This window comes from Streptomyces sp. RP5T, from assembly GCF_003933965.1.
GTDB lineage: Bacteria > Actinomycetota > Actinomycetes > Streptomycetales > Streptomycetaceae > Streptomyces.
Genome location: NZ_RSAJ01000011.1, coordinates 1 through 42,951, shown reverse-complemented (window position 1 = coordinate 42,951; position 42,951 = coordinate 1). Strand labels below are relative to the sequence as shown.

39 protein-coding genes and 3 pseudogenes are annotated in these 42,951 nt (G+C 71.9%); 16 read left to right on the top strand and 26 right to left on the bottom strand.

Annotated elements, in window-relative coordinates; all coding sequences use genetic code 11:
* The coding region (locus EHS43_RS02460; RefSeq protein WP_312023403.1) for a polyketide synthase at positions 1–1,286 on the bottom strand (1,286 nt) is incomplete at its 3' end.
* 112 nt (positions 1,287–1,398) lie between these two features.
* Positions 1,399–2,571 carry an SDR family NAD(P)-dependent oxidoreductase gene (locus EHS43_RS02455; protein ID WP_260470353.1) on the bottom strand — a complete coding sequence of 391 codons (1,173 nt, stop codon included), beginning with the start codon at positions 2,569–2,571 and terminating at the stop codon, positions 1,399–1,401.
* Positions 2,572–3,459: 888 nt separating this feature from the next.
* Here EHS43_RS02455 and EHS43_RS02450 point away from each other — a divergent pair.
* The 3 genes from EHS43_RS02450 to EHS43_RS02440 all read left to right on the top strand — a co-directional run bounded on the left by EHS43_RS02450 (position 3,460) and on the right by EHS43_RS02440 (position 6,827).
* Complete coding sequence (locus EHS43_RS02450) at positions 3,460–3,735, top strand: DUF3253 domain-containing protein (protein WP_125188884.1); 276 nt, start codon at positions 3,460–3,462, stop codon at positions 3,733–3,735.
* Between the two features lie 273 nt (positions 3,736–4,008).
* On the top strand, positions 4,009–5,679 hold the full coding sequence (locus tag EHS43_RS02445) for a LuxR family transcriptional regulator (RefSeq protein ID WP_185806087.1): 1,671 nt from the start codon (positions 4,009–4,011) through the stop codon (positions 5,677–5,679).
* 215 nt (positions 5,680–5,894) lie between these two features.
* Positions 5,895–6,827: a dienelactone hydrolase family protein gene (locus tag EHS43_RS02440; RefSeq protein WP_125188882.1), complete on the top strand. Its 933-nt coding sequence runs from the start codon at positions 5,895–5,897 to the stop codon at positions 6,825–6,827.
* Positions 6,828–6,931: 104 nt separating this feature from the next.
* Here the strand turns inward: EHS43_RS02440 and EHS43_RS02435 are convergent, their stop codons facing one another.
* A complete protein-coding gene (locus EHS43_RS02435; RefSeq protein ID WP_260470350.1) occupies positions 6,932–7,555 on the bottom strand; it encodes a hypothetical protein in 624 nt (207 codons plus the stop codon).
* Positions 7,556–7,928: 373 nt separating this feature from the next.
* Between EHS43_RS02435 and EHS43_RS02430 the strand changes: the two are divergent.
* Positions 7,929–8,082, top strand: a pseudogene (locus EHS43_RS02430) (LUD domain-containing protein); the annotation flags it as partial.
* Positions 8,083–8,097: 15 nt separating this feature from the next.
* On the opposite strand, the pseudogene EHS43_RS02425 reads toward EHS43_RS02430, so the two are convergent.
* The 3 genes and pseudogenes from EHS43_RS02425 to EHS43_RS02410 all read right to left on the bottom strand — a co-directional run.
* Positions 8,098–8,511 (bottom strand): annotated as a pseudogene (locus tag EHS43_RS02425) (SDR family NAD(P)-dependent oxidoreductase); the annotation flags it as partial.
* A gap of 844 nt (positions 8,512–9,355) precedes the next feature.
* Positions 9,356–9,781: a DUF4267 domain-containing protein gene (locus EHS43_RS02415; protein ID WP_125188880.1), complete on the bottom strand. Its 426-nt coding sequence runs from the start codon at positions 9,779–9,781 to the stop codon at positions 9,356–9,358.
* A gap of 102 nt (positions 9,782–9,883) precedes the next feature.
* A complete protein-coding gene (locus EHS43_RS02410) occupies positions 9,884–10,330 on the bottom strand; it encodes a DUF1772 domain-containing protein (protein ID WP_125188879.1) in 447 nt (148 codons plus the stop codon).
* Positions 10,331–10,420: 90 nt separating this feature from the next.
* Between EHS43_RS02410 and EHS43_RS02405 the strand changes: the two genes are divergently transcribed.
* Positions 10,421–10,999 carry a TetR/AcrR family transcriptional regulator gene (locus EHS43_RS02405; protein ID WP_125188878.1) on the top strand — a complete coding sequence of 193 codons (579 nt, stop codon included), beginning with the start codon at positions 10,421–10,423 and terminating at the stop codon, positions 10,997–10,999.
* A 219-nt stretch (positions 11,000–11,218) separates the two neighbouring features.
* Positions 11,219–11,554 (top strand): annotated as a pseudogene (locus tag EHS43_RS02400) (transposase family protein); the annotation flags it as partial.
* A 13-nt stretch (positions 11,555–11,567) separates the two neighbouring features.
* Here the strand turns inward: EHS43_RS02400 and EHS43_RS02395 are convergent.
* The 3 genes from EHS43_RS02395 to EHS43_RS02385 form a co-directional block, all read right to left on the bottom strand.
* A complete protein-coding gene (locus EHS43_RS02395) occupies positions 11,568–12,614 on the bottom strand; it encodes an LD-carboxypeptidase (RefSeq protein ID WP_125188877.1) in 1,047 nt (348 codons plus the stop codon).
* A 77-nt stretch (positions 12,615–12,691) separates the two neighbouring features.
* The gene (locus EHS43_RS02390) at positions 12,692–13,597 is read right to left on the bottom strand and encodes an NmrA/HSCARG family protein (protein WP_125188876.1); all 906 of its coding nucleotides are present in this window, start codon (positions 13,595–13,597) and stop codon (positions 12,692–12,694) included.
* 83 nt (positions 13,598–13,680) lie between these two features.
* Positions 13,681–14,121 (bottom strand): MarR family winged helix-turn-helix transcriptional regulator, encoded by a 441-nt coding sequence (locus EHS43_RS02385; protein ID WP_125188875.1) that lies wholly within the window; start codon positions 14,119–14,121, stop codon positions 13,681–13,683.
* Between the two features lie 728 nt (positions 14,122–14,849).
* Here EHS43_RS02385 and EHS43_RS02380 point away from each other — a divergent pair.
* Positions 14,850–16,043, top strand: coding sequence for an MFS transporter (locus EHS43_RS02380; protein ID WP_125188887.1), 1,194 nt, complete (start codon positions 14,850–14,852; stop codon positions 16,041–16,043).
* Between the two features lie 293 nt (positions 16,044–16,336).
* Here EHS43_RS02380 and EHS43_RS46190 read toward each other — a convergent pair whose 3' ends face one another.
* The 7 genes from EHS43_RS46190 to EHS43_RS02345 all read right to left on the bottom strand — a co-directional run bounded on the left by EHS43_RS46190 (position 16,337) and on the right by EHS43_RS02345 (position 23,607).
* The gene (locus tag EHS43_RS46190) at positions 16,337–16,480 is read right to left on the bottom strand and encodes a hypothetical protein (protein WP_185806086.1); all 144 of its coding nucleotides are present in this window, start codon (positions 16,478–16,480) and stop codon (positions 16,337–16,339) included.
* A gap of 492 nt (positions 16,481–16,972) precedes the next feature.
* Entirely contained in the window at positions 16,973–17,326 is a 354-nt protein-coding gene (locus EHS43_RS02375) for a type II toxin-antitoxin system PemK/MazF family toxin (protein WP_125188874.1), read from the bottom strand.
* Positions 17,327–17,774: 448 nt separating this feature from the next.
* On the bottom strand, positions 17,775–19,403 hold the full coding sequence (locus EHS43_RS02365) for a serine hydrolase (RefSeq protein ID WP_221740709.1): 1,629 nt from the start codon (positions 19,401–19,403) through the stop codon (positions 17,775–17,777).
* Positions 19,400–21,259, bottom strand: a complete 1,860-nt coding sequence (locus EHS43_RS02360; protein ID WP_125188873.1) for an alpha/beta fold hydrolase — start codon at positions 21,257–21,259, stop codon at positions 19,400–19,402. The genes EHS43_RS02365 and EHS43_RS02360 overlap by 4 nt, the downstream gene beginning before the upstream one ends.
* Before the next feature lie 341 nt (positions 21,260–21,600).
* Complete coding sequence (locus EHS43_RS02355) at positions 21,601–22,338, bottom strand: DUF4386 domain-containing protein (protein WP_125188872.1); 738 nt, start codon at positions 22,336–22,338, stop codon at positions 21,601–21,603.
* Positions 22,335–22,583 (bottom strand): hypothetical protein, encoded by a 249-nt coding sequence (locus tag EHS43_RS02350; protein ID WP_125188871.1) that lies wholly within the window; start codon positions 22,581–22,583, stop codon positions 22,335–22,337. Before EHS43_RS02350 ends, EHS43_RS02355 begins: the two co-directional genes overlap by 4 nt.
* 88 nt (positions 22,584–22,671) lie before the next feature.
* Positions 22,672–23,607, bottom strand: a complete 936-nt coding sequence (locus tag EHS43_RS02345) for an NAD(P)/FAD-dependent oxidoreductase (protein ID WP_125188870.1) — start codon at positions 23,605–23,607, stop codon at positions 22,672–22,674.
* 80 nt (positions 23,608–23,687) lie between these two features.
* On the opposite strand from EHS43_RS02345, the gene EHS43_RS02340 reads away from it, so the two are divergent.
* Positions 23,688–24,290, top strand: a complete 603-nt coding sequence (locus tag EHS43_RS02340; protein WP_125188869.1) for a helix-turn-helix domain-containing protein — start codon at positions 23,688–23,690, stop codon at positions 24,288–24,290.
* A 64-nt stretch (positions 24,291–24,354) separates the two neighbouring features.
* Here EHS43_RS02340 and EHS43_RS02335 read toward each other — a convergent pair whose 3' ends face one another.
* The gene (locus EHS43_RS02335) at positions 24,355–24,996 is read right to left on the bottom strand and encodes a DJ-1/PfpI family protein (protein WP_125188868.1); all 642 of its coding nucleotides are present in this window, start codon (positions 24,994–24,996) and stop codon (positions 24,355–24,357) included.
* Positions 24,997–25,097: 101 nt separating this feature from the next.
* On the opposite strand from EHS43_RS02335, the gene EHS43_RS02330 reads away from it, so the two are divergent.
* Both EHS43_RS02330 and EHS43_RS02325 read left to right on the top strand, forming a co-directional pair.
* Positions 25,098–27,815 (top strand): helix-turn-helix transcriptional regulator, encoded by a 2,718-nt coding sequence (locus tag EHS43_RS02330; RefSeq protein WP_260470352.1) that lies wholly within the window; start codon positions 25,098–25,100, stop codon positions 27,813–27,815.
* 106 nt (positions 27,816–27,921) lie between these two features.
* Positions 27,922–29,280, top strand: coding sequence for an alpha/beta fold hydrolase (locus EHS43_RS02325; protein ID WP_125188866.1), 1,359 nt, complete (start codon positions 27,922–27,924; stop codon positions 29,278–29,280).
* Between the two features lie 332 nt (positions 29,281–29,612).
* Here the strand turns inward: EHS43_RS02325 and EHS43_RS02320 are convergent, their stop codons facing one another.
* From EHS43_RS02320 to EHS43_RS02310, 4 genes are all read right to left on the bottom strand, one after another.
* The gene (locus EHS43_RS02320) at positions 29,613–30,488 is read right to left on the bottom strand and encodes a glutathione S-transferase C-terminal domain-containing protein (protein WP_125188865.1); all 876 of its coding nucleotides are present in this window, start codon (positions 30,486–30,488) and stop codon (positions 29,613–29,615) included.
* 101 nt (positions 30,489–30,589) lie between these two features.
* Positions 30,590–30,745 (bottom strand): hypothetical protein, encoded by a 156-nt coding sequence (locus EHS43_RS46185; protein WP_185806085.1) that lies wholly within the window; start codon positions 30,743–30,745, stop codon positions 30,590–30,592.
* A gap of 129 nt (positions 30,746–30,874) precedes the next feature.
* Positions 30,875–31,069 carry a hypothetical protein gene (locus EHS43_RS02315; protein WP_125188864.1) on the bottom strand — a complete coding sequence of 65 codons (195 nt, stop codon included), beginning with the start codon at positions 31,067–31,069 and terminating at the stop codon, positions 30,875–30,877.
* 115 nt (positions 31,070–31,184) lie between these two features.
* A complete protein-coding gene (locus EHS43_RS02310; protein WP_125188863.1) occupies positions 31,185–31,364 on the bottom strand; it encodes a hypothetical protein in 180 nt (59 codons plus the stop codon).
* A 267-nt stretch (positions 31,365–31,631) separates the two neighbouring features.
* Between EHS43_RS02310 and EHS43_RS02305 the strand changes: the two genes are divergently transcribed.
* The 6 genes from EHS43_RS02305 to EHS43_RS02280 are packed head-to-tail and all read left to right on the top strand — an operon-like array spanning position 31,632 to position 38,481.
* Positions 31,632–32,420, top strand: a complete 789-nt coding sequence (locus EHS43_RS02305) for a GntR family transcriptional regulator (RefSeq protein WP_125188862.1) — start codon at positions 31,632–31,634, stop codon at positions 32,418–32,420.
* A gap of 35 nt (positions 32,421–32,455) precedes the next feature.
* Positions 32,456–32,683 (top strand): ferredoxin family protein, encoded by a 228-nt coding sequence (locus EHS43_RS02300; RefSeq protein WP_125188861.1) that lies wholly within the window; start codon positions 32,456–32,458, stop codon positions 32,681–32,683.
* Between the two features lie 36 nt (positions 32,684–32,719).
* Positions 32,720–34,063, top strand: coding sequence for an ABC transporter substrate-binding protein (locus EHS43_RS02295; RefSeq protein WP_125188860.1), 1,344 nt, complete (start codon positions 32,720–32,722; stop codon positions 34,061–34,063).
* Entirely contained in the window at positions 34,060–34,944 is an 885-nt protein-coding gene (locus EHS43_RS02290) for an ABC transporter permease (RefSeq protein ID WP_125188859.1), read from the top strand. Before EHS43_RS02295 ends, EHS43_RS02290 begins: the two co-directional genes overlap by 4 nt.
* On the top strand, positions 34,928–35,695 hold the full coding sequence (locus tag EHS43_RS02285) for an ABC transporter ATP-binding protein (RefSeq protein WP_125188858.1): 768 nt from the start codon (positions 34,928–34,930) through the stop codon (positions 35,693–35,695). Before EHS43_RS02290 ends, EHS43_RS02285 begins: the two co-directional genes overlap by 17 nt.
* 11 nt (positions 35,696–35,706) lie before the next feature.
* The gene (locus tag EHS43_RS02280) at positions 35,707–38,481 is read left to right on the top strand and encodes a fumarate reductase/succinate dehydrogenase flavoprotein subunit (protein ID WP_185806084.1); all 2,775 of its coding nucleotides are present in this window, start codon (positions 35,707–35,709) and stop codon (positions 38,479–38,481) included.
* A 120-nt stretch (positions 38,482–38,601) separates the two neighbouring features.
* On the opposite strand, the gene EHS43_RS46180 is transcribed toward EHS43_RS02280, so the two are convergent.
* From EHS43_RS46180 to EHS43_RS02260, 5 genes are read right to left on the bottom strand one after another with little or no spacing between them, the layout of a single operon-like run.
* On the bottom strand, positions 38,602–38,742 hold the full coding sequence (locus EHS43_RS46180) for a hypothetical protein (protein WP_185806083.1): 141 nt from the start codon (positions 38,740–38,742) through the stop codon (positions 38,602–38,604).
* On the bottom strand, positions 38,739–39,902 hold the full coding sequence (locus EHS43_RS02275; protein ID WP_125188856.1) for an LLM class flavin-dependent oxidoreductase: 1,164 nt from the start codon (positions 39,900–39,902) through the stop codon (positions 38,739–38,741). Before EHS43_RS02275 ends, EHS43_RS46180 begins: the two co-directional genes overlap by 4 nt.
* A 26-nt stretch (positions 39,903–39,928) precedes the next feature.
* Complete coding sequence (locus EHS43_RS02270; RefSeq protein ID WP_125188855.1) at positions 39,929–41,125, bottom strand: SfnB family sulfur acquisition oxidoreductase; 1,197 nt, start codon at positions 41,123–41,125, stop codon at positions 39,929–39,931.
* Positions 41,122–41,679 (bottom strand): NADPH-dependent FMN reductase, encoded by a 558-nt coding sequence (gene ssuE / locus EHS43_RS02265; protein WP_125188854.1) that lies wholly within the window; start codon positions 41,677–41,679, stop codon positions 41,122–41,124. The genes EHS43_RS02270 and ssuE overlap by 4 nt, the downstream gene beginning before the upstream one ends.
* 12 nt (positions 41,680–41,691) lie before the next feature.
* Positions 41,692–42,909, bottom strand: coding sequence for an acyl-CoA dehydrogenase family protein (locus tag EHS43_RS02260; RefSeq protein ID WP_125188853.1), 1,218 nt, complete (start codon positions 42,907–42,909; stop codon positions 41,692–41,694).
* Positions 42,910–42,951 lie beyond the last annotated feature (42 nt).

Sequence of the window (42,951 nt, the reverse complement as noted above, 5' to 3'; positions counted from 1 at the left end):
GGATCCGTGCGCTCGGGGGCCTGCTCGATGATGACGTGGGCGTTGGTGCCGCCGATGCCGAAGGCGCTGACGGCCGCCCGGCGGGGGTGGTGGCTCTCGGGCCACTCCTCCAGCGCGGTCGGCACGCGGAAGGGGCTCGTACCGAAGTCGATGAGCGGGTTGGGCCGGTCGAAGTGCAGGCTCGGCGGGATCTGCCGGTGCTCCAGGGCCAGGACCGCCTTGATGAGTCCGGCGATGCCGGCGGCGGCTCCGAGGTGGCCGATGTTGGTCTTGACCGAGCCGAGCGCGCAGAACCCGGTGCGCTCCGTGCTGTGCCGGAAGGCTTCCGTCAGGGCGGACACCTCGATGGGGTCGCCGAGTTTGGTGGCGGTGCCGTGCGCCTCGATCAGGCCGATGGTGGCGGCGTCGACCTCGGCCTGGGCCTGCGCGGCGAGGATGACCTCGGTCTGTCCGGCGGCACTGGGCGCGCTGAAGCCGACCTTGCGCCGGCCGTCGTTGTTGACGGCGCTGCCGCGGATGACGGCGCGGATGCGGTCGCCGTCGGCGAGGGCGTCCTCGAGCCGCTTGAGCACGACGGCGCCCACGCCGTCGCCGGAGGAGGTGCCGGCGGCGTCCGCGGCGAAGGCGCGGCAGTGCCCGTCGGGCGAGAAGGGCCCGTCGGGTACGTGGCGGTAGCCCAGTGCCGCGGAGGGGTTGAGGGAGACGGCGGCGGCGAGCGCGGTGTCGCAGCGGTGGTCGAGCAGGTCCTGGCAGGCGGTGTGCACGGCGACCAGCGCGGTGGAGCAGGCGGTCTGCAGGGACACGCTGGGCCCGGTGAGGCCCAGTTCGTAGGAGACGCGGGTGGCGAGCGTGCCGAGGGAGTTGGCGGTGGCGGCGTGGACGAGCGCCACCGAGCCGGGCTGTCCGGCGTGGCGGGGGTGGACGTGGGCGGGGTAGTAGCGGCTGTCGCCGGCTCCCGCGTACACGCCGAACGCCTCCCCCGCACGGTCGCCGCCGAGGCAGCCGGCGTCCTCCAGAGCGTGGTAGGCCGTCTCCAGAAGCAGCCGCTGCTGGGGGTCGACGACGGCGGCCTCGGCGGGGCTGTAGCCGAAGAAGCCGGAGTCGAAGCGGTCGATGCCCTCGACCACCGACGCCATGCGGATCAGGGCCGGGTCGTCGAGGTCTCGCGGGTCGCCGCCGGCGGCGAGGAACTCCTCGTCGGTGACGGGCCGTACGGACTCCCGGCCGGCCGCGAGGTTGTCCCAGAAGGCGTCGAGGTCGTCGGCGCCGGGGAAGCGGCCCGCCATGCCGATGACGGCGACGGCGGGCAGGTCGTCGTCGTGGGGTGCGGTGGTGTCGTGCACGGCCTGTGCCTCGTCCTCTCCCGGTTCGGTGGTGTACGTGGTGCGGTCGGTCCGCTCAGACATGGCCGCGGTCCTTGCCCTGGCGGGCGGAGCGGCGGGCGCGGGCCGCGCGTTGCCGGCGGGCCTGTTCCCTCGCGCGGTCCAGGTCGTCGCCGCTCTCCGGCCGGGAGGCCGCTTCGACGTCGGCCACCGGGCCCGCACCGGTGGCCGCCAGGTGGCGGGCCAGGTCCCGGACGGTGGGGTGCGCGAAGAGGTCGACCACGGACAGCTCGCTGCCGAAGGCGCGGTTGACGGCGCTCTGCGCGGTGACCAGGAGCAGCGAGTTGCCGCCCAGGTCGAAGAAGTTGTCGTCCAGGCCCACCCGGTCGCGGTTCAGGACCTCGCGCCACACCTGGGCCAGCCGGCCCTCCAGGCGCCGCAGGTCCTCTTGCGTCCCGGGCTGGTCCGGGCGGACGCCGGTGCTGCCCGCCGAGCGCAGCGTCCACGCGTCGTCGGACAGGTCGGCCGCCCGCGCGCCGGCTGCCGCGGCGCGGTACAGGGCTCCCAGGTCGGTGCCGTCCTCCAGGCCGACGCGGGCGGCCAGGCGCCGGGTCCGGCGCACGGGTGCCACGACGTGGCTGCCCACCCAGGGGGCGGTGCGGTCGGCGCCGATCAGCAGGTGCGGTTCGTCCAGGGTGCGGGCGAAGTCGAACGAGCGCAGCGCGGCGGGCGCATCGAGCAGCCGGTAGCCCCGGGCCTCGGTGAGGGAGGTGAGACCGTAGCCGCGGCTCAGTCCGCGGTCGCGCCACATGCTCCAGGCCAGCGACTGCGCGGGCAGGCCGAGGCTGCGGCGGTACTCGGCGAGGGCGTCCAGGTAGGCGTTGGCGGCGGCGTAGGCGGCGTTCATGGCGCCGCCGAAGAAGCCGTTGACCGAGGAGAAGGTGACGAAGGAGACGTGCGGGTGGTCGGCGGTGAGCCGGTGCAGTGTCCACGCGCCGCGCACCTTCGCCTCCAGCGCCCGGCGCCAGGTGGTGGTGTCCAGGTCCCCCACAGGGCGTTCCACGAGCGTGCCGGCCAGGTGCAGCACGGACGTCAGGGGCACGCCCCAGGCCCCGGCGGCGGCCTCGACGGCGGCCCGCACCTGGTGTTCGTCGGTGACGTCGGCGCGGGCGTAGCGGACCTCGCCCCGCTCGCGCAGCCCCGGCAGGGCGTGGGCCGCGTCTTCGGGGGTGCGGCCGAGGACGAGCAGCCGGGTGCCGGGGGTGCGCAGCAGGTGGGCGGCGATCTCGGTCCCTACACTCCTCCGCGGCGGTCACCCGGGGCGGTGACATCTCAAGGGCCGCAGCGGCGGCGGCGGGTGCGCTCCGTGTCGGTCCGGGAGGCCGTCCGCACCGCCAAGCGCTACGGCGCGGAGAGCTGCTGCTCCGAGGTGGAGGCTCAGCAGGAGACCAATCTGACCGGCACGCCCGCGCAGCTCCAGCAACTGCGCGCCCTCCAGGCCCATCTCGCTTTCGCCCAGGGCCGGTTCGAGGACGCCGCGCTGCTCAGTCGGAGCGTGCTGTCCGAGGAGGACCTGCGTCTGCCCTACCGTGACCGGGTACGGCTGTCGGTCCTCGACGGCCGGCTGGCGATCCGCGCGGGCCGGGTCGAGGAGGGCGTCGCCGCGCTCCAGCAGCTCGCACGACGGGCCACGCAGTCCGGGCACGTCGACCTCGCCGCCCACGTCTGGCAAGTGCTGGCCACCACCCTGGCCGCCGGCCTCCGCCCCTCCGGGGAGGCCCCCTGCCGTTCACGCCCCGGCCGGCCGGACGGGCCGCAATCCGTCGGCCGGCAGGGCATTCGCACCGGCGGGGCGGACGGCGTCGCAGAGAGCGGAGCAAAGCCGTGACGACGGCGCGACGGCCGACGGCCCACCGGCACGAAGAGCCTGGGCCTCGCGCCGGGCGGGCAACGACCGGCCGGAGAGCCGCCCACGCGCGGGCGCAGACCCGACGGGACCGCGGGCGTACGAATGTGCGCTCAGCCTCCAGGAGATCGCGCGGAGCGGATCCGGAAGCGCCCCGGTCAAGCCGGGCCGCCACCGTGACAACGGCGACTCGTCCTGCCGTCGCACAGGCCCTCCGGCACACTGGATCGCATGGAAGAGACGGACCGGCAGCTCGGTCAACGGCTGGAGAAGGCCATCATGAGCCTGCTGGAGCGCCGTGCCGACACCGCGTCGATCTGTCCGTCCGACGCGGCGCGCGCCGTCTACGAGGGTGACGACGACGGCTGGCGGGCCCTGATGAAACCAGCCCGCCGCGCGGCATGGCGCCTGGTGGACGACGGCGAGGTCGAGGTCACGCAGGGCGGCCGGCCCGTCGTGGAGACGAAGACGCGCGGGCCCGTACGTATCCGGCGCGCACGCCGATAGCGGCAGCTGGCACCTCCGGACACGGCTGCGGCCCGTTTCCCGACCGCACCGGCGTCATTTCAAGGACCCGGTGCCGTGATGCGAGCTGCGGTAGCAGCTCCCGCACCCGTGACACAGCAGGAGTTCACTGCGGCCCGATACCCGGTGTGGCGGGGGCCGCCCGCCACGAAACGTTGCGCCGACGGTCGACGGACAAGCCGTTGTTGGACATTCTTTCAACAACGATGTTCCCGGCAACTCCAGGGACAGGCTGCATCCGGGGTGGTGACCTTTGTGAACGACGAGACGCCCGGCGCCTTCGCGGCCCGTACCGTCGGCCTTGCCGGGCTCGGCGCACCGCAGGCCCGAGCCCTTCCGCCCACGGCCACGGGGGTGACCGGGGCGACCGGGGCGACCGGGGCGACCGGGGTGACCGGGGTGACCGGGGGCACAGCGTCGTGCCCGTCCGACCTTGCGTCCCGCCGCGCCCTGGCACACGGCCGGCAACAGCTGCGCGACGGCCCCGTGGCGGACGCCTGCTCGGCGCTGCTCCGTGCCGCCGCAGGACTGTGGGAGACAGACCCCCTCGCGGCCCGCCGCGCCCTGCTGGCAGCGGCGTCGGCGGCCTGGTCGGCTGGTGACCATGACACCTACCGGCGTGTCTTCGCGGTAGGTCCCTGTCGCGTGTGCGGTGCGGTGGGCGCGTCGACGCCGTGCGCCAGGGAGTGCCCCGAGGCCGCGTGGAGGGATCACCGGATCGGGATGAGCGCGGTGGCGGAGGGCGACCTGCAACGGGCCACCGCGATTCTCGAGCCCGGGCTGCACCAGGTCACGCCCCGGGCGGAGACGGAGGAGCTCTGCGACGCCGGAAGCGTGGCCCTCCTGCTGGGCCGGCTCCCCCTCGCACGTCGGCTTCTGAGCCTCGCCCTGGCGTCCGCGCGCTCGTCAGGAGCGGAGACCGCGGTTCCGGGCATCATCGCGCACCTGGCCTGCGCCGAACTGCGCGAAGGCCGCCACTCCCAGGCCTGCGCCCACGCGGAGGAAGGCCTGGTGCTCGCGCGCCGACTCGGGCAGCGCAACGTGGCCGCCGACCTGTCGGCCCTACGCGCGCTCGTGGTGTCCATCGCGGGTGACCTGGCCACGGTCCGCGACCAGGTCGCGGAGGTCATGGCCGTCGCTCAGCCGCACGGACTGGCCCAGGCCGCGTTTCTCGCCGAGTGGGCCCAGGCGCGCGCGGAACTGGGGGCGGGCAAGGTCGAGCGGGCGGCCGCCCGGCTGGCCCCGCTGGTCCAACCCGGCGCCCGGCAGGGCCATTTCGGGCTGTGGTTCCTGGCCGTGCCGTGCTTCGTCGAGGCCTGCGTCCTGTCCGGCCGGGTTCTCGAAGCGCCCGAGATGGTCGACCTGTTCGCCGTCTGGGCGGATCTCGACGCCGACCCCCAGGCCCCGGCGCAGCTGGCGCGGTGCCGAGCCCTCCTCGCACCCGCGGACCGCGGCGAGGAGCTCTATCGTGCCGCGCTCGCCCACCACGAGAAGGCCAAAGGGCCGTACGAGCACGCGCGCACCCATCTGGCCTTCGGCATGTGGCTACGGCGTCGGCGGCGCCCGACCGAGGCCCGGGACCAGTTGCGTGCCGCACTGATGGGCTTCGAACACTGTGGCGCGGCGCTGCGGGCCAAGCGTGCCGGCGCGGAGCTGCGGGCGGCCGGAGAGGCGAGCGGGACCGCCGAGGCGGGGCCGTTGTCCTCACTCACGCCGCAGCAGGCGCGCATTGCGCGGGATGTGGCGCGCGGAGCGACGAACAAGGAGATCGCCGCAGAGCTGTCCATCAGCATCCGGACCGTCGAGTACCACCTGCGCAACGTCTTCGCGCAGCTGGGAGTCCGGTCGCGCACCGGTCTCGCGCATCTCCTGGCGAACGTCGGCGACGACCACGACCGGGGCTGGGACCTGCCGGAACCGGGCTGAGGGCCGGCACGGGCCGTGCCTGGCCGGTGCGAGGTGGTGCGTGTGGGCGCCCCGGGCACGACTGGTGATTCCACTGATGACTGACTTCTGGTCAGCTCCTACGTTGTTCGACGCCGGATGACTCGTGTCACGTCCACGGGCCCGACGCCGCCTCTCCCCCGGCGGTCTCCGTCAGGCCCGAAGGCGCCGGAACCCTCATCCTCGAAGGAGCCGTGATGAGCGACACCCCACAGCCCTCCTGTCCCACGCGCACATCCCACCGCCACCGGCGCCGCCGCTTCGGGCGCCTCGGCTCCGGCTTCGCGACGGCCGCCGCACTCGTCGGCTTGCTGACCTCGCAGACCGGCGGAGCCCAGGCGGCCGACAACCCGTACGAACGGGGCCCGGCGCCCACCACGGCGAGTATCGAGGCCAGCAGGGGCCCCTACGCGGTGTCCGAGACCAGCGTGTCGCGACTCGCGGTGAGCGGGTTCGGCGGCGGCACCATCTACTACCCGACGAGCACCGCGGACGGGACGTTCGGCGCGGTAGCGGTGTCACCGGGGTTCACCGCCTACCAGTCCTCGATCGCCTGGCTCGGCCCGCGGCTCGCCTCCCAGGGCTTCGTCGTCTTCACGATCGACACGCTGACCACCTCCGACCAACCGGGCAGCCGCGGGACGCAGTTGCTGGCCGCACTGGACTACCTGGTGCAGCGCAGCGCGGTCCGCAGCCGCATCGACGCCGGACGCCTCGGAGTGATGGGCCACTCCATGGGCGGCGGCGGCACCCTCGAAGCGGCCAAGTCCCGCCCCTCGCTTCAGGCCGCCATCCCGTTGACCGGCTGGAACCTCGACAAGACCTGGCCGGAGATCACGACTCCCACCCTGGTCGTCGGCGCCGACGGCGACACCATCGCGCCCGTGGCGACGCACTCCCAGCCGTTCTACACGAGCCTGCCCTCCTCCACCGACCGCGCCTACATCGAGTTGCGGGGCGCGACCCACTTCACGCCGAACTCGTCCAACACGACGATCGCGAAGTACAGCATTTCCTGGCTCAAGCGGTTCATCGACAACGACACCCGCTATGAGCAGTTCCTCTGCCCGCTCCCGGCCGTCAGCCTCACGATCGCCGAGTCCCGAGGCAACTGCCCGCACACCTCCTGACACCCGGCCCCGGCCGGACGTCGGGGCCACTGCTCGCCACGCTGTCGCCGCCGCACGGTCTCTCCCGGCCGTTCGACGGCGACAGCGCCGTCGTGCGCGTGCTGTCAGGGAGTGAAAACCTCGTCGAGGCGGTCGATGGCGCCGTCGGCACCCAGGTGGTACGTGAAGACGAGCCCCGAGTTCGGGTGCGCCTCCAGCCAGTCGAGGAACTCCTGCACGCCGATGGGCTGGTTCTCGGTGCTCTCCACGATGGGGTTGGTCACCGTGACGTACGCGGCCTGGTCCATCGGAATGAAAGTCTCCTTGCCGACGGTCTCGAAGGGCGCGCCGTCGGAGTCGGGCGTTCCGCAGCCCCAGTTGCCGTGCTTGACGATCAGACTGAGGGATCCCCCTTCGGGGGTGTAGCGGTAGACCGCGACCTCGTCAGGGGAGATCGGCATCTTGTGGTCACAGCCGTCGTCGACCGCGCCCACCGCACTCGACGCCGGCGAAAGGGGGGACTTGGACGCGACCGGAACTGCTCCGGAGGCCTTGCCAACGCTGCTCGAGCCCGCGGACGCCGTGGCGCTCGGCTTCTTGCCTGCCGCACCGGTGCCCGTCACCTCGCCGCCGGTGCCCCCCGCCTTCGTCGCGCTCGCGTCGGCACCCGAGCCCGTCGCGCCGCCGGCACTCTTGCCGTTACCGTTGCCGCCGCCGCTGCATCCGGCGAGGATCAACGCCCCCGCCACGCAGGCTCCCAGTACGGTCGCCCGCACAACGCCCGGTCTGCGCCGGCTCTTCCTCGGCGTCACGTTCATGATGCGTCCCCCCTGTTGTCCCAGTTGTCGGTGTGCCTCGACGGCTCGTCGCAGAGGACGACTTTCGGCCGCCGCCAGTTGCACCTCCACGTGACTTCTTCACGCATCACCGGTGGTGCAACGGATATCGACGTATCCCCGCATGTCGCCTGCACGTCCGACCTTGGCCTGTTTTCGCCGCTGACCATACCGTGGCCGTTCGACGGTGTATCCCTGAGCAACCGGTTCGGGTACCACTGGGTCCTCAACAACCAGTACGGCGGCGCCACCGCGGACCTGTGCAGTACGGCTGTGCAGCCCCTCCGCCTCCGTACCGCAGGGACTGGAACGCCTGGCTGCGGCCGCGCCCGTTGACCTGGATCTCCGGGCCCTCTGCGGCCAGCGACATCGAACTGGACCGGGTCGAGGGAGTGCACGGTCCGCGCACCCTGGAGGTGATCCTGGTGGATGGCGCCTGAGGGGCGATCTCCGGCTCAGGGCAGGATCGAGTCGATGTAGCCGCCGTCGACCCGCAGGGCACCGCCCGTGGTCGCCGACCCCTGGTCGGACGCGAGGTAGACGACCATGGCGGCGATCTCCTCCGGCTCGATCAGCCGCTGGAGGAGGGACTGCGGACGGTGCTGCCGCATGAAGGCGCGCTGGGCCTCGTCCCAGGGCAGGTCGCGGTCCACGAGCTGGTAGACGAAGTCCTCGACGCCGCCGGTGTGGGTCGGGCCGGCGATGACCGAGTTCACCGTGACGCCGGTACCGGCCGCCTGCTTGGCGAAGCCCCGGCTCACCGCGAGCAGGGCGGTCTTGGACATGCCGTAGTGGATCATCTCGGCGGGGATGACAACCGCCGAGTCGCTGGCGATGTTCTGCACACGGCCCCAGCCGCGTTCGGTCAAGGACAGGTCCCTGCCGCCCGCTTGTCCGCCCGGCGCCGCACGACGTACTCCTCCGCCCTTGCGCACCGCAGGGCCCGTGCCTCCTGCAGTTCCTCCATCGCCCGCAGCAGCGCGTCCGGATCCGCCTCCGGCCTCCGGGCGATCCCGGCGCTGAGCGTGAGGTCGTGGTACGTGGCCCGCTCGCCGTACGGCGCGAAGAGGTTGAGGCAGGTCCGCAGCGCGCTGTGTCGGCGGTGGAGGAGGGGAGGCGCGCGTCGTGTACGCGCCCTTGGTGGGGCTGGAATCCGGTCATCGCGCGGACTTCAGGTCCAGTGCTCGGACCCGGTCCGCGGTACCAGGTGCGGCCTGTGCGGGCGCTGCCGCAGTGCCGGTTCCATCGTCGGGCCGGCGTCCGGTGCGTGGGTGTGGGCGTGGGAGTGGGCGTGGGGAGTCAACCGGGTCCAGCCAGTCCTGCCCGGTCTGCCGGCCGTTGCAGGCCCCCGGCTCGACGGAGGCGGTCCCGGCGTCGCAGGTCATCCGAAACCTGCCGGGGGGCGACCATGTCGGGCTCCGGTGCTCCACCTACGGCTCGAAGGCGTTGCCGTAAGCGATCCGCATGACCGCCATACCGACCTCCCCTGGAGGCAGCTCGTCGCCTGAACGAACTGGCCGCAGCGGTTGCATCATGATCACGCGAGGGATGATGCCGACCCGCTGCCACGGCGCCACAGACTTTGGCTGCGGTGCAGGGCTCAGGGCCGGGTCCGCCGCCTGGGCGGTGTCCCGTGGCCGGCCTGCACAAGCTGGCATGACCCGGCCGGAGGGCGGGCCATGCCGAGCCGATCGGATCAGGCGAGCTGTTACATCAGACGGGCTGCGCGGCGGCTGTCGTCGAAGCGGGCGCGACGCCTGCGGTCTCGCGCATCATCAGCAGGCCGTTGACCACCATCAGGGTCGCGGTCAGGCCGTGAACACCGAACGCGGTGGCCACGGAGCCGTGGTGGGACAGCACGGTCGCCATGTCGCCGTACGCGGCGAGGGCCTCGACCAGCAGCACCCAGCCCAGCGCCCGGCGGTGACCCGTCACGAGCAGGACGGCCAGCACCAGGGCCAGGACGACGTCGCGGATTCCCTTGATGACCAGGAAGCCGCCACCGTCGCCGGAGGGCGGGTGAGGCAGACCGAAGCCCGACGCCGCCGTCTGCGGGCTGAGGATGAACTCGGTCCCGAACCAGAGGATGAAGAGGATGAACGCGGCGGTCAGGGCGGTGTTGGTCTTCTTCAGTGCCATGGTTCGTCTCCTTGCGCGTCTTCGGGAGCTTGACAGGGCTTGGTGAGCGAGATGCACAGCCGTCCGGTCGCCGCCCTCGCCTGAGCCCGTGGGCCCACGGGCTCAGGCGAGGGCGGCGACCAGCAGCGCGAAGGCGGCGATGATCACGGCGACGCGGACGTAGTGGAATCGCTGCCAGCGGTTCAGCTGCTGCTTCCAGTCGACGGGCCGGTTGTCGGGGGTCCATGTCTTGTTCCGGTTGTTGATCGGAACGAGCAGCAGAACCGACATCACCACGCTGAGGATCAAGAGCGCGCCGGCGGCGACGACGAGGCCGGTGCCCTGGTGGTGCCACCCGGCGGCGGCCCAGATGCCGATGAGGACGAGCGAGCCGATGTACCAGACCGGCATCACGGCGCCGAGCATCCGGCCCCCGTGGGCGTGGCCGAGCTGGCCGCTGTCCTCCGGGAGGGCGTCGAGTATCCGGTTCATGACGAAGGCGACGGTGAACTCCACCCCCACCATCACGCCTACAACCACGGTGGTGACGACCTCGAGCGCGTTGAGCATGACGACCCCTCAGGAATCTAGTGCTGCTAGCTGTCGGGTCAACGCTAGTGCTACTGCCGCTCTCTTGTCTAGCAGTGCTAGAATCGAGTCATGTCGGTACAGGAACGCAAGCAACGGGAACGGGCTGAGCGCGAACGCCTGATCGTGGCGACGGCCCGTGAACTCGCCGAGCAGCAGGGCTGGGACGCCGTGACCACCCGTCGGCTCGCCGAACGCATCGAATACAGCCAGCCCGTCCTCTACAGCCACTTCCGCGGCAAGCGCGAGATCATCGGCGCCGTCGCCCTTGAAGGCGCCACAGAACTGGCCGTGGCGGTGCGGGCCGCGACCGCCGCCGTGGACGGCCCGCGCGAGCGGGTCGCCGCCCTCGCGCACGCCTACCTCGACTTCGCCGAGCACAACCCGGCCGTCTACGACGCGATCTTTCAGCTCGACGGCGGCCTGGCCTACGCGCAGGAAGACACCCCAGCTCCGCTCAAGGACGCCTTCGCCGCGCTGCTGGAGTGCCTCGGCGAGGTCGCCGGGGACGGCGTCGACACGGGGCTGTTCACCGAGACGTTCTGGGCGTGCCTGCACGGGCTGGCCACCCTGACCCGGGCGGGCCGGCTGCCGCCACGGGAAACCGGCCCCAGGGTGAAGCTCCTGGTGGACCGGCTCCCCCTGTTCTGACACAGCTGCATCACGGCCGGCCGGGCCGGTGCCACGACTCACTGGGCAGCTCCCTGGCGGGGCGCTGAAGGGAACCGGCGGCGCCCGGCGCGCCGCTGCGGGAGCCGCCGCACGACGAAACAGGCGCCGGCGCGCCGGGCAACTGCCCCTTCCACCCCCGGGGCGTGAGCCCACCGGGCGGCGTGCCGCGTGAACCTGCACTCCCTCGGTGGCACGGTCTCACCGGCCCTGCCCGGTGCGGTCCACGACATCAGGGGTGCCTACGCCCACGGCCCACTGGACGCGCTCGACACGACCGGCGTCACCTGCTGGGCGGACAAGGCATACCAAGGCGCCGTCCAAGTTGTTCGAGTTCCTTGCCGCCGCCGCTGGGACAAGCTCTCCGCAGGCCAGAAGGCTGTCAATCGCGCTCACGCGAAGATCCGCGCGCTCGGCGAGCAAGCCGTGGCGACCCTCAAGACATGGCGGCTCTTGCGCAAACTCCGGTGCAGCACCACCCGCATCACCGACCTGGTCAAGGCCGCCTTCACCTTGGAGCTGACCGCCTCGACCTGAGGATGCAAGATCCTCACCGATCCGCGTTGCTCAATCGGCCGGTCCCGTCGCCAATAGCACGTACTACCGGTTCGAGCAGCGACAACGTCCGCTCCTCCGCGTCGAGGGCGACGCGGACGCCGACCGGCATCGGCAGATTCGGGCCTGCGTGCCCGACCTCGACATTGCCCAGGACCGGGATGTCGCGGTCACCGAGGACGTCGAGGACGATCTCGGCCAGGGTCGGGGAGCCGTCGGGTGCGTCGAGCCCGTCGATCCCGTCCGGAACGCCCACCACCATGCCGGCGATCCGATCGAGGATGCCACTGTGCCTCAGTATCTGCAGGTAGCTCCACACGTGCGATGCCTGGCCGCCCGCCTCCTCCCAGAACAGCACCGCGCCGTCGAAGCGTTCGAGCGGCAGTGCGAAAGGCGTCGCCTGCGCCAGCACGATGCGGTTGATGAGCCCGCCGATCAGCGGACCTTCGGCCCGCCCGGCACGCCAGCATTCCCACGACGGACCGGCAGGCAGCGCACCGATCGGCTCCGTGTCGGTCAGCAGCGTCGCGTACAGCTTCGCCAGCTCCGTCCGGCGGGCCGCGGACGCTCTCTGCCAGTGCCCGCCGAGACCGGGCGTGGCCACGTCGGCATGGAATCCGACCAGGCCCGTGCGCGCGTAGAGCACCAGGTGCAGCAGGGAGATGTCGCTGTAGCCGAGGATCGGTTTGGGGTCGGCCCTGATCGCGTCGAAGTCGATCAGGTCGAGGTATCCGAATACCGTCTGGCCACCGTCGTGCGCGACGATCGCGCGCACCTCGGGGTCACACAGCAGACCGTTGAACTCCTTGGCGATCTCGTCCGGCCGCGCCGCGCTCCACCAGCGGTGCCGTCCGGCTTCGAGGAGCGGCGCGAGACGCACCCGGAATCCCATCCGCTCGATCTCGGTCACGGCCCGCTCGAGATCGGGCGCGTATCTGGCATCGAGCGGCCCGGACATTGCCGCGACGACGACAAGGTCTCCGGGCACGAGGGCCCGCGGCCGCAGCAGTTGGGACGGCTGGGGCAGTGCGGTGAGAGTCACCGAGGAAGTATCCCGGCGCCTGGAACGACGCGCGACACATTGGGCACGATCGCGGGGCGTTCATCGCGGCCGGAGGCTCAGGAACCAGCCACGTCCGTGGGCGCGGTCCATCCGGTGGCTCGGATCCACTCGACCAGGTCCAGGGTGGCCGGCTCGATCGAGCGCACCACCGCCGAGCGCACCACCGCGAGGTCCGCAGGGTGTTCCGCCCCTTCCGCGAACTCGCGGAACATCGCCCTGTCGAGGTCGTTGGGAAGCACGCTCAACGGGAGCGCCTCGTACCGTGCCGGGAGCCCGGCGCGCGCGCCGAACGCCGCGGCGATCTGAGGGCCTGTCAGCTCGTCGCCGACGAGCTCGACGGCTCCTCCGGGCGCCTTTGCGGTGTCGAGCAGGAGCGCGGCGGCGACCCGGCCGATGTCCCTGACCGAAATCATCTTCAGGGCGACGTCCTCCGGCAGCGGCAGCCTCAGCACGATCTCCCCATGTTCCAGGCTCGGTGCCATGACGCTCGCGAAGTTCTCCATGAAGGCGGCCGGGCGAACCATCGTGGCCCTCAGGCCGGACTTCCTCAGGTGCTCCTCGATCCAATGCTTCGAGTCGTGGTGCGGCACACCCGACTCCCGGTCCGCTCCGAAGACCGAGTTGAACACGACGTGCGGGACGCCCGCCTCGACGGCCGCGTCGACGAGCGCGGTGCCGATGCGGATCTCCGCCTCGACCTCTTGGAGGCTGTTCGCCTCCGGGGTCATGAAGTAGAACCCCTCGACCGTCGCCAGCGCGACGGCCAGCGACGCCGGGTCGTCGGTCCGGATGGCCGCCAGCTCGACGCCGCGGGCGGCCAGCGCCTGAGCCCGGTCGGACTGCGGGTTGCGGACCAAGGCCCGCACCCGCGCCTTGTGGTCCAGCAGCGCGTCGACCACTGCCCCGCCCTGTTGCCCCGTCGCGCCTAAGACTGCGATCGTGCCGGTCGTCTGTGTGCTCATCGCTGCCACCCTTCACTAGTTCATGACGTGAACGAAATTAGTTCACGGCATGAACTACGTCAAGGTGCGGGTGCAGCGAGGCCTCACGGTGTGATGGGTTGGTTCGAGGTGGGCGAAGAGAGGTCCGAGGTGTCCACGATGGCGGTGGCCACACGCTCGAAATCGCGCTGGTCGTCTGCGCCGAGGTTGCTCGCGATCTCGGGCAGACGCCGGACGACCTCGGCGTAAACGGCCTCGCCGAGCACCTTCCCCGTGGACGTCGCGCTGAGCATGACGACCCGTCGGTCCTGCGCCGAGCTTGTCCGGCCGACCAACTCGCGCCGCGCGGTGCGATCGACCAGCTGGCTCAATGCGTTCTTCGTCATACCCAACGCCGCGGCGAGGTCAGCCATCTGCCGCGGCTCGTTCCTGACTGCGCAGAGCAGCGTGGCCTGCGAGGGGGTCAGGTCGAACTCGGCGCAGATCTGCGCGTACTTGCGTTGGATCACAACCGAGAGCCAGAAGAGCTTGTCGCCATAGTCCACGCCGGCCTCCCAGTCCGATGACGAACGATCAGCCTACTCGTCGCGGGCCGGCAGACCACGCCCCTCACCGGGAGATGCACACCGCCGCGAGACCGGCTTGGTATGCCCAGCACCGACGCCATGGCGCACCCCTCGATCACGGAGCCGGAACAAGACGCCGGATGCCTCCCTCATTCCGCGCCATAACATGCCCGACCAGCGGAAATCAAGCGATCATGTCCGGTTGAGAGACGGCTTCTGAGCGACTCGGTGTATCCCAGAGGCACCAATACGTCCTCACGCGCGTCCCCGCCTCGCTGCCGGTGGCGCCGGGCAGGAGCTGCATGATGGTGCGGCCCTGCGCGTCCTGCTCCGTCGTGGTCGTGATGGCCAGACCGCCCGGGTCCTGGATGTTATGCGTCGACTGGCCCTTCCCTGGCCCAGTCGTGGGCCCTCTGGCCCACCCGGCTCTCGCCCGGGACGGACGGGTGCTCACACACCTGGGCAGCGGCCGTGCTCTTGGTGACCTGGTCCTTGACCTTCGTCCTCCGGATTCTGATCCCCTCCTGCGGGTCTGGCACCCACTTAAGGGATCTCGGCCACATTCACCGCAGCTGATCCACTCACGGGCGACACGTGAAAGCCTCGCCGAAGTGGCTCACCCGAAGGGACATGGCAGGCAAATGAACGACGGGACTTCCGAACTCGACGCCGGAACCGACGCACAGAGCCGCGAAGTTGAGCAGCGGATGCCGATCGGGCTGATCGCGCTGGCGCTGGGCGGGTTCGGGATCGGGCTGACCGAATTCCTGATCGCCGGGCTGCTGCCGCAGGTCGCGTCGAGCTTCTCGGTGTCCGAGGCTGCGGCGGGTCGGCTGATCTCCGGCTACGCCCTGAGCGTCGCCGTCGGCGCGATCGCCCTCACTGCCGCGACGACTCGGTTGCCGCGCAAGAATGTCCTCATCGGCCTGGTCGCCTTGTTCGTCCTCGGCAATCTGCTGTCCGCCATCGCCCCCGACTACCAACTGATGCTGCTCGGCCGGATCGTCGCCGCGCTGTGTCACGGCTCGTTCTTCGGGATCGGGTCGCTGGTGGCCCGGGCCCTGGTCGCGCCGGAACGCAAGTCCCGCGCGGTGGCGATCATGTTCGCCGGCCTGACGGTGGCGAACGTACTCGGCGTGCCCTTCGGCGCCCTGGTCGGCGAACGCTGGGGCTGGCGGGCCGCGTTCTGGGCCGTCACCGGCATCGGCGTCCTCGCCCTGGCCGGAATCGCCACCCTGGTTCCGGCCCGGGCAGGTGAGCCGCAGTCCACCGGGATGGGGGCGAACGGGATCGCGGCGGCGCCCACCAGTCTGCGTGCCCAGTTCCGCGCCTTTCGCTCCGCGCAGGTCTGGCTCACTCTGGCGGCCACCGCGCTCAGCTACGGCGGCATGTTCGGCGCCTTCAGCTACATCGCGTACACCTTCACCGAGGTCGCCGGCTTCTCCACCGGGGATGTCTCCTGGCTCTTGATGGTCTACGGCGTCGGCCTGGTCGTCGGCAACATGATCGGTGGTAAGGCCGCCGACATCGACCGGGACCGCGCCCTGCTGCTGGCCCTGGCCGGCCTCACCGTCACGCTGTTCGCCTTCGGCCTGCTGGCGGCCAGCGCCACCGCGACAGTGATTCTGGTCTTCCTGATGGGCGTGTGCGGCTTCGCCGGCGTCCCCGGCCTGATCACCCGTGTCACCGACGCCGCCCACGGCGCCGCCCTCGCCGCCAGCGCCAACGTCTCCGCCTCCAACGTCGGCAACGCCCTCGGCGCCTGGCTCGGCGGTCTCGCCATCACCGCCGGCTACGGCTACGCGGCACCGCTCTACGTCGGTAGCGGCATCGCCCTGACCTCCGTTGCCATCATGGCCGTTGCCGCCCACCAGATCCGGTCACCCGGAGGACAGAGTTGACGCACCCGCTGGACGGCTGCCTGATCGAGGACTTCGTCCGCGCCCTGGTTGCCGGCCACGGCGCCCAGCGGAGCGCGACTCGCCTCTTCGCTCCGAGCGTGGGCCAAGGGCGTCGGAACAGCCTCGGGCGAGATCCGGAACACCGGCGGGGCTAGGGCGTGTTGCGGCAGCCGACACTTCGCCGTGCATGGCGGAGATTGGCGAGTCCTCGCCCCGGGCATACCCGAGCGATGCGGTCCTGGCCGCCATTCTCCGTTCGCCGTGACCATGCCACCACGATGTTCGGGTCCCCATCAAGGAGACCTCATCGGCGTGCAGCCGATCTCCAGCAGCGTGGTCTGCCCTGGTGACATCACGATGATGTCCGCGATGTCTGCCGGAGTCGGCAGGGTGCCCACGCCCACCCGGGCGCACCGGGAGGGTTCCACCCCTGCCATGTCGTCACCCGACCGGGTGACGGGCCGTCAGGGGCTGTCAGTTCGGCGGCCGACGTGACCTTCGTTCGCCACTGCCGAGGGTCCGACTGCCGGACACCGTGGCGATGGAACCCGGCAGCAGGGTGCCCGATAGCGGCGACCGGTCTCATACGAGATGAATACGTACGCGTGGGCGGCCGTTTCGGAGTTGAAGTACGTGCCGCTGAATGAGGTGAGCGTCCGGGCCGCCGAGATCCGCAGCGGCGTACCCGCGCCGTGCAGCCGCCGTACGGTGTACGGCGACTCGAAGATGAGATCCACGCGCTCGGCCGCACCTATCAAGGTCAGCCGCCCCCGGGGCCGCCTCGACGCTGGTCTCCGCCCGCCCGCCCGTAGCAGGGTCGAGCGGCACAAGGCTCAGAGCGGCGTGCCTGCCGTTCTGGTGCGAGACGCGGTGGAGGTCCTCGGCCCGGTGGGCCTTCGCTGGGGAGGCCGACCCCCCTCGTTCCCTGATCAAGCAGCCTGGTGCGCCGCCTGCTCGAGTCCACCGGCACGGAGGGCATCCTCGATCTCGCCGAGCTTCGCCGGCGACAGGACTCCCACCTGCTCGGTCAGATCTTCCTGGGCGAGCGTGACCAGCCAAGTGCACGGGACAAGACCGGGACGAGGCAGCGCTACTCGGAGGACGCCCTGAAGAGGCAGCCCCTCGGGCTCCCCCACCACCACCTCGACGGCCACACCGCTGATCTCGGTCCCCGCAGGAGCGACGATCTGCATCGCTCGGAACCCGGACGCTTCGTCTCCTGACAGCAGTACTACCGGCCGCCGCTCGTCAATGTCCGCCAACCAGACCTCGCCGCGCTGCATGTGCCCTCCCGACGCAGGATCGCGGGGGAACCCTGCCCGCCCCGGACCGAACAACCTCATTGCCGGCCGTAATCCAACCAGTTCAGCGGTCGAAGCGGCCAGCGAACCCGGTGAACCTTCGCGGTCACAGCACTACGTCACAGCACTAACCGCAGGCGTCGGAACAGTCCACGCTGAACCAGCAGGCCGGCACGTCGTGGGCGGCGCCACGGCGGAGGTGCACCAACGTGGCCAACAGCCGGTCGACGAAGACGCGCCTGTGATTGGCAACGGCGTTGACAGCCCTCTGCCTTGGACGCGCGACGAGTGCCGCCTGGTGCCGCTCGCGATCTCGATCGCCACGTGCCGGCCTGGGGCTTTCTCCACCGCCTGCGCTGGGACGAGGCTCGGCCGGGACCCCGCGTCACTTCTCCGGGCGACCTGGCCGAGCCGCTCCACGGGCGCCCGGTCAGTCTGTCCGATGACGATGCAGCCGCCCGTGGTTGCGCCACCAGAGGACCTTTCCGTCGGGGCCGCGCACGAAGTTGGAGCGGGTGCCGATCGGCCGGCCGTCGGGATCGAGGTCCAGTGCGAAGTCGGTGCGGTAGAAGGCGGCCCCGACGTCGCTGCTCTGGCTCTGGCCCGTGTCCTCTTCCTCGGCGGCGGCCTCGCTGCTCGGGTCCTGGACCGTCTGGGTGCCGCGCAGTTGCCCGTTGTGCCGGGTCAGTGTGATGACGGTGTCCTCCATGGCGCCCTTTTCGTTGATCCGCTGGGCGATGTAGGAGCCCTCGTACGGGGCGAGTTGCGGGTTGCTGAAGGACCTGGCCGTGGCCGGGAGGTTGGTCACGCCGGCGAACAGGTTCAGGGCCCAGTCGTCGGTGAACAGCTCGTCCCGGAGCACCGTCCCGCCTTGCGAGTTGGTCAGCAGGGCCAGTGCGAAGCCGCGGCTCGGAACCATCAGAAAGCCCGAGATCTGACCCGGCCAGGTCCCGCCGTGCTGCACGATCCGCGGTCCTTGGGCGGTCGGGCGCAGCATCCAGGTGATTCCCATGCCGTCGAGTTCCACGACCAGGGTGCCGCCGGGGCCGGGGTTGGAGCGCATCTGTTCCAGCGATTGCTCGCTCAGCAGTCGCGTGCCGTCAGGCGCCGTACCGTCTCCCAGGTGGAAGCGGGCCCAGTTCAACTGGTCGCGCACGCTGGAGACGAGACCTCCGGTCGGCGCGAGGCTTCGTGGCTGGGGCCAGAAGGACGGGTCCAGCACGGCCTTGCCGTCGACGACGTCGTGTGACGCCGCGACGTTGAAGCCGACGATCTCATCGCTGGAGAAGCGGCTGTGGCCGAGCCCGAGGGGATCGATGACCAACTCACGAACCGCGGCCTCGTACGTCGTGCCCGTCACGGCCTCGATGATCCGCCCGGCCACGCACAGTGCCGCGTTGTTGTAGGCGAACACCTCGCCGGGTGGGGTGAGTTGGGGAAGGCGTGCCATCGAGGCCACGAAGCGGGCCAGGGCGTCGTCGCCGGGTCCGAAGTCCTGGTAGTCGTCACCGAGCCACCCTGCGCTGTGGTTGAGGAGTTGTCGTACGGTGACCTGGGCCGAGGCGTACGGGTCGGCCACCGCGAAGCCGGCAAGGTAGCGGCGCACCGGGGCGTCCAGGTCGACGTCGCCCCGCTCGACCAGCCGCATGATGGTCGTCCCGGTGAAGGTCTTGGTGGTCGAACCGACGCGGAAGACGGTGTCCCCGTCGACGGGAACCGGATGGTCGACGTTGGTGACCCCGTAGCCCTTGACGTACTCCTGGCCCTCCCAGAGCACGCCCACCGCCGCTCCGGGAATCGCGTACGTGCGCATGCTCGCCTGGATCTTGGCGTCGAGGGCGCTGAACGGTGAGGTGTCGGCGGTGCCGGTGCCGCCGCCCTGGACGGTGGATTGCGGCGCGGTGGCCGCGGTGGCCGTCTGCCCCGGCGAGACGGTCGCGCAGCCCACCGCCGCCGCAGCGCCGAGAAAGCCGCGGCGAGACCATCCGGTGGCACCGCCGTCTTCGGACGAAGCACAGCGCACGGTGTCGGACTCGGCCGACAGCACATCCTCGGTCACGAACCGGCTCCCTCACTGCCGATGACGAACGTCGGCGGCTTCACGGAACTCACGCACCGCGTGTCGGGGTGGTCGGGGTTGTCGAAGAAGGACGTGATCACCTTTGCCCCGCACGGATTGTCGAAGGTCCCGTGGGCGACCCCGGCCAGCGTCACCACCGTGGAGCGAGGGAGCGTGCGGGCCACGTAGCGCCCCCACTGGGCCCCGGTCTGGGCGTCGAAACTCCCGGAGATGGCAAGAGTGGGGATGTTGCTTCGAGTGACCTCGCGAATGGAGTCGGGCGCCTTCGGGACGTTCCACGCCTGGCATGCCTGCCGCAGGAACGGCAGCTGGGGCGCCTGGGCCAGGACCGAACGGGGAAGCTCGGGAAAGGCTCGCTGTCCCTTGGCGAGCTGCTCGTCCGGGGTCTCGAACGGTACCCATTCGCTGCACCACACGCTCAGCGAGAACCCGTGTGCGAACATCCCCTGCGAGCCGGGAATCCAGGCCGACGCCCACTGCTCGGCGATGCGCCCGGGGTGGCCGTGGGCCAGTTCGTCCACGGCCGACGGGAAGTCGTCGGGGGCGTGGCTGGCACGCACCAGCCAGTTGAGGAGCGCCCCGCCGTCCAGGACCACCTTCACCTTGCCGACCTGCGGCACTGTCGCGTGAGTGGTGACCGGATGGGCCTCGAGCTCACGCACCATGCGCAGGAAGGTGGCGCCGATGTCCGGGTAGTGCTGCCGGCACGAGGGCTGGGCCGCGCAGGCGCCGACGATGTTGTCGAACGCCTCCCGCATGCTGCTCCACGTCCATCCGGGCGTCGCCTCCGACGGCGGCACGACGCCGTCGACGGTCACCGAGCGGATTCCTTCGGGGAACATGCGCATGTAGGTCAGCGCCAGCTGTGTCCCGTAGGAGTGCGACAGCACGTTCCACTCCCGGATGGCCAGGACCTTGCGCAGATCCGCCAGGTCGGCGGCGTTCTCGCTGGTGTTGTAGGCGGCTGGGTCGATTCCCTGGGCTGTCAGGCGCTCGTGGCATCGTGCCGCGGCCTGGGCGTACCGGTCTCCGGTGGAGGGTGCGTCGTAGCGGAGGTGCACGCGGTCCGCGTAGAACTGGTCGATCTCAGGGCAGGTCAACGGCCGCTGGGAGGAGTACGTCCCGCGCTGGGACAGGACGACCAGGTCGCGGTCACGGTTCAGGCCGGCCTCGGTGAGTTCGGATATGTTCCCGAGGGCGTCCGCGCCGGGGCCGCCGGTGAGGAACACGATCGGATCCTGGCGTGGTTTCGGCGCTTGCGCCGACACGAGCGCAACGGCCAGACGAAGGGTCCGCGTGGACGGGTGTGCCCGGTTCTCCGGTACGACGAGGAAGCCGCAGCGGGTGTCCTTCAGTGGCCCGTACGTAGTAGGGCACGGAGCGGGCTCGAACCGGGACGGCGGCTGCGTCGGCGCGTGACCGGACTGCGGCAGCGCAAGCTCGGTTCCCGGGAAGATCCAGTGGCCTCGGTCGCTGGAGGCGTACCCGTGCCGACGGGCCGCCTCCTCGATGGTGTGCTCGTTGAGGGCGTAGACGCTGTCCCACCGCGTTCCGCTGCCGAGGGTGCGCTGGGCGATGTCCCACAGCGTGTTCCCGGAGACGACGGTGTGCGTGCCGCTCTGCGCGCGTGCGGGCATCCAGGTGCCGGGTATTCGTGACGGGGACGGACCGAGCTGGGAGCGGTTCAGGAGCGGGGTGCCGTCCTTGCCCGCTGAAGGCTTGAGACCGGGGGCGGCCACGCCGGGCATGCCGTGGGCCGGAGCCGCGCACAGCATCGTCAGACCGGCCAGGAACATGGCAGCGGCGGCAGCTGTGCCGCGGTTGCGTATGGGCATGTCGTCCTTCCGAGGAGGTACCGGAGGCAACCCAGAAGCACCGGTCGTACGCGTCAGCAGCGGTGTGGTCGCCAGACCTCATGCTGTGAGGCCCGCCCGTACCCCGCACTCCAGCGGGCCCGAAAGGAGCACACAACTGACGGCGAAAGGACGAAGCTGCCCGCAGGCGGTCTGGGCTTGGCGCACCGGGCAACGCCCCGCTCACCCTCCAGGTGGGCTCGGGCTCCGTCCTCACCATCACGTTCGCCCGCGCCCGGACACGTGCCCGGCCCGAACCCCCGAGGGAGCCGGGCCGGGCACCACACCACCGGCCACCCGCCATGGCCGGAGCGCTCGTCGGTTCACGTGCGAGGGGTGGCGCCGGGGCCGGAGACCCGGCTTCGGGCCGGTGCAGTGTCACGGCTCAGGACGGGCGAGGGACGGAAGCCCTTGAACGTCAGCCAGAGGCCGAGCCCGAACTCCCAGGCCGCGATGGGGAGGGTGAGCAGCAGGCTGGCGACGGAGAGGTCGTCCATGCCGCCGAAGGCGACCACCATGCACTTCGTCACCATGAGCGGTACGCCGATGAACCCGAGGACGGGAAGCGAGCGGGGGACGAGGCCGGCGCGGTACAGCACCGTTCCGAGGAACAGGGCGTTGATCGCGGACATGATCCCGGGGCCGAAGAGGAAGGTCCAGTCGCGGACGTCCACCAGGGCCTGGGCGACGGTGGTCAGGCCGGCCGGTGCGTCGGTGCTGCCGCCGAGGTCCTGGCGGAGGGTGACGACCGACAGGATGCTGACGACGCCGACGAGGATCAGACCGGCTTCGACCAGGCGGGAGGAGACGAACCCGAGCGCCGCGGTCCTGCTGACCCGCCGGGTCACGGGGTAGAGGGCGAGGGCGGTGGCGACACAGGCGAAGGCGGTGACCAGCTCCATGACGCCGCCGAGGACCACCTGGGTGTCCTGGCCTGCGCCCAGAACGTAGTCGGCGTGGTCGGTGACGGGTTCGAGCAGCGGCAGCGCCGGGATCGAGGCCGCGAAGGTGATCAGGTAGGCGATGCCGCCGAGGAGGGCGACGCGGCGGTCCTTGCTCATGACGTGCTCCGTGCGGACAGGACTCTGACGCGGATCCTGTGCAGCTGCGGCATGAGGCCGTAGATGACGATCGGGACGGCGATGGTGGCGAGCACGAACGTGCGCAACAGCGTGGACATGGGGCTCAGCCAGCCGGCGAGCGTCACGTTGAGCAGAGCCAGGGTGGGGAACACGCAGAGCCAGATCATCAGCGCGAGCTGGTGCTTGGTCGGCGGTCCGACCCGGGGGGTGTTCTTGTCGGACATGGTGGTGCCTCTCGTTCGGATCTCGGGTGTCGGATCTCGGGTGTCGGGTGTCGGGCGTTGTCGGGACAGGCGGGCCGGGTCGCCCGGATCAGGTGGGCCGGACCGTGCGGAACGCCTCGACGGCGTCCCGCACGTCCTCCTCGGTGAGGTCGTTGTTGATCGCGATCGCGGCGGCGGAGCCCTCGCCCGCGGCGGTGATGACCTGCGCCCGCGGGTTCACGGCGTTGCCCGCCACCCACAGGCCGGGCACCGAGGTGAGGCCGCCGGCATCGACGAGCGGCCATCCGGCGTCGTCGGTCCGGGCGCCGAGACCCCGGACGAGGGCGTTGTTGCCGACGAACTCGGGCCGCACGAACACGGCGGTGCGCGGGACGCGGCGGCCGTCGGCGAGCTCCACCCCGCCGAGCCGGTCGTCCTCGACGACCAGACGGGCCACCTCGCCCTCGACGATGCCGATGGCGCGGGCGGTGAGCCGTTCGCGGTCGGAGTCGTTGAGATGCGTGGTGTGGGAGAAGAAGACGACGTCCGGACTCCACATCTGGATCAGGAGCGCGTGCTGGACGGCACCCGGGGTCCCCCCGAGGACACCGAGAGGCTGGTCACGGACCTCGTGGCCGTGGCAGTAGGGACAGTGCAGCAGATCGCGCCCCCATCGCTCGGCCACGCCCGGGACGTCGGGGAGCCGGTCGCTCAGGCCGGTGGTGACCAGCACCCGCCGGGCCAGCAGGGTGCCGCCGTCCTTGAGGAGGACTCCGAACGTTCCGTTCGGCGACCGCATGAGGCCGCTGACCGTCTGGTCGACGAACTCCCCGCCGTAACCGGCCACCTCGGTCCGTCCGACCGCGAGAAGGTCGGCCGGCGGCATGCCGTCGCGGGAGAGGAAGCCCTGCATGTGCGTGGCCGGGGCGTTGCGGGGCCGGCCGTCGTCGATGACGACGACCTCGCGGCGGGCGCGAGCCAGGACCAGGGCCGCGGAGAGTCCGGCGGCTCCACCGCCGATCACTGCGATGTCGTAGGTGTTCATGTCTGGGAGCATGCGACCGCCGTCCCGTGGACAGCGACGTTTGTTGCCGAAACCGGGACGTGCGCGGTTCGCTGGAGGACATGGACGACCCGAACGAACGCATCACCGCCGCGCTCGGCGAGGTGGGACCGCGGCTGAAGCGGATCCGCGCGCAGCGCGAGATCAGCCTCGCGGAGCTGGCCGACGCGACCGGCATCTCGAAGAGCACCCTGTCCCGGCTGGAGACCGGCCAGCGCAAACCGAACCTGGAACTGCTCCTGCCCCTGGCGCACGTGTACGGCGTGCCGCTGGACGAACTCGTCGGGGCACCGGAGGTGGGCGACCCACGGGTGCGGCTGAAGGCGCACCAGGTGCACGGCCGTACCGTCATCCCCCTGACGCGCCAGCCGGGCGCCGTCCAGGTGTGGAAGATCGTCATACCCACGACGAAGAGCAAGGTCGAACTGAAGACGCACGAGGGCTACGAATGGCTCTACGTCATCTCCGGGAAGCTGCGCATCGTCATCGGTGACCACGACCTCGTCCTCGGCCCGAGCGAGGTCGCCGAGTTCGACACCCGGGTGCCGCACTGGTTCGGCAGCACCGGCGAGGCACCGTGCGAGGTGCTGTCCGTGCTGGGCCGGCAGGGCGAACGCATGCATGTGCGGGCCCGGCCGAAGGGCCGCGGCGGTGACGGACACTGACCCGTGAACCGTCTTCGCGGCGCTCCCCCCAGAGGTGCGGCGCGGGGGCCGGCCGAAGTGCTGGTCAGAACGGGGGCAGGGGGTCGTACTGGATCTCACGGCGGACCTCCCGGGAGCGCTCGACGTCGGTGAGGCGGGCCACGAGGTGCAGTGCCATGTCGATGCCGGCGCTGACCCCGGCGCTGGTGATCAGGTCGCCGTCGTCGACGAAACGCGAGATGACGTCGGTGACGACCGTGGGGTCCAGCTCGGAGAGCGTGTTGAGCGAGGCCCAGTGCGTGGTCGCCCTGCGGCCGACCAGCAACCCCGCAGCCGCGTAGACCAGGCTGCCGGTGCAGACCGACGTCATCAGGGGAACCGAGGCGCGCTGCCGGCGGACCCAGTCGAGGTGGCCCCGGTCGTGCAGCATCGGCCTGGTGCCCGGGCCACCGGGGTGCACCAGGACGTCCATGGCCGGGGCGTCCTCGATCGAGTGGTGCGCGCCGAGCACCAGGCTCTTGGCGCCCCGGACGGGCCGGCCGTCGTACGAGAGGCAGAAGGCGTCCCAGCCGTCCTCGGGGTACTGCCGCGTCCAGGCGGACAGCACCTCCCAGGGGCCGACGGCGTCCAGCTCCTCGACCCCTTCGAAGAGCAGGATCCCGATCCGGCGCCGCCGTCCGTCACCCGGTGCCGGGGCGTCGTTCACATGGTCGTGATGGTCGTTCATGGAACGAATCCTCACCGCCTGCGGCCCCGGTCGCCCCGGTCGAACGGCCGGGGTTCGCTCCCGGACCGCGGCGCGCGGGGCGAGGTATGTTTCGTGGCGTGATGGTCGGTCGCGAACCGGAGCGGCGGCTCCTGGACGCTCTTGTCGAGGGGGCGCGCGACGGGACAGCGGGGACGCTGGTCGTCCGGGGCGAGCCCGGCGTCGGCAAGTCGGCGCTGCTCGACGAGCTCGTGGCGGGTGCCGGTGACGCCACCTTGCTGCGCACCCGGGGCCTGGAGGCCGAGGCGCCGCTGGCGTTCGCGGCGCTGCACCGGTTGCTGCGTCCCGTCACCCGGCTCCGTAGCGGACTGCCCGAACCCCAGGCCAGGGCCCTGCGGGTCGCGTTCGGCGAGGAGGAGGGTGCGTCGGTCGAGCCGTTCCTGGTGGGGGTGGCGACGCTGTCGATCCTCACCACCGCGGCGGAGGAGAGACCGGTGCTGTGTGTCGTGGACGACGCGCACTGGCTGGACGCCGCCACGGCCGGGGCCCTTCTCTTCTGTGCCCACCGGCTCGGGGCGGACCGCGTGGCCCTCGTCCTCGCAGCCCGGGACGAGGCCTGGGGGACCTTCGACCCGCAAGGTCTGCGCGAGCTGGTCCTGACCGGACTCGACCCCGCCGCATCCCGCGCCCTGCTCCAGGCACGCTTCGGCGACGCGACCGGGCCCGGAGTCGTGGAGCGGCTCGTCGCCGAGACCCGCGGCAACCCCCTGGCACTGCTGGAGCTCCCCGCCGAGCTGACCCGGGACCAGCTCAGCGGCGTGGAACCCCTGCCCCCGCAGCTCCACCTGACCTCGCGCGTCGAGCGGATCTTCCTCGACCGCAGCCGCCGCCTGCCGCCGACCGCGCAGACGGTGCTGCTCCTCGTGGCGGCGGACGACAGCGGCGCACCCGACGTGGTGCGGCGGGCCGCAGCCACCCTGGGCCTCGTCGACACGGACCTCCAGGCAGCGGTCGACGCGGGACTGCTCGTCGAGAGTCCTGCGGCGCTGTCGCTCCGTCACCCCCTGGTCCGCTCCGCGGTCTACCAGGCCGCGACCGGAGCCCAGCGGCGGCAGGCCCACCGGGCCCTCGCGGGCGCCCTGTCCGGCCACGGCGATCCCGACCGTGAGGCATGGCACCGTGCCTCCGCCGCCGAGGGACCCGACCCGGAGGTGGTGGCCGCCCTGGAGCTGGCCGGCGCCCGGGCTCGGCGACGGGGCGGACACGTCGCGGCGCTCGCGGCGTACGAACGCGCCGCGGCACTCTGCGACGACCCGGCGAAACGCACCGGACTCATCTTCGCCGCGGCCCGGAGCGCCTGGGCCTGCGGCCGGGCCGGCCAGGCGCGGGCGCTGCTCTCGAAGGCGCGCGAGACGACGGACGACCCCCTGCTGCTGGCCGACGTCGCACGTCTGCGTGGTCATATCGAGGTCAACCTGGGTTCGGCGTCCGAGGCGCACCGGATCTTCGTGGAGGCCGCCCAGGCCGTCCACCCGGTCGACCCGGCCAGGGCCCTCGACATCGGGGTCGCCGCCGCCGTCATGCGTACCTTCGGCGCCGACAGCGGTACGCCGCTACCGGCCACCGACGCCCTGGTCGTGCCCGCCGCCGACGACGCGCCGCGGACGCTGTGCCTGCGGCACCTGCTGGTCGCGATGACGCGGGTGGCCGAGGGAGAGTGGCATGCCGCCACGACCGCCCTGGACCGTGCGCTGGAGCTCGGCGACCGGGTCGACGACCGGGACGTGCTGTGGAACCTCGCCAACGCCGCCCTCCAGCTGGGCGACGACCGGGCGCAGCAGCACTTCTACGGCTACGCGCTCTCGCGGGCGCGGGAGGCCGGGGCCGTGACGGCGGTGGTCTACTGCCTGCAGCGGCTCTGCTTCGGCCAGTACCTGGCCGGCGACCTCGTCGCGGTGCGCAACAGCGCCGAGGAGGCCGTCTCCCTGGGCCGGAGCATCGGCCAGCCTGCGATGGCGGCTCCGCCCCTTGCCTGGCTGGCCGTGCTCGCGGCCCTGCAGGACCGGGACGACCACGAGGACCACCTCGCACGGCTCCAGGAACTGGTCGCGGCGTACCCCCTCGGGATCCTGACCGATCCCGTCCACGACCTGACCCGCTGGGCCGAAGGACTTCGCGCGGCCGGTTCCGGCGACAGCGCCGGAGCGTTGCACCAGCTCGCACGGTTCCGGTTGCCGGTCCTCGCGCGAATGTCGGCCGCGGAACGCATCGAGGCCGCGGTGCGCGCCGGGGACATGACGGCCGCCCGTGGCTGGACCGACGAACTGGCACGCTTCGCCGACGCCACCGGCAGGCCGTGGGCGCTCGCCACCGCGGCCTTCGGGCGTGCGCTCACAGCGGACCGCGCCGAGGCCGACGCGTTCTTCGGACAGTCCCTTGCCCACCACGCGGACGCCGGCCGCCCGCTCGACGCGGCGCGGGCCCGGCTCGCCTACGGGGAATGGCTGCGCCGCGTCCAGCGGCGGGTCGACGCCCGGCAGCACCTGCGCCGGGCCGTCGAGACCTTCCGGGACCTGCGCGCCGAGTCCCTGGCCGCACGGGCCGACCAGGAGCTTCGTGCCTCCGGGGAGACCGCGCGCAGGCGCGACCCGTCCACACCGGTCAGGCTCACCCCGACGGAGCTGCAGATCGCACGGCTGGTGAGTTCCGGCCTGTCCAACAAGGACGTGGCGGCCCAGTGCTGGATCTCTCCCCGGACGGTCGCCTTCCACCTCCGCAACGTCTTCGCCAAGGCGCAGGTCACCTCCCGGAGCGAGCTCGCCGGGCTCGATCTGGCCTGACACCGATCCCGGCCATCTGACCGGGGCGAGCGCTCGGCATCGGGGCCACGCTCGGACGCAGTGCACCACGCCGTCACCGGCACCCCACTGCGAGAGCGAGACCGCCATGACCGTCCACACCGACCCCATCCGTGCAACGGAGCCGCACCGCAGTCCGGGTGCCTGGCCCGTCACCCGCGTCGTCCTCGGTTCACTTCTCGTAGGAGCCGTGAGCGCCCTGGTCCTGATCATGCTGGTCTTCCCCGGAGCCACCGAGGCGGTCGTCACCGGTTCACTGCTGTGCGGCTTCGATGCCGGCTGGGGCGCACTCGCCTTCGTCTCGGCCCGCAGGACCCGCCGGCCGCAGCGCTGGGCGCGAGTCCCCGCGGTCGCCATGTCGGCCACCGGAGCGGGTCTCGTCGCCTTCGCTCCGGACGACACCGCCCTGTCGGTGCTGAACTGGGTGTGGCCCCCGCTCATGCTGGCCCTGGTGGCCTGGATGTTCGTCCAGGCCCGTCGGTCCCTGCCGACGCGGGCACGTCTGCTGCTGGCCCCGGTGTTCGTCACCCTGGCCGCGACCGCCGCCGGAGCCCTGGTCCAGGACGTCACCTCGCCCCTGGTCCGGCACGACCACCCGGCTCCGGGCAGGACCTTCGCGGTGGGCGACCACCGACTGCACATCGACTGCCGAGGCGCGGGCGGACCGACGGTCGTCCTCTTCAACGGCCTGGGCGAGTTCTCCGCCTCCTGGGCCCGGATCACCGATCAGGTCGGCGACACCGCGCGGGTGTGCGCCTACGACCGTGCGGGCCAGGGCTGGAGCGACGACGCGGACGAGCCGCAGGACGGCGTCACCGCGGCGGCCGACCTGCACACCCTGCTCGCAGCGGCCGGTGAGCGCGGACCCTATGTGCTCGTCGGGCACTCCACGGGAGGCCCGTACGCGTTGACGTATGCCGCGCGGTACCCCGGGGACGTCGCCGGCATGGTGCTCCTCGACAGCTCCAGCCCGCGCCAGTTCGCCGACATGCCGGCCTACCCCGCGCAGTACGCGCTGATGAAGCGCGGCCTGTCCCTCCTGCCCACGCTCGCCAGAGTCGGACTGGGCCCGGTGACCGCCCCCGACTCGCACCTGCCCGGCGCCGAGGGCGACCTGGTGGAGGCCATGGGCTCGACCGTCCGCGCGCAGCGCAACGGCCGCGACGAGCTCGCGATGGTCCCACGCGTCTTCGAGCAGTCGCGGTCGCTCACCACGCTGGACGCCCGACCGCTGGTGGTGCTCACCGCGTCCGAGAACCTCACCACCGAGGGCTGGTCCGCGGCCCAGGACCGGCTCGCGGGCCTGTCCGGCGACAGCGTCCACCGCGACGTCCGCTCCTCCCACGCCGGCCTCGTCGAGGACGTGCACGGCTCGGACGCCTCGGTGGCCGCCATCACCGCCGTTGCCCGGTCCGTGAGCAACGGCACGCCCGTGTCGGCGTCCTGACACCCACCACCCCGTATCCGACCCGAGGCGCAGGCGATGTCCCACGCTCCCGCCCACCACAACCACCCGGTCGAGCACCCGGAGGACCAGGGTCCCCGCAGACCCTGTCCCCTGCTCGCCGTCGCGCTCGCCGCCCAGATCCTCGACGTCCTCGACGTCCTCGACGTCTCCGTCGTCAACACCGGCCTGTCGACGATGCGGCGCAGCACATGGACCTTGATGGTGGGTGCCGGGGTCCATCGTGGGCCGGCATACGGGCGGTTGGGGCGGAATTTGCATTCGCATGACCGCCGAGGGGCCGGGCGTCCGTCCCGGCCCCCGCTGGTTCCTCCTCAGCCGGGCTGCCGCACCGGCTCCGGTGCCTCCCGTTGTTGGTACGCCGCCCAGTCCACGATCTGCACCGCCGCACCGGCGGCCTCCTGCCCCCGGCAGTGGGCGTGATGTCTGCGGGCGATGCCGTCCAGGTCGAGGTGGGAGCCGAAGGCGGGGTGCGCCGCCAGCCGTCGTGCGTAGGCCCACAGACGGGGGTGTCCGGTCATCCGGTGCACCGCTGCGGCGTCCAGGTGGTGGCGGTGCACGGTGTCCAGCTGCACCAGCGTCACCCACAACTGCACGTCCGCGAGCGTGATGTCGCTGCCCAGCAGGTGCTTCCGCGAGGCGAGCCGCCACTCCAGCACGTCCAGCGTGCGCAGCAGGGTGGCCGCCGCGGTGTCGCGTGCCGCCGGGTCACCGCCGGGCTGCCCGGCGCGTTGGGCGGCCCAGGTGATGCCCTGGTCGCAGAGCCGAACCACGGCCGCGATCGCCTCGTCGGCACCGCGCGGGTGGAGATCGGGACCGTGATCGGCGAACCGCCGGGCCAGGTCGCGCAGGATGTCGGGGGTGTGCGTGCTGACGATCCGTCCGGTCCAGTCGTCGCTGAGGACCGGCGCCACGGCCGGACCGGGGTGCTGGTGTGAGCTGGCCTCGTACAGCGCACGCAGCGCCCGGTGTCCGCCGCCGGGTGCGTCGGGCACGGCGGGCAGCAGCGTCACCGGCAGGGTGTCGTCGAGGCCGAGCAGGCTGTGTGTGACGGCGATCTGCAGACAGTGCGGACAGGCCGGCGAGAGGTGGAGCCGGTAGCGGTGCGGCGCGGCGTAGTAGCCGCTGCGCGCGTCACATCCGATCCTGCTCCGGAACGACCGCACGGCGGTTGGGGACGTGGCGGGCATGTGTCTCCCTGGGGTGCTCGGTCACTGGCATACGGGCAGACGGAGGCGACGGCACGCGGCGGCTTCGGCACGGCCGGGGCGGCGGCACTTGCGTGGGAGGGTCAGGCGTGGCCGGCGGCTGGGCCGTCGGCGCGCAGGGAACTTGCCGCACTGCACACACGCACGAGGTCGATGTGGCGGCGGGACGTCAGCAGGGGCAGCCGGCGGATGGCGGTACGGACAACGTCGCTGCCGAGTTCCAGCGCAGCACGGTCCATAATTCCCTACCAGTTCACTAGGATTCCTGTAATGGAGTCTCGGGCCGCGTCCGAGCTGCGTCAAGGGGGCCGGACCTACCGAACCGGGACGTCTCACCGCATGAGAGGGCCCCTGCCCCTCCGGTGCGGTCAGGCCGCGCGGCCGGTCTCGCAGGCGGCCGGCAGCGCGCGGACCGCCTCGACAGCGGCGCCGGTCGCAGGTGTCCGCACCGTGCCGGGGCGCGCGCTGAGCCGTACCGGCGAAACGGTGGGCAAGCCCTCGCCCGGGTCCAGTCCCTCGGGGTACCGGCCGCCGGGCACGGCGAGCAGCCGGCGCCGATCCACCCTCCCCCGAGGCACGGCACAGCGGCTGGTCTCCGGTTCTCCCCCGCCCTCGGCGAACGTCGGCCGCGGAGGGCGGCTGCGTGAGCGACAAGCCGGCTCGTCTTTCACGCGCACGTCAAGGGTTGGCGTGTGCGCGTCGGCTACGGCCGGCCGACGGCGGTCCGGACCCGGCGAGATCGCCCGGGTCCGCGGCATCCGTGGACTGCCCGGCCCCGGCCTCACCGTCGAGGACCTGCGCGGCCCCGCCGACCGGCTCCAGCTCGTGGACGAGGATCCGGGGCGGCACTGCGCGCACGCCGATGCGACGTCCCCCGCCTCCGGCATGGTCGAGCGGAGGCCGGCGGCCATCGGCGCCGAGATCGGCCGCCCGAGCCGGCTGCGCGCCCGGACGGTCCAGCGGACAGGACGGGCGCAGGCCCTTCCCGCCCGGTGTCGGCGGACCCTGGCAGATCTTCCGTTCCGTCCGCCGAAAGCCCAGGTCAGCGGCGTATTCGGCGATGCGTCAGGTGGCGCAACACTTCCGCAACACCACTATCCCTACCGGATCGATATGGTTCCGACCATGCCACCCACCGACCGCATCCGAGACCACGCCGGCCAGGGCGCGCCCACCGTCGCCGCCCAGCGCACACGGCGTCGGCTGCGCGCGGACCAGGCACGCCAGCTCGCCGACCTCCTGCGTCACCAGCTCCTCGCCGGGGGCTTCCCGGCCGGCGCCCTCCCGCACGAGTCGACTCTCGCCACCGACTACCGAGCCTCCCGCAACACCGTCCGTCAGGCCCTCGACCTCCTGCGCGCCGAGGGCTTGGTGGAGCGCCTTCCCGGCGTCGGCACAGTGGTCGTCGCCCAGAAGTACCCCCACGGACTCGACCGGCTGATGGGCCTCGCGGAGACCCTGCACGAGCACGGCCGCGTCACCAACGAGGTCCGCACCATGGGCCCGGTCCCGGCCTCCGCCCCGGTCGCCGAGCGCCTCCGCGTCCCACCCGGCACCGACGTCCTCTACGTCGAACGCCTGCGCCGCCTGAACGGCCTCCCCCTGTCCCTGGACCTCACCTACATCCCCCTGGACATCGGCACGGCCCTGCTCGGCTGCGACCTGGAGAACACCGACGTCTTCCGCCTCCTGGAGTCCCTCACCGGCCAGCGCCTCGGACACGCCGACATCACGCTGGAGGCGGTCAACGCGGACGCCCACTCCGCCGCCGTGCTCCAGGCCCCGCGCGGTGCGGCCGTCCTGATGCTGGAACGCCTCACGCACCTCGCCGACGGGCGCCCCGTGGACCTGGAGTTCATCCGCTTCCGCGGCGACCGCATCACGATGAGCGGCCTGCTGCACCGTTCCCTCTGACACCACCTCACTGAAGCAACCTTCCGGAGACAGCCATGCCCTTGGTGCCCCAGCGGACCGACGTGCCCGTGACCATCGACGAGTCGAAGTGCATCGACGGCTGCACACTCTGCGTGGACATGTGCCCGCTGGACTCCCTCGCCATCCACACCGACAGCGGCAAGGCCTACATGCACGTCGACGAGTGCTGGTACTGCGGCCCGTGCGCGGCCCGCTGTCCCACCGGAGCCGTCACGGTCAACATGCCTTATTTGCTCCGCTGAACCCCTTGACCTGCTCCGGTGAAAGGCCGAACCGCAATGAATCGCACGGCAGTCGCAGCATCCGCAGTCGTCCTTCTGCTCCCGCTCAGCGCCTGCGGCGGTGACGCCGAGGCCGGCGACGGCTCCACGGTCACCGTCACCGTCGGCTACCAGTCCAAGACCATCAACACGGTCACAGCCGGCACCCTGCTCCGCTCCCTCGGCTACTTCGAGAAGCAGCTGACCTCGCTCGGCGACGGCCGCACCTACAAGGTCGACTGGCAGGACTACGCCACCGGCGCCCCCATCACCGCCCAGATGACCGCCGGGAAGATCGACATCGGATCGATGGGCGACTTCCCGCTGCTCATCAACGCCGCCCGCGGCAAGCAGCTGAACCGCCCCACCCATCTGGTCTCGGTCACCGGCTACAACCTGCGCGGTGGCCTCAACACCATCGTCACCGCACCCGACTCCGAGCTCACCTCCCTGAAGGACCTGAAGGGCAAGAAGGTCTCCACGAGCATCGGCTCCGCCGCCGACGGCACCCTCGTACGGGCCCTGCAACGCGCCGGAATCGACCCGAACGACGGCATCGAGAAGCTCAACCAGCAGCCCGCGGTGGGCGCTTCGGCTCTGGCCGCGGGCAGCACGGACGCACTGTCGCAGTTCGTCGCCTGGCCCGGCCTGCTCACCTACCAGGGCAAGGCGAAAGCCCTGTACGACGGCGCCCAGCTGAACCTGCCCACCTTCCACGGGGTCACCGCCCGCGAGGACTTCGCCAAGGACCGCCCGGCCGTCCTGGAGGCCTTCCTCAGGGCCCAGGCCGAGGCCACCGACTACCTCAACACCCACCCCGTCACCGCCGCCGAGAAGGTCGCGAAGGCCACCGGTCTGCCCGCCGAGGTCGTCTACCTGTACAACGGCGACCACGGCATCTCCACCTTCGACCCGGCCGTCAAACCGCAGCTCGTCTCCGCGCTGAAGCAGGACGTGTCGGTCCTGAAGGCGGCGAAGCTGACCGGCGACGTGGACGTGGACTCGTTCGTCGACGACCAGTACGTGAGGAAGGCGCTCGGGGCCTCGTACGGGAAGCAGCTCGCGGCCACGCCACCGGCCGCTGCGAGCGAGGTGTGGCCGAAGGGCGCCCAGGAGACCAGGACCTTCAAGTCCCCGGCGCAGCTGCTCGGTTACCTGGCCGCCCATCCCGACGGCTTCCGCGCCGCCTACGTTCCCGACGCCACCACCGGCACCCTCTGGTTCGCCGACAAGGCGGTGTGGGTCGCCGACGGCGAGCAGCTGCTGCCGTTCGTCGCCCCCGCGACCGCGCGGGCATACGCCGAAGGACACGACGGGGCACGGGTCATCCCGTATGCCGATGCCCTGGAGCGTGCCTCGTGAGCCGACCCGCACCACGAGCCGCCCGGTACGCCCTGCGGGCGGCCGCCCTCGCCACCGCCCTCGGCCTGTGGCAGCTCCTGACCAGCCTGGACGTCGACCTGTGGCTGCGCTTCTCGCAGTTCCCCACGGTCACCGACGTCGCCCACGCCTTCGCCGACCGCCTCGCCGGGGCCGACTACTGGACGGACCTCACCGACAGCCTGACCCGCATCCTTACCGGCTTCCTGCTGGCGGCGGTCCTGGGGGTGGCGGGGGGCGTGCTCGTGGCACGCTCCCGACTGGCCGAGGACCTGCTGGGCCCGCTGCTGGAGGTGGTCCGCCCGATCCCGGCGATCGCCCTGGTCCCCGTCGCGATCCTCCTGTTCCCCTCCAACGAACAGGGCATCGTCTTCATCACCTTCACCGCGGCCTTCTTCCCGGTCCTGGTCTCCACCCGGCACTCCGTCCGGGCGCTGACGCCCGTATGGGAGGAGGCCGTGCTCACGATGGGCGGCGGCCGGTGGCGCATCCTCGGCTCGGTCGTCCTGCCGGGCGCCCTGCCCGGTGTCTTCGGCGGCCTGTCGGTCGGCATCGGCGTCTCGTGGATCTGCGTGATCTCCGCCGAGATGATCTCCGGCCAGTACGGCGTCGGCTACCGCACCTGGCAGGACTACACGATCGTCAACTACCCCGGTGTGTTCGTCGGCATGGTCACGATCGGCGTCCTCGGCTGGCTCACCTCCACGGCCGTTGAGCTCCTGGGCCGCCGCCTGACCCGCTGGCTGCCGCGCACCTCGTACGTCCCCGGCGCGCGCCTCCCGCGGCGGACACGCGAAGCCCCCTCCCCCGCACCGGTCGGCCCCAGGCCCAAGGAGGACGTGTCTCATGACCAGCTCGTCTGACGTCCGTTCGCCGTCCCGGACCGGCACCCGCCTCGCCCTGCGCGACGCCGCTCTCGGACGCCCCGGCACGCCCGTGCTGGACAAGGTGGACCTCGATGTGGCCCCCGGAGAGATCCTGACCGTCGTCGGCTCCTCCGGCTGCGGCAAGTCGACCCTCCTGCGCACCCTGGCCGGACTTCTGCCCCTGCTCTCCGGAGGGATCACGCAGGACGGACGCCCCCTGACCGCCCCCTCCGCCGAACGCGCCCTCGTCTTCCAGGAGGACGCCCTGCTCCCCTGGCGCACTCTGCGCGCGAACGTCGAACTCCCCCTCGCCATCAAGGGCTTGCCCCGCGCCGAACGCCGTGCTCAGGCCGAGGCATGGCTCACCCGCGTCGGGCTGACGGAACATTCCCGGCACCTGCCGCACCGCGTCTCCGGTGGCCAGCGTCAGCGCGCCCAACTGGCCCGGGCCCTCGCGGGTGCGCCCCGTGCCGTCCTCATGGACGAACCGTTCGGCGCCCTCGACGCCCAGACCCGCGCCGGCATGCAGGACCTGCTGGTGGAGGTGCTGCGCGGCACGGGCGCCACCGTCGTCTTCGTCACCCACGACGTGGACGAGGCCCTCTTCCTCGGCGACCGCGTGGCCCTCCTGGGCGCGGGCCGCCTCATCGCCGTACGGGACGTACCGCGCCCGCGCGAGCGCGCCGCCCACGACGCTCCGGCGCGTATCGCCCTGCGGCACGAAGTCCTCACGTCACTCGGTTCTTGAAAGGCATTCTGGTGGACACCCCTCTGCAGATCCCCGACCTCACCGACGCCGAGGAACTGACCTGCGACGTCCTCGTCATCGGCGGCGGCACCGCCGGCACCATGGCGGCCCTGACCACCGCCGAGCACGGCGCGAACGTCCTCCTCCTGGAGAAGGCACACGTCCGCCACTCCGGCGCCCTCGCCATGGGCATGGACGGCGTCAACAACGCGGTCATCCCCGGCCGCGCCGAACCTGACGACTACGTCGCCGAGATCACCCGCGCCAACGACGGCATCGTCGACCAGACCACCGTCCGCCAGACCGCCACCCGCGGCTTCGCCATGGTCCAGCGGCTGGAGTCGTACGGGGTGAAGTTCGAGAAGGACGAGCACGGCGAGTACGCGGTCCGCCAGGTCCACCGCTCCGGCTCCTATGTGCTGCCGATGCCGGAGGGCAAGGACGTCAAGAAGGTCCTGTACCGGCAGTTGCGGCGGCGCGAGATGCGCGAGCGGATCCGGATCGAGAACCGGGTGATGCCGGTGCGCGTACTCACGGCGGAAGGGCGGGCCGTGGGGGCGGTGGGCTTCCACACCCGCACGGGCGCCTTCGTCACCGTCCGTGCGGGCGCGGTGATCCTGGCGACCGGCGCGTGCGGCCGCCTCGGCCTGCCGGCCTCCGGCTACCTGTACGGCACGTACGAGAACCCGACGAACGCGGGTGACGGCTACGCGATGGCGTATCACGCGGGCGCCGAACTGACCGGCATCGAGTGCTTCCAGATCAACCCGCTGATCAAGGACTACAACGGTCCCGCCTGCGCGTACGTCGCCAACCCCTTCGGCGGCTACCAGGTCAACCGGCACGGCGAACGCTTCGTCGACTCCGACTACTGGTCGGGCCAGATGATGGCGGAGTTCGCGGAGGAGGTCGCGAGCGACAGGGGCCCGGTCTACCTCAAGCTGAGCCACCTCCCGGAGGAGTCGATCTCGGCCCTGGAGTCGATCCTTCACTCGACCGAACGCCCGACCCGCGGCACCTTCCACGCGAGCCGCGGCCATGACTACCGCACCCACGACGTGGAGATGCACATCTCCGAGATCGGCCTGTGCGGCGGCCACTCGGCGTCGGGAGTACGGGTCGACGACCACGCCCGTACGACCGTCCCCCGCCTGTACGCCGCCGGGGACCTGGCCTGTGTCCCGCACAACTACATGATCGGCGCGTTCGTCTTCGGCGACCTGGCCGGGGCGGACGCGTCCCAGTACACGCCGTACGAAGGGGAGTTGCCCCCCGACCAGCTACAGCAGGCGCACCAGCTGATCTACCGCCCGCTGCGCAACCCCGACGGCCCGCCGCAGCCCCAGGTCGAGTACAAGCTGCGCCGCTTCGTGAACGACTACGTGGCACCGCCGAAGTCCGGCGCCCGGCTGTCGCTGGCCCTGGAGGCGTTCGAGCGGATGCACGACGACATCGCGGAGATGGGCGCCCGCACCCCGCACGAGCTGATGCGCTGCGCGGAGGTGAGCTTCATCCGCGACTGCGCGGAGATGGCCGCGCGGGCCTCCCTGGCCCGCACGGAGTCCCGCTGGGGCCTCTACCACGACCGTCTCGACCACCCCCACCGTGACGACGCGTCCTGGTTCCACCACCTCGACCTGCGCAAGTCCCCCACCGGGGCGATGGAGTTCACGGCGCGCCCCGTGGCCCCCTATCTGGTCCCGGTCGACGGTCTCACCGCGGTCGGCGGGCCCTCCCGCCGCCTCGGCGAGGTCCACTCGGAACAGGTCGCGACCGCTGGGGCCCGGGAAGCGGCGCCGGTGGCGATACGGCAGGAACCCGCCCTGACCGAAGTGGCCGCCCGCCCCGGTTCCGACACGGACACGCCGGCCACACCGCGCCTGCTCGAACTGCTCTCCCTCGCGGAGGACGAGCCCCGGCTCTCCGCCCTCGCCCCTTACCTGGCCGACCCCGAGCCCACCGTGCGCCGGACGGCCGTCACCGTGCTGACGGAGACGGTGCCGCCGGGCACCGGACCGGCACTGGCCGCCACGCTCGCCGACCCCGACGCCGGCGTCCGCGCCGCCGCGGCCGCCTCACTGCGCGAACTGGTCGAGACGCTGGACCCTGAACCAGCCCTGCGCGACGGCCTCGTCGCCGCCCTGTCCGAAGCCGATCCCGTCGCCCGTGCCGCCGCCCTCGACGTCCTGCGTGCCCTGCGCCTCGGCACCACCGGGCTGTTCGCAGGCTCCCTTTCGGACGCGGACATCGCCGTGCGTGTCGCTGCCGTGCGAGCACTCGTGTCGGTCGACGCCGCCGGAGAGCTGGCCCGCGCGGCGACCGCCGACCCGTCCCGCGAGGTCCGCGTCACCATCGCCAAGGCCCTGGCCACCGTGGCCGCGGGACAGCTCGACGACACCACGTCGGGCGGCCCCGGAGGCGACATGGTCCTGTCGGCCCTCACCGAGCTCATCGACGATCCCGACGCCCTGGTGCGTGCGGCCGCCTACGAGGCACTGGGCACGACCGGCTGCCCGGCGCCCCTGGCCGCACGCGCGGAAGCGGCCCTGTCCGACCCGGCCTGGCAAGTGCGGGCCGGCGCGGCCACCGCCCTCTCCCTCGCGGCCCACGGCCTCGCCGTACCCGCTCTCGCCAAGGCCCTCGCCGACCCCAACGCCGACGTCCGCAAGGCCGCCGTGGCAGCACTGACCCGGCACCGTGCCACCGAGGACGCCCGAGCGGCCCTGGCCACGGCGACGACGGACACGGACGCCGACGTCAGGGCCTACGCGACCCGGGCCTTGTGAGCGAACCACTGCGACGGAGGCGACAGCTCCGGAGCGCGGGTGGCCACGTGGGCCGTACTGACAAACGTCGTCGGACGGCTGCGCCCGGCCGCCCGCCCGCCACCGGGAGGCCCGGACTGCTCAGCCGGACATCATCCGGACCGCCGCCCCTCCGAGGGTGATGCGCCCCGCATCCCGGAAGGCGGCCTCGGGGGCGAACTCGGCGGCCGGTTCGGCGGCGAGGGCACACGCCTCGGTGTCGTCGGCGATCACGTGGATCATCGCCGGTCCCCGGCGCCCGCGAAGGGGATCTGAGCGAGGGGCCGTGCGTCCGTCGTACCGCGGAACGGATGGCTCCACAGCCCGCGCGCCTGAAGCCGGGGCAGGACGCCTTCGCCGAACCAGTACGCCTCCTCCAGGTGCGGGTAGCCGGAGAGCACGAACTCGTCGATGCCGAGGGCGTGGTACTCCTCGATGCGCTCGGCGACCTCGTCATGGCTGCCGACCAAGGAGGTGCCCGCGCCGCCGCGGACCAGGCCGATGCCGGCCCACAGGTTGGGGTGGATCTCCAGACGGTCGCGGCCGCCGCCGTGCAGGGCGAGCATCCGCTGCTGCCCCTCGGACTCGCTGCGGGCGAGCCCGGCCTGGACCGACCGCACGGTTTCCGGGTCGAAGCCCTCCAGGAGACGGTTCGCCTCCGCCCAGGCCTGCTCGGCGGTGTCGCGGGTGATGACGTGCAGCCGGATCCCGAAGCGCAGGGTGCGACCCTCCTCGGCCGCCAGCCCTCGGATCCGGGCGATCTTCTCGGCGACCGCGGTCGGCGGCTCGCCCCAGGTGAGGTACACGTCGACGTGTTTGGCCGCGACCTGCCCGGCGATGGGCGAGGACCCGCCGAAGTACACCTCCGGGACCGGTTCGGGCAGCCGGGCCAGCTCCGCGTCCTCGACCCGGAGGTGCTCACCTGCCAGGTCGACGGTCTTCCCCTGCCACAACGCCCGGACGATTTGCAGGAATTCACCGGTCCGGCGGTAGCGGGCGTCCTTGTCGAGGAAGTCGCCGTAAGCCTTCTGCTCGTGGCTCTCGCCGCCGGTGACCACGTTGAGCAGCAGCCGTCCGCCGGTCTGCCGCTGGAAGGTGGACGCCATCTGCGCGGCGAGCGTCGGCGAGACGAAGCCGGGCCGGAAGGCGACCAGGAACTTCAGCCGCTCGGTGTTCTGGCTGACCATCGCCGTGGTCAGCCACGCGTCCTCGCACCAGGCGCCGGTGGGGGTGAGCGCGCCCACGAAGCCCAACTCCTCGGCGGCACGGGCGATCTGGCTCAGATAGGCGACGGTCGGCGACCGGTCACCGCCGGTCGTGGTGACCGGGGTGCCGTGGCCGCCGCCGACGACGTGGCGGCTGTCGCCGTTGGTGGGCAGGAACCAGTGGAAGGTGAGGGACACGTGGGCCTCCGATAGGGGGTGGTTCGTCAGAGCAGGCCGTGCCGGGGCGGCCGTGTGCCGTGGAGCAGGTAGCGGCCGATGTGCTGGACCTTCCAGCGGGCCGGGTCGTGCAGGGTGTGGGTGCGGGCGTCGCGCCAATGGCGGTGCAGGCCGTCGGAGTCGAGCGCCGAGCGGGTGCCGGAGACCTCGAACAGGGCGCTGGCGACCTCCACGGCCACCTCCGCCGCCGTCACCTTGGCAGCGGCCACCGCTATCGAGGCCTCCGCCGCGGAGTCGTCCGTCAGCTCGGTGCGGGCGGCGTCCACGGTTCTGGCCGCGGTGGCGAGCAACGCGTCGGCGGCCCGGACGCGGATCGCCAGTTCACCGAACCGCTGAATGAGCAGAGGGTCCTCGGCGGCGGTCGGGTGTCCTTCGTCGACGCTCTCGAACCAGGGACGGCTCTTCGTGCGGACGAACTCCACGGCCTCGGCCAGCGCTCCGGAGGCGATCCCGGCGTCGATGGCGGCGTGCAGCAGCTGCGCCACGGCACCGTGGAGCTGCGGTCCCCGGAAGGTGAGGTGGTGCGGCACCACACGGTCGGCGGGCACCGGCACCGACTCCAGGCGGACAGTTCCGCTGGCGGTGGTGCGCTGCCCCATGCCGTCCCAGTCGTCCACGACCGTGAGGCCGGGGGCGTCGCGGGGCACGTAGGCCACGTGCAGGTTGTCGTCGTCGGCGCGGGCGAGGACGGGGATCCAGTCGGCGAACAGCGCGCCGGTGGAGTAGTGCTTGACGCCGTTCAGGAGGTACGACCCGTCGGGGCGCCGCGCGAGCCGCGTACGGATGTCCTGCACATGGCTGGTGCCCGCCTCGGACTGGGCGTTGCCGAACCGCTTGCCCGCGAGCACCTCGCCGAAGAAGAACTCCTTCTGCTCCTGCGTCCCCTGACGGCGGAGAACGTTGACGTACACGAAGTGGCTCTGCGGGATCTGGGCGAGGCTGGCGTCGGCCGAGGCCAGCACCCGGAAGATCTCCGCGAGCGTTTCGGTGCTCACGTCCGCGCCGCCGAACCGCGCGGGCACCGTCACGGCGAGCAGCCCGGACGCGGACAGCCGCTGCAGTTCCGGGTGCGGCAGCCGCCGCCGGGAGTCCCGCTCGGCGGCGCCCTTGCGGAAGTCCGCGGCCATCTCTGCGGCGACGGCGAGGGCCTCCCCGTCGCCGCCAATCACGGCCGGGGCGCTCATCCGGTGGCCGCCAGCACCGTCGCACGGCCGCCCAGCGCGAGCGAGAACTGGTCCGTGATCTGGGCCAGCGCCTCGGCCGGGGCGGGTGCGACGGTCAGCGAGCCGTCGTCACCGACCGTGATGTCCTTGTCGAGCGTGAACCACCCCGGCGTGATGTGCGCGGCTCCCATGGAGGCGAGGACCGGCCGCAGGGCGTAGTCGATGGCCAGGACGTGGGCGGTGGAACCACCGGTGGCCAGGGGCAGTACGGTCTTGCCCGCCAGGGCGTACTGCGGGAGCAGGTCCAGCAGCGACTTCAGCAGCCCGGAGTAGGCGGCCTTGTAGACGGGGGTGCCGACGACGACGCCGTCCGCCTGCTCGACCAGGGAGGTGGCCCGGGCGATCGCCGGGTGACCGAAGTCGGCGTGCAGCAGGGCCTCGGCGGGCAGCGTGCGCACGTCGAACGGGATCACCTCGTGTCCCTGGGCCGCGAGCCGACCGTCGAGGTGGCGCAGCAGCCGGGCGGTGCGGGAGGTGGGAGAGGGACTGCCGGAGACGGAGAGGATGGTGGCCATGGGAGGGACCTTTCAGGAGTACCAGGTGGGCTGCGGCAGCTCACCGGTGAGGACGTGGCGGCCGAGCTCACGGCGCTTGTAGGCGACCGGGTCGTGGAGCGTGTGGGTGCGGACGTCGCGCCAGAAGCGGTCGAGGCCTTCGGCGGAGGCGGTGGCGCGGGCTCCGGTCACCTCGAAGATGCGCTGGGTGATCTCCAGGGCGACATCGGTGGCGCGGGCCTTCGCCGCGGCCACCCGCACCTCGAACTCGCCCCGGGCCTGTGCGGTGACCGCGTCCGGGTCGTCGTGCAGCTTCTGCCCCTCGGCGGCCACGGCGTCGGCCAGGGCCTCGACGGCCCACAGCTTGGCGGTGAGGTCGCCGTAGGTGTCGATGACATAGGGCTCGTCGACGGCGTGCTCGTGGCCGCCGTGCAGCCAGGGCCGCGACTTGGTCCGGGTGTAGGTGGCGGCGGTCTCCAGCGCGCCGGCGGCGATGCCGAGGTAGAAGCTGACGAAGACGAGCTGGATGGTCGGCACGTTGAGCGTGTTGTAGACGCGCGGCCGGAACCGCTTGTCCACATAGCCCGCCGCGGCCGACCAGGGGGCGCGCACCGCGTCGAGGGTGACGCCCCCGCTCTCGGTGAGGCGCTGGCCGATGTTGTCCCAGTCGTCGTGGAAGGTCAGGCCCTCGCTGTCGGACGGGACGATGGCGAAGACGTGGTCGTCGGTGCCCTCCAGGACGCCTTCGAGGACGGTGACGTCGGAGACCTTGCTGCCGGTGGAGAAGGTCTTGCGGCCGGTGAAGGTGAGCGTGTCGCCCTCGTCCTTCACCACCACGTCCTGGTCGCGCGGGTTGACCGCGCCGCCGAAGAACCACTGGTTGCGGGCGGCCTCGGCCTCGACGTGCTCCCACTGTTCGCGGGTGCCGACCAGTCGGGCGGCCCAGTTCCACAGGTAGTGGTAGCCGAGCAGCTGACCGATGGAGCCGTCGGCCTTGGCCACCTCGCGGACCACGCGGTAGGCGGTGGTCCAGTCCTGGCCGGCGCCACCGTGCTCGGCGGGGCCGAGGAGCGTGACCAGGCCGGACTCCTTCAGCAGCCGGATCTCGGCGTACGGGGTGGCGGCGGCCTTGTCCCGGGCAGCGGCGTCGGAGGCGAGGACGGCGGCCACCTCGGCGGCGCGTGCGATCCAGCCGGCGGCGTCGGCCGGGACGGGGACGGTCTTCCAGTCGGCCGGTGCGGCGGTGCTCATAGGGGGTCCTTTCGATCTCGGGTGAGTGGGACGGGTGAGGGA

Excerpts from the sequence above, each read along its gene's own strand:
- EHS43_RS02380 (WP_125188887.1), top strand. The coding sequence starts at position 14,850 with ATGCCGATCGGGCTGATCGCGCTGGCGCTGGGCGGGTTCGGGATCGGG.
- EHS43_RS02270 (WP_125188855.1), bottom strand. The coding sequence starts at position 41,125 with ATGAGCGCCCCGGCCGTGATTGGCGGCGACGGGGAGGCCCTCGCCGTC.
- EHS43_RS02295 (WP_125188860.1), top strand. The coding sequence starts at position 32,720 with ATGAATCGCACGGCAGTCGCAGCATCCGCAGTCGTCCTTCTGCTCCCG.
- EHS43_RS02260 (WP_125188853.1), bottom strand. The coding sequence starts at position 42,909 with ATGAGCACCGCCGCACCGGCCGACTGGAAGACCGTCCCCGTCCCGGCC.
- EHS43_RS02330 (WP_260470352.1), top strand. The coding sequence starts at position 25,098 with ATGGTCGGTCGCGAACCGGAGCGGCGGCTCCTGGACGCTCTTGTCGAG.
- EHS43_RS02305 (WP_125188862.1), top strand. The coding sequence starts at position 31,632 with ATGCCACCCACCGACCGCATCCGAGACCACGCCGGCCAGGGCGCGCCC.
- EHS43_RS02375 (WP_125188874.1), bottom strand. The coding sequence starts at position 17,326 with ATGCAGCGCGGCGAGGTCTGGTTGGCGGACATTGACGAGCGGCGGCCG.
- EHS43_RS02345 (WP_125188870.1), bottom strand. The coding sequence starts at position 23,607 with ATGAACACCTACGACATCGCAGTGATCGGCGGTGGAGCCGCCGGACTC.
- EHS43_RS02410 (WP_125188879.1), bottom strand. The coding sequence starts at position 10,330 with ATGCTCAACGCGCTCGAGGTCGTCACCACCGTGGTTGTAGGCGTGATG.
- EHS43_RS02335 (WP_125188868.1), bottom strand. The coding sequence starts at position 24,996 with ATGAACGACCATCACGACCATGTGAACGACGCCCCGGCACCGGGTGAC.
- EHS43_RS02350 (WP_125188871.1), bottom strand. The coding sequence starts at position 22,583 with ATGTCCGACAAGAACACCCCCCGGGTCGGACCGCCGACCAAGCACCAG.
- EHS43_RS02320 (WP_125188865.1), bottom strand. The coding sequence starts at position 30,488 with ATGCCCGCCACGTCCCCAACCGCCGTGCGGTCGTTCCGGAGCAGGATC.
- EHS43_RS02415 (WP_125188880.1), bottom strand. The coding sequence starts at position 9,781 with ATGGCACTGAAGAAGACCAACACCGCCCTGACCGCCGCGTTCATCCTC.
- EHS43_RS02325 (WP_125188866.1), top strand. The coding sequence starts at position 27,922 with ATGACCGTCCACACCGACCCCATCCGTGCAACGGAGCCGCACCGCAGT.
- EHS43_RS46185 (WP_185806085.1), bottom strand. The coding sequence starts at position 30,745 with ATGGACCGTGCTGCGCTGGAACTCGGCAGCGACGTTGTCCGTACCGCC.
- EHS43_RS46190 (WP_185806086.1), bottom strand. The coding sequence starts at position 16,480 with ATGGCAGGGGTGGAACCCTCCCGGTGCGCCCGGGTGGGCGTGGGCACC.
- EHS43_RS02355 (WP_125188872.1), bottom strand. The coding sequence starts at position 22,338 with ATGAGCAAGGACCGCCGCGTCGCCCTCCTCGGCGGCATCGCCTACCTG.
- EHS43_RS02440 (WP_125188882.1), top strand. The coding sequence starts at position 5,895 with ATGAGCGACACCCCACAGCCCTCCTGTCCCACGCGCACATCCCACCGC.
- ssuE (WP_125188854.1), bottom strand. The coding sequence starts at position 41,679 with ATGGCCACCATCCTCTCCGTCTCCGGCAGTCCCTCTCCCACCTCCCGC.
- EHS43_RS02340 (WP_125188869.1), top strand. The coding sequence starts at position 23,688 with ATGGACGACCCGAACGAACGCATCACCGCCGCGCTCGGCGAGGTGGGA.
- EHS43_RS46180 (WP_185806083.1), bottom strand. The coding sequence starts at position 38,742 with ATGATCCACGTGATCGCCGACGACACCGAGGCGTGTGCCCTCGCCGCC.
- EHS43_RS02285 (WP_125188858.1), top strand. The coding sequence starts at position 34,928 with ATGACCAGCTCGTCTGACGTCCGTTCGCCGTCCCGGACCGGCACCCGC.
- EHS43_RS02450 (WP_125188884.1), top strand. The coding sequence starts at position 3,460 with ATGGAAGAGACGGACCGGCAGCTCGGTCAACGGCTGGAGAAGGCCATC.
- EHS43_RS02390 (WP_125188876.1), bottom strand. The coding sequence starts at position 13,597 with ATGAGCACACAGACGACCGGCACGATCGCAGTCTTAGGCGCGACGGGG.
- EHS43_RS02405 (WP_125188878.1), top strand. The coding sequence starts at position 10,421 with ATGTCGGTACAGGAACGCAAGCAACGGGAACGGGCTGAGCGCGAACGC.
- EHS43_RS02360 (WP_125188873.1), bottom strand. The coding sequence starts at position 21,259 with ATGCCCATACGCAACCGCGGCACAGCTGCCGCCGCTGCCATGTTCCTG.
- EHS43_RS02300 (WP_125188861.1), top strand. The coding sequence starts at position 32,456 with ATGCCCTTGGTGCCCCAGCGGACCGACGTGCCCGTGACCATCGACGAG.